This is a genomic window from Limnobacter litoralis, from assembly GCF_030160455.1.
GTDB classification, from domain to species: Bacteria; Pseudomonadota; Gammaproteobacteria; order Burkholderiales; family Burkholderiaceae_B; genus Limnobacter; species Limnobacter litoralis.
Map to the genome: position 1 here is coordinate 1 of NZ_BSOJ01000020.1, position 57,671 is coordinate 57,671.

General features: G+C 55.2%; 48 protein-coding genes. 25 read left to right on the forward strand and 23 right to left on the reverse strand.

The features are described 5' to 3' along the window. Positions 1-279: 279 nt before the first annotated feature. The gene (locus QQJ87_RS10305) at positions 280-1,047 is read right to left on the reverse strand and encodes a 3-hydroxybutyrate dehydrogenase (protein ID WP_284281672.1); all 768 of its coding nucleotides are present in this window, start codon (positions 1,045-1,047) and stop codon (positions 280-282) included. A gap of 94 nt (positions 1,048-1,141) precedes the next feature. Between QQJ87_RS10305 and QQJ87_RS10310 the strand changes: the two genes are divergently transcribed. Together QQJ87_RS10310 and QQJ87_RS10315 are read left to right on the forward strand one after the other, a co-directional pair. Further along, positions 1,142-2,002 carry an alpha/beta fold hydrolase gene (locus tag QQJ87_RS10310; protein ID WP_284281618.1) on the forward strand — a complete coding sequence of 287 codons (861 nt, stop codon included), beginning with the start codon at positions 1,142-1,144 and terminating at the stop codon, positions 2,000-2,002. Positions 2,003-2,032: 30 nt separating this feature from the next. Further along, positions 2,033-4,327, forward strand: coding sequence for a RelA/SpoT family protein (locus tag QQJ87_RS10315; RefSeq protein WP_284281619.1), 2,295 nt, complete (start codon positions 2,033-2,035; stop codon positions 4,325-4,327). 19 nt (positions 4,328-4,346) lie between these two features. Here the strand turns inward: QQJ87_RS10315 and ppk1 are convergent, their stop codons facing one another. Then, a complete protein-coding gene (gene ppk1 / locus QQJ87_RS10320) occupies positions 4,347-6,485 on the reverse strand; it encodes a polyphosphate kinase 1 (protein WP_284281620.1) in 2,139 nt (712 codons plus the stop codon). Between the two features lie 146 nt (positions 6,486-6,631). On the opposite strand from ppk1, the gene ppx reads away from it, so the two are divergent. Next, positions 6,632-8,134 carry an exopolyphosphatase gene (ppx, locus tag QQJ87_RS10325; RefSeq protein WP_284281673.1) on the forward strand — a complete coding sequence of 501 codons (1,503 nt, stop codon included), beginning with the start codon at positions 6,632-6,634 and terminating at the stop codon, positions 8,132-8,134. On the opposite strand, the gene QQJ87_RS10330 is transcribed toward ppx, so the two are convergent. Beyond that, complete coding sequence (locus tag QQJ87_RS10330; RefSeq protein ID WP_284281621.1) at positions 8,116-8,889, reverse strand: GNAT family N-acetyltransferase; 774 nt, start codon at positions 8,887-8,889, stop codon at positions 8,116-8,118. The genes ppx and QQJ87_RS10330 overlap by 19 nt on opposite strands. Positions 8,890-9,186: 297 nt before the next feature. On the opposite strand from QQJ87_RS10330, the gene QQJ87_RS10335 reads away from it, so the two are divergent. After that, positions 9,187-9,396: a cold-shock protein gene (locus QQJ87_RS10335; protein WP_284281622.1), complete on the forward strand. Its 210-nt coding sequence runs from the start codon at positions 9,187-9,189 to the stop codon at positions 9,394-9,396. 62 nt (positions 9,397-9,458) lie between these two features. On the opposite strand, the gene QQJ87_RS10340 is transcribed toward QQJ87_RS10335, so the two are convergent. Together QQJ87_RS10340 and QQJ87_RS10345 are read right to left on the reverse strand one after the other, a co-directional pair. After that, a complete protein-coding gene (locus QQJ87_RS10340) occupies positions 9,459-11,237 on the reverse strand; it encodes a hypothetical protein (protein WP_284281623.1) in 1,779 nt (592 codons plus the stop codon). A gap of 129 nt (positions 11,238-11,366) precedes the next feature. Continuing rightward, positions 11,367-12,041 (reverse strand): haloacid dehalogenase type II, encoded by a 675-nt coding sequence (locus QQJ87_RS10345; protein WP_284281624.1) that lies wholly within the window; start codon positions 12,039-12,041, stop codon positions 11,367-11,369. Between the two features lie 224 nt (positions 12,042-12,265). On the opposite strand from QQJ87_RS10345, the gene QQJ87_RS10350 reads away from it, so the two are divergent. The 5 genes from QQJ87_RS10350 (at position 12,266) to QQJ87_RS10370 (ending at position 18,827) form a co-directional block, all read left to right on the forward strand. Next, the gene (locus tag QQJ87_RS10350; protein WP_284281625.1) at positions 12,266-15,544 is read left to right on the forward strand and encodes a PAS domain S-box protein; all 3,279 of its coding nucleotides are present in this window, start codon (positions 12,266-12,268) and stop codon (positions 15,542-15,544) included. A gap of 45 nt (positions 15,545-15,589) precedes the next feature. After that, the gene (locus QQJ87_RS10355) at positions 15,590-17,218 is read left to right on the forward strand and encodes a methyl-accepting chemotaxis protein (protein WP_284281627.1); all 1,629 of its coding nucleotides are present in this window, start codon (positions 15,590-15,592) and stop codon (positions 17,216-17,218) included. Between the two features lie 120 nt (positions 17,219-17,338). Then, the gene (locus QQJ87_RS10360; protein WP_284281629.1) at positions 17,339-17,641 is read left to right on the forward strand and encodes an ArsR/SmtB family transcription factor; all 303 of its coding nucleotides are present in this window, start codon (positions 17,339-17,341) and stop codon (positions 17,639-17,641) included. Between the two features lie 22 nt (positions 17,642-17,663). Beyond that, positions 17,664-18,158 (forward strand): arsenate reductase ArsC, encoded by a 495-nt coding sequence (locus tag QQJ87_RS10365; protein WP_284281630.1) that lies wholly within the window; start codon positions 17,664-17,666, stop codon positions 18,156-18,158. Positions 18,159-18,170: 12 nt separating this feature from the next. Beyond that, on the forward strand, positions 18,171-18,827 hold the full coding sequence (locus QQJ87_RS10370) for an aquaporin (RefSeq protein WP_284281632.1): 657 nt from the start codon (positions 18,171-18,173) through the stop codon (positions 18,825-18,827). Between the two features lie 183 nt (positions 18,828-19,010). On the opposite strand, the gene aceA is transcribed toward QQJ87_RS10370, so the two are convergent. After that, positions 19,011-20,327 carry an isocitrate lyase gene (gene aceA, locus QQJ87_RS10375; protein ID WP_284281634.1) on the reverse strand — a complete coding sequence of 439 codons (1,317 nt, stop codon included), beginning with the start codon at positions 20,325-20,327 and terminating at the stop codon, positions 19,011-19,013. Between the two features lie 356 nt (positions 20,328-20,683). On the opposite strand from aceA, the gene QQJ87_RS10380 reads away from it, so the two are divergent. Next, complete coding sequence (locus QQJ87_RS10380) at positions 20,684-21,379, forward strand: hypothetical protein (protein ID WP_284281635.1); 696 nt, start codon at positions 20,684-20,686, stop codon at positions 21,377-21,379. Here QQJ87_RS10380 and rraA read toward each other — a convergent pair. Beyond that, positions 21,331-21,822, reverse strand: coding sequence for a ribonuclease E activity regulator RraA (rraA, locus tag QQJ87_RS10385; RefSeq protein WP_284281674.1), 492 nt, complete (start codon positions 21,820-21,822; stop codon positions 21,331-21,333). The two genes, QQJ87_RS10380 and rraA, sit on opposite strands and share 49 nt — an antisense overlap. Positions 21,823-21,875: 53 nt before the next feature. Continuing rightward, entirely contained in the window at positions 21,876-22,898 is a 1,023-nt protein-coding gene (locus tag QQJ87_RS10390; protein WP_284281636.1) for an AraC family transcriptional regulator, read from the reverse strand. 132 nt (positions 22,899-23,030) lie between these two features. Between QQJ87_RS10390 and QQJ87_RS10395 the strand changes: the two genes are divergently transcribed. Beyond that, positions 23,031-23,915, forward strand: a complete 885-nt coding sequence (locus QQJ87_RS10395) for a metal-dependent hydrolase (RefSeq protein ID WP_284281637.1) — start codon at positions 23,031-23,033, stop codon at positions 23,913-23,915. 56 nt (positions 23,916-23,971) lie between these two features. Next, the gene (locus QQJ87_RS10400; RefSeq protein ID WP_284281638.1) at positions 23,972-24,904 is read left to right on the forward strand and encodes a hypothetical protein; all 933 of its coding nucleotides are present in this window, start codon (positions 23,972-23,974) and stop codon (positions 24,902-24,904) included. On the opposite strand, the gene clpB is transcribed toward QQJ87_RS10400, so the two are convergent. Further along, the gene (clpB, locus tag QQJ87_RS10405) at positions 24,879-27,470 is read right to left on the reverse strand and encodes an ATP-dependent chaperone ClpB (RefSeq protein WP_284281639.1); all 2,592 of its coding nucleotides are present in this window, start codon (positions 27,468-27,470) and stop codon (positions 24,879-24,881) included. The two genes, QQJ87_RS10400 and clpB, sit on opposite strands and share 26 nt — an antisense overlap. A 117-nt stretch (positions 27,471-27,587) precedes the next feature. On the opposite strand from clpB, the gene QQJ87_RS10410 reads away from it, so the two are divergent. The 5 genes from QQJ87_RS10410 (at position 27,588) to QQJ87_RS10430 (ending at position 34,557) form a co-directional block, all read left to right on the forward strand. Next, entirely contained in the window at positions 27,588-28,112 is a 525-nt protein-coding gene (locus QQJ87_RS10410) for a hypothetical protein (RefSeq protein WP_284281640.1), read from the forward strand. A gap of 91 nt (positions 28,113-28,203) precedes the next feature. Further along, entirely contained in the window at positions 28,204-29,379 is a 1,176-nt protein-coding gene (locus QQJ87_RS10415; protein WP_284281642.1) for an efflux RND transporter periplasmic adaptor subunit, read from the forward strand. A 12-nt stretch (positions 29,380-29,391) separates the two neighbouring features. Next, positions 29,392-32,535 (forward strand): efflux RND transporter permease subunit, encoded by a 3,144-nt coding sequence (locus tag QQJ87_RS10420; protein ID WP_284281644.1) that lies wholly within the window; start codon positions 29,392-29,394, stop codon positions 32,533-32,535. Then, complete coding sequence (locus tag QQJ87_RS10425; protein WP_284281645.1) at positions 32,528-33,970, forward strand: efflux transporter outer membrane subunit; 1,443 nt, start codon at positions 32,528-32,530, stop codon at positions 33,968-33,970. The genes QQJ87_RS10420 and QQJ87_RS10425 overlap by 8 nt, the downstream gene beginning before the upstream one ends. Further along, entirely contained in the window at positions 33,967-34,557 is a 591-nt protein-coding gene (locus QQJ87_RS10430; RefSeq protein WP_284281646.1) for a TetR/AcrR family transcriptional regulator, read from the forward strand. Before QQJ87_RS10425 ends, QQJ87_RS10430 begins: the two co-directional genes overlap by 4 nt. Here the strand turns inward: QQJ87_RS10430 and hemW are convergent. From hemW to dinB, 4 genes are read right to left on the reverse strand one after another with little or no spacing between them, the layout of a single operon-like run. After that, positions 34,554-35,771 (reverse strand): radical SAM family heme chaperone HemW, encoded by a 1,218-nt coding sequence (gene hemW / locus QQJ87_RS10435; RefSeq protein WP_284281647.1) that lies wholly within the window; start codon positions 35,769-35,771, stop codon positions 34,554-34,556. The genes QQJ87_RS10430 and hemW overlap by 4 nt on opposite strands. Before the next feature lie 4 nt (positions 35,772-35,775). After that, positions 35,776-36,402, reverse strand: coding sequence for an RdgB/HAM1 family non-canonical purine NTP pyrophosphatase (gene rdgB, locus QQJ87_RS10440; protein WP_284281648.1), 627 nt, complete (start codon positions 36,400-36,402; stop codon positions 35,776-35,778). Continuing rightward, positions 36,399-37,118, reverse strand: a complete 720-nt coding sequence (rph, locus tag QQJ87_RS10445; RefSeq protein ID WP_284281650.1) for a ribonuclease PH — start codon at positions 37,116-37,118, stop codon at positions 36,399-36,401. The genes rdgB and rph overlap by 4 nt, the downstream gene beginning before the upstream one ends. Before the next feature lie 30 nt (positions 37,119-37,148). Next, positions 37,149-38,318, reverse strand: a complete 1,170-nt coding sequence (dinB, locus tag QQJ87_RS10450; protein WP_284281651.1) for a DNA polymerase IV — start codon at positions 38,316-38,318, stop codon at positions 37,149-37,151. An 81-nt stretch (positions 38,319-38,399) separates the two neighbouring features. On the opposite strand from dinB, the gene QQJ87_RS10455 reads away from it, so the two are divergent. Then, positions 38,400-39,329 (forward strand): YicC/YloC family endoribonuclease, encoded by a 930-nt coding sequence (locus tag QQJ87_RS10455; protein ID WP_284281652.1) that lies wholly within the window; start codon positions 38,400-38,402, stop codon positions 39,327-39,329. On the opposite strand, the gene QQJ87_RS10460 is transcribed toward QQJ87_RS10455, so the two are convergent. Beyond that, positions 39,279-40,865 carry a chemotaxis protein CheW gene (locus QQJ87_RS10460; RefSeq protein ID WP_284281653.1) on the reverse strand — a complete coding sequence of 529 codons (1,587 nt, stop codon included), beginning with the start codon at positions 40,863-40,865 and terminating at the stop codon, positions 39,279-39,281. The two genes, QQJ87_RS10455 and QQJ87_RS10460, sit on opposite strands and share 51 nt — an antisense overlap. Then, entirely contained in the window at positions 40,862-42,937 is a 2,076-nt protein-coding gene (locus QQJ87_RS10465) for a methyl-accepting chemotaxis protein (protein ID WP_284281654.1), read from the reverse strand. Before QQJ87_RS10465 ends, QQJ87_RS10460 begins: the two co-directional genes overlap by 4 nt. A gap of 219 nt (positions 42,938-43,156) precedes the next feature. Between QQJ87_RS10465 and QQJ87_RS10470 the strand changes: the two genes are divergently transcribed. Beyond that, a complete protein-coding gene (locus QQJ87_RS10470) occupies positions 43,157-43,528 on the forward strand; it encodes a PA2779 family protein (protein WP_284281655.1) in 372 nt (123 codons plus the stop codon). Then, entirely contained in the window at positions 43,525-44,484 is a 960-nt protein-coding gene (locus QQJ87_RS10475; RefSeq protein WP_284281656.1) for a PA2778 family cysteine peptidase, read from the forward strand. Before QQJ87_RS10470 ends, QQJ87_RS10475 begins: the two co-directional genes overlap by 4 nt. Here QQJ87_RS10475 and QQJ87_RS10480 read toward each other — a convergent pair. Both QQJ87_RS10480 and QQJ87_RS10485 read right to left on the reverse strand, forming a co-directional pair. Further along, on the reverse strand, positions 44,481-45,809 hold the full coding sequence (locus tag QQJ87_RS10480) for an ABC1 kinase family protein (protein WP_284281657.1): 1,329 nt from the start codon (positions 45,807-45,809) through the stop codon (positions 44,481-44,483). The two genes, QQJ87_RS10475 and QQJ87_RS10480, sit on opposite strands and share 4 nt — an antisense overlap. Then, positions 45,799-46,437, reverse strand: coding sequence for a class I SAM-dependent methyltransferase (locus QQJ87_RS10485; RefSeq protein WP_284281658.1), 639 nt, complete (start codon positions 46,435-46,437; stop codon positions 45,799-45,801). The genes QQJ87_RS10480 and QQJ87_RS10485 overlap by 11 nt, the downstream gene beginning before the upstream one ends. A 142-nt stretch (positions 46,438-46,579) precedes the next feature. Between QQJ87_RS10485 and QQJ87_RS10490 the strand changes: the two genes are divergently transcribed. After that, positions 46,580-49,471, forward strand: coding sequence for a CHAT domain-containing tetratricopeptide repeat protein (locus QQJ87_RS10490; RefSeq protein WP_284281659.1), 2,892 nt, complete (start codon positions 46,580-46,582; stop codon positions 49,469-49,471). On the opposite strand, the gene QQJ87_RS10495 is transcribed toward QQJ87_RS10490, so the two are convergent. From QQJ87_RS10495 to QQJ87_RS10510, 4 genes are read right to left on the reverse strand one after another with little or no spacing between them, the layout of a single operon-like run. After that, a complete protein-coding gene (locus tag QQJ87_RS10495; protein ID WP_284281660.1) occupies positions 49,435-49,896 on the reverse strand; it encodes a hypothetical protein in 462 nt (153 codons plus the stop codon). The genes QQJ87_RS10490 and QQJ87_RS10495 overlap by 37 nt on opposite strands. After that, the gene (locus QQJ87_RS10500) at positions 49,893-51,704 is read right to left on the reverse strand and encodes an adenylate/guanylate cyclase domain-containing protein (protein WP_284281661.1); all 1,812 of its coding nucleotides are present in this window, start codon (positions 51,702-51,704) and stop codon (positions 49,893-49,895) included. Before QQJ87_RS10500 ends, QQJ87_RS10495 begins: the two co-directional genes overlap by 4 nt. Next, positions 51,701-52,321, reverse strand: coding sequence for a class I SAM-dependent methyltransferase (locus tag QQJ87_RS10505; RefSeq protein ID WP_284281662.1), 621 nt, complete (start codon positions 52,319-52,321; stop codon positions 51,701-51,703). The genes QQJ87_RS10500 and QQJ87_RS10505 overlap by 4 nt, the downstream gene beginning before the upstream one ends. Positions 52,322-52,340: 19 nt before the next feature. Next, on the reverse strand, positions 52,341-53,207 hold the full coding sequence (locus QQJ87_RS10510; RefSeq protein ID WP_284281663.1) for an MBL fold metallo-hydrolase: 867 nt from the start codon (positions 53,205-53,207) through the stop codon (positions 52,341-52,343). Positions 53,208-53,305: 98 nt separating this feature from the next. Between QQJ87_RS10510 and QQJ87_RS10515 the strand changes: the two genes are divergently transcribed. From QQJ87_RS10515 to QQJ87_RS10530, 4 genes are read left to right on the forward strand one after another with little or no spacing between them, the layout of a single operon-like run. Further along, a complete protein-coding gene (locus QQJ87_RS10515) occupies positions 53,306-53,641 on the forward strand; it encodes an ArsR/SmtB family transcription factor (RefSeq protein WP_284281675.1) in 336 nt (111 codons plus the stop codon). Then, positions 53,631-54,071 carry a YeeE/YedE family protein gene (locus QQJ87_RS10520; protein WP_284281664.1) on the forward strand — a complete coding sequence of 147 codons (441 nt, stop codon included), beginning with the start codon at positions 53,631-53,633 and terminating at the stop codon, positions 54,069-54,071. The genes QQJ87_RS10515 and QQJ87_RS10520 overlap by 11 nt, the downstream gene beginning before the upstream one ends. Positions 54,072-54,084: 13 nt before the next feature. Further along, positions 54,085-54,516: a DUF6691 family protein gene (locus QQJ87_RS10525; RefSeq protein ID WP_284281665.1), complete on the forward strand. Its 432-nt coding sequence runs from the start codon at positions 54,085-54,087 to the stop codon at positions 54,514-54,516. Then, positions 54,513-55,316 carry a sulfite exporter TauE/SafE family protein gene (locus QQJ87_RS10530; RefSeq protein WP_284281666.1) on the forward strand — a complete coding sequence of 268 codons (804 nt, stop codon included), beginning with the start codon at positions 54,513-54,515 and terminating at the stop codon, positions 55,314-55,316. The genes QQJ87_RS10525 and QQJ87_RS10530 overlap by 4 nt, the downstream gene beginning before the upstream one ends. Here the strand turns inward: QQJ87_RS10530 and QQJ87_RS10535 are convergent. Together QQJ87_RS10535 and QQJ87_RS10540 are read right to left on the reverse strand one after the other, a co-directional pair. After that, entirely contained in the window at positions 55,306-56,919 is a 1,614-nt protein-coding gene (locus QQJ87_RS10535; protein WP_284281668.1) for a rhodanese-like domain-containing protein, read from the reverse strand. The two genes, QQJ87_RS10530 and QQJ87_RS10535, sit on opposite strands and share 11 nt — an antisense overlap. Positions 56,920-56,932: 13 nt before the next feature. After that, the gene (locus QQJ87_RS10540; protein WP_284281669.1) at positions 56,933-57,520 is read right to left on the reverse strand and encodes a cysteine dioxygenase family protein; all 588 of its coding nucleotides are present in this window, start codon (positions 57,518-57,520) and stop codon (positions 56,933-56,935) included. Positions 57,521-57,671 lie beyond the last annotated feature (151 nt).

Consider the following 57,671-nt stretch of genomic DNA (forward strand, 5'->3'; position numbering starts at 1 on the left):
CAAATCCCTCAACGGGAAGGCTGCATAGTTCGAGTTAACGTATCCATTAAACGAGGGCAAGGTCATTGTGCGGATGAAGGAATTGAATAATTGGCATACGTTAAAAAAATTTTGAATTTGTGCAACCCCAAACCTTAGCGGCAATAAGGTTCTCAAGCAAAAAACAGGTCCGGTCACAATGCAGCAGCAACAACGCTTCAACTTCAAGCTGTTTTTAAAATTCAAATTTAAAAACCCGCCACAAGGGCGGGTTCCAACATCAAAGTACTCGAATAAAACTTACTGCGCCACCCAACCGCCGTCCATGTTCCAGGCTGCGCCGCGCACCTGCGCCGCGTCGTCTGAACACAAAAACACGGCCAGTCCGCCCAACTGTTCGGGCGTTACAAATTCCAGCGACGGTTGCTTTTCAGCCAGCAGTTCAATTTTGGCCTTGTCCACGGAAATGCCTTCGGCTGCGGCGCGTTTGTCGATTTGCGCCTGCACCAGTGGGGTTAGCACCCAGCCTGGGCAAATGGCGTTGCAGGTTACGCCGGTTTGCGCCGTTTCCAGCGCCACCACTTTGGTCAAGCCGACAATGCCGTGCTTGGCCGCAACATAGGCTGACTTGTTGGCCGAGGCCACCAAGCCATGGGCCGATGCAATGTTGATGATGCGGCCCCAGTTGCGTTCTTTCATGGCCGGCAAAAACAGGCGTGTGGTGTGAAAGGCGGCACTCAGATTGATGGCAATTACGGCGTTCCACTTGTCGACGCTGAAACTTTCAATGGGTGACACATGCTGAATGCCGGCGTTGTTCACCAGCACGTCGATGTGACCAAACGCGGCTTGTGCCTCTTTGGCCATGGTTTCGATCTCGTCGGGCTTCGACAGGTCGGCACCTGAATAAGCCACTTTTACGCCGTGGGCTTCAATCGCTTTCTTGGCCTCGGCAATCTGTTCTGCCGTGCCAAAACCGTTCAGCATGATGTTGCAACCTTGGGCAGCAAGGCGCTGGGCCACGCCCAATCCGATTCCGCTTGTTGATCCGGTGACCAGGGCATTCATCTCGTTGAATTTCAAATTTGACCTCTCTGTAGTTGCTTGAACCGTGAAATACTGTCAGCCTGATGCATAAACGAATTCAGGAGAATAGGTAATAATGCTGACAGCGCGCTTGCACACCGTTCAATGGTTAAGCCCCGAAGGACTGCACAACTTAGGCTACCGCGAGTGGGGCGACCCCAGCAATCCGAATGTCCTGTTGGCTGTGCACGGCCTGACTCGAACAGGTGCTGACTTTGAGACACTGGCGCAGGCGCTGGGTTCAAAATACCGCATCGTCGCCCCCGACATGCCGGGCCGCGGCCTGTCCGACTGGCTGCCAGCCGGTGCCATGTACGTCATTCCTTTTTACGTCAGTGCCTGTGTGGCCTTGGTGGCCCGCATCAACCCCGGTCAGCTTGATTGGTTGGGCACGTCGATGGGCGGGCTGATCGGCATGGGGTACGCCAGCCTGCCGCACAACCCGGTGCGCAAGCTCATTCTGAACGACGTTGGCCCCAGCTTAAGCTTTGAAGCCCTGACGCGAATTGGCACCTACGTGGGCCAACAACAGCATTTCAAAACCCAGGCGGAAGCCCGGCAGTACATTCGAAGCATTTCCGAGCCCTTCGGACCCCATTCGGACGCCCAGTGGAACACCCTGTGCGACAGCGTGCTGGTGCAAAAGGACGGGCAATGGACCACCCACTACGACCCGGCCATTGCCGCGTCTTTCAAAGACCTGTCCAAAGTGACAGTGCAAGCCAACGAAAATGCTTTGTGGGCCGCCTACGACGCCATTTCTGCCCAAACACTGGTGGTGCGTGGCGAACATTCCGACCTGCTTTCTCGCCAAACCGTGACCCAAATGGCCAACCGGGGCCCAAAGGCCCGGTGCGTCGAGGTGAGCGGAGTAGGCCATGCACCCACATTCATGCAAGCGGACCAAATCAAAATCGTCGAGGACTTTTTGAATTAGAATAGAGCCACGATCAGCTCAAGGTCCAACATGGTTTCTGTTTCCTCAACGCTCGGGTCTGAAGTCAACGGCGACGCCAGTGCCGCCGCGCTTTACCAGTTGAACAAAACCGACGCGGAACGTGTGCAAGAGGCGCTTGAATACGCCAAAAGCCACGTGGGCGACCAACTTCTGGACACTCAAGAACTGGCCATCAAACACATGCTGGGCGTGGCCGACCTGCTTGCCGAACTGCGAACCGACGCCAACACCCGCATTGCCGGTGTGCTGGGCCCGCTGGTGTTTTTTGACAAACACCTGGAAGCCCGAATGGAGGGCAAGTTCGGCGAAGAAGTGGGCCGAATGTTGGCCAGCCTGCGCAAGCTGTTCAAAATGCGCTCCATGATTGGCCCGCACGTGGGCACCAACACCATTCAAACCCTGAAGTGGGCCGATCAAATCGAAACCCTGCGCAAAATGTTGCTGGCCATGTCCACCGACATTCGCGTCATCGTGATCCGCCTGTGCTCACGCCTGCAAACACTGCGACACTTCACCAGCCACCCCGACATCAAGGCTGAAAAAGGCAAGCTGTGGCATTACGCCCTTTCACACGCCCAAGAAACCCTCGACCTGTACGCCCCTCTGGCCAACCGCCTGGGTTTGTGGCAGGTCAAATGGGAACTGGAAGACCTGTCGTTTCGAATTCTGCAGCCGCAAACCTATAAAAACGTGGCGAAGATGCTCGATGAAAAGCGCATTGAGCGTGAGCAATTCATCGATTCCGCCATGGAACTCATCAAGAGCACCCTGGCCAAAGCGGGCATCAGCTGCGAAATATCGGGCCGCCCCAAACACATTTACAGCATCTGGAACAAGATGCGCGGCAAGGGCATCAGCTTCGACAAGCTGTACGACGTGCGGGCCTGCCGGGTTATCGTGAAAACCATCGACGAGTGCTACACCGCGCTGGGCATTGTGCACAACCTGTGGAAGCCGATCGAGCAGGAATTTGACGATTACATCAGCAAACCCAAACCCAACGGGTATCAATCGCTGCACACCGTGGTGCAAGACGAGCACGGCAAAACCCTTGAGGTGCAAATTCGCACCGAGGAAATGCATCAGTTTGCCGAATACGGCGTGGCTGCGCACTGGCGCTACAAAGAATCGGGCCGTGACGGCTACGAGGGCGAAAGCCGCGCCGAAGGCCGGTTTGAAGAACGCATCGCCCTGCTGCGCCAACTGCTGGCGTGGCAGAAAGACGTTACCGACACCATGGGCGAAGCCAACGACTGGGCTCAAACCCTGAAGACCAGCGCGCTGGATGACCGCGTTTACGTGTTCACACCCCAGGCCAAAATTGTCGAACTGCCCATGGGCAGCACGCCGCTTGATTTTGCTTACCACGTGCACACCGAGCTGGGCCACCGCTGCCGGGGTGCCAAGGTCAACGGCCAAATGGTGCAGTTGAACACCGCGCTTGAAAACGGGCAGACGGTGGAAATTGTCAGCGCGCGCGCCGATTCCGCCAGTGGCCCTTCGCGCGATTGGCTCAACCCCACGCAGAAATACCTGATCAGCCACCGCGCTCGCCAAAAGGTCAAGCAGTGGTTTGCCCAGCAAGAAAGGCGTGAAACGCTGGAACGCGGCCGCGCCATTGCTGAAAAGGAATTGCAGCGCATTGGGCAAACCGCCCAGAACCACGATTTGCTGGCGCAGAAGCTGGGGTTCGAGAAGGCCGAAGACCTGTATGTGGCCCTTAGCCGGGAAGAAATACGCCCGCGTGCCATTGAAAACAGCCTGAAGCCGCCGGGCAGTCAGGAAGGTCCGCTTTCAGAGCAGGAACAGCTGGAGATTATTCAAAAGCGCGCCACCACGAAAAGCGACACGCACACCGGTGAATCGGGTGTGCTGGTGGTGGGTGTCAGCGCGCTGATGACCAACCTGGCGCGTTGTTGCCGCCCTGCCCCACCCGACCCCATCATAGGCTTCGTGACGCGCGGCAAAGGCGTTTCCATTCACCGCTTGGGCTGCACCAACCTGGCCGAAGTAATGCGCACGCACCCCGAACGGCTGATTGAAACCACTTGGGGCGACGCTGGCGGCGGCCTGCATTACCCTGTGGACATCGTGGTCAGCGCCAACGACCGCCAAGGCCTGCTGCGCGACATCACCGAGGTGTTCTCGCGCGACAAAATCAACGTGATTGGCGTGCAAACCGAAACCCAGCGCGGTGTGGCAAAAATGCAGTTCACTGCCGAGGTCAGCAGCGGCGCGCAATTAAAAACCGCACTCAGCCACCTGCTGGAAGTGGACGCCGTGTTTGAAGTGCGCAGGCGATAGCAGCCGGTTTTATTCCACCCTAATCCGCCGAAGGCACTTCAAGCAGCGGGTCTTTGAAATTCACAGTCAGGTTTGAAAGCAATTGCAGCTGTGCATGCACACGCCGCTTGCCCGTGGGCTTTTTGCGGGTATACGAACCATCCGAATGCATGCCCCAAGCCATCAGGTTGTCTGCCAGCAGCACCTTCAAACCTTCGTCCAGCACCCGTTTTTTCAGGCGCCTGTCGGTGATGGGCACGGCCAATTCCACCCGGCGGAAGAAGTTGCGGTCCATCCAGTCGGCGCTGGAAATGAACACGTCTTCTTGCCCGCCATTGTAGAAATAGAACACGCGGCTGTGCTCCAAAAGCCGACCCACCACGGAACGCACCGTGATGTGTTCGCTCAAGCCTGGTACGCCGGGGCGCAAGGTGCACACACCGCGCACAATCAGGTCAATCTTCACGCCCGCCTGTGAAGCGGCGTACAACTCGTTGATCACATGCGGTTCAAGCAGCGCGTTCATGCGGGCCATGATGCGGGCCTTCTTGCCTTCGCGGGCATTGTCAGCTTCTTTGCGAATGGCGGCCACCACATTGGCGTGCAGGTTGAACGGCGAGTTCCAGATTTTGTTGAGCTTTTTGGCGCGACCAAGACCAGTCAGGTGGTTGAACACCTCGTGAACGTCTTGCCCCAGCGCGTCGTCGCAAGAAAACAGGCCGAAGTCGGTGTAAAGCCGGGCCGTGCGCGGGTGATAGTTGCCTGTGCCCAAGTGCACGTAACGGCGCAGCACGGTCTTGCCTCCGTTTGATTTCTCTCGGCGCACCACCATCAACATCTTGGCGTGGGTTTTTTGCCCCACCACGCCATAAATGACGTGGGCACCCACTTGCTCCAGCTTGGACGCCCACTGAATGTTGGCCTCTTCATCGAAGCGGGCCATCAGTTCCAGCACCACCGTGACCTCTTTGCCTGACCGGGCCGCCGCCAACAACATTTCCATCAGCGCGGAATCAGTGCCGGTGCGGTAAATGGTCTGTTTGATGGCCACCACGTGCGGGTCTTGCGCCGCACGCTTGATGAATTCCAAAACCGGGTTAAAGCTTTGGTAAGGGTGATGCAACAACACATCGCCTTTTTGAATGGCAGCAAAAATGTCTGGCTCGACGTTCAAAGCGGCGGGCAGGCCCGGCGTGAATTGCATGAACTTCAGATCAGGCCGGTCGATCAAATCAGGCACCTGCATCAAGCGCACCAGGTTCACTGGGCCGTTAACGCGATACAAAGCCTGTTCATTCAGATTGAATTCCTTCAGTAGGCGACGCACCATGGATTCAGAGCACTGGTCTGACACCTCCAAACGCACAGCATCGCCAAAGTGACGCTGACTCAGTTCGCCCTGCAAAGCCACGCGCAAGTTCGTAATTTCCTCTTCGTCCACGTACAAATCGCTGTTGCGGGTTACGCGGAACTGGTACACCCCATGCACCTCCATGCCCGGAAACAGATCGGGCACAAAAGCCTGCATGATTGAGGTCAACAACACAAAAGCGTGAGGATGACCGGAAATGGCCTGCGGCATGCGAACCAAACGCGGCAATGCCCTGGGCGCTTGCACAATGCCCACCCGGGAAGCCCGCCCAAACGCGTCATTGCCCGACAATTCAACTGCAAAATTCAAAGACTTGTTGAGCACGCGCGGAAACGGGTGCGCCGGGTCAAGCCCGATGGGTGTCAGCACTGGCAACACATCCGATTTGAAATATTGCTTGGCCCAATGCGCCTGTTCTTCGTTCCACAGATTGGTTGTTAAAAACACAATGCCTTCGTTTTTGAGGGCAGGCATGACTTCCTGATTCAACAAACGGTACTGCAGATCCACCAGTTCCTGTGCCTCTTGCGACACACGGCGCAGTGTTTCAGCCACAGTCATGCCGTCGTTTTCAAAAAAATCGGGGTTCTGGCGGATTTGTTCCTGCAGGCCAGCCACGCGAATTTCAAAAAACTCATCCAGGTTGCTGGACACGATGCACAGGTAACGCAAACGTTCCAGCAGCGGAATGTGTGGCTCCTGCGCCATCGCCAGCACGCGGCGGTTAAAGGCCAACACGCCCAACTCGCGGTTCAGGTACAACTCTTTGTTGGGTTGTACATCAGACACTGGCGACACTTTCAACATGCAATTGCCTTTGGTAAATACCTTGAAACCATCATCTTATTGCAGAATTATTACAAACATTTGAAAGCCGCTGAACGCCCCGTTCAAGCCAAATTTGTCATGCATTTGTGGCATCCTTTGGCAAAGAATTCACTTTGATGCAGAACATGCCAAGCCAGCCCCAATTCATAGCCTCTGTCGACATGGGCTCCAGCAGTTTCCGAATGATTGTTGCCCGCGTTGAAGAAATCAACGGCCAACCTCAAATTTACATCATCGACAGCCTGCGTGAACCGGTTCGATTGGGTGCTGGGCTCAGCGCCTCCAAGTTATTGGATGAAGATTCCCAGCAAAGGGCCATTGAAACCCTGAAACGCTTCGGCGAACGAATTCGTTCATTCGACTCTGACCGTGTGCGTGCGGTGGCCACCAACGCTGTGCGCGTGGCACGCAACGGGCCAGAGTTCATCGCACGGGCCGAACAGGCGCTGGGGTTTGACATTGACATTATTGCGGGGGTTGAAGAAGCACGGCTGGTGTATTGCGGCGCAGCCCATCAGCTGCCACTGGGCCAGGGCCGCAGGCTGGTGGTGGACATCGGCGGCGGCTCCACGGAATTCATCATCGGCGAAGACTACGAGCCCATCGCCATGGAAAGCCTGTACATTGGCTGCGTGAGCACGGCGCAGGTGCACTTCAAAGACAGCACCATCACCGCCAAAAGCATGAAAAACGCCATTTTGAGTGCCCGCAAGGAAATTACAGTGCTGCGCCGCCAGTTGGCCGACATGGGCTGGACCCATGTCATTGGATCATCGGGCACGGCGCGCGCACTGGCTGAAATCTGCGTCAGCAACGGCTTTACCGAACACGGTATTTCCGCCAGCGCCTTGGAAGCCATTCGCAAACACGTCATTGAAGCCGGTAATTTGCAAAACATCACCCTGCAGGGCCTGAAAACTGACCGCCTGCCCATGATGCCCGGTGGCTTGGCCATTATGTGCGCCGTGTTTGAAGAGCTGGGCATCGAGCAGATGGAAGTGACCGAAGGCGCACTGCGCCAAGGCATTTTGTACGACCTGCTGGGGCGCACAGCCAGCCACGACATGCGCGAATTAACGGTTGCGCAATTTGCTAACCGCTACAGCATTGACCCTGAACACGCCAAGCGTGTGCAAATTCTCAGCGAGCAGTTTTTTCAGCAATTGATGAACAATGGGCCAGATTTGTCGCACCAGTTGCACCTGCTGCGCTGGGCTGCCACCCTGCACGAAATCGGGCTTTCGATTTCACACAACGGGCATCACAAACACGCCGCTTACATACTGGGCAATGCCGACATGCCCGGCTTTACCAGCAAAGAACAAAGCCAGCTTGCCACCTGGGTACTGGCTCACAATGGCAAGCTGAACAAGGTCAGCGGCATCGCCAACGACCCACGCGAATGGATTGCGCCCCTCAGCCTGCGGCTGGCCTGTCTGTTTTTGCGCCGCCGGGACATGGACGTGCTGCCCGACATCAAACTGAAACTGCAGGAAAATGGTGTGAAGTTGAGCCTGCCTAAACCCTGGCTGCAAGCCCACCCGTTGACCCAATACGGCCTGGAAACAGAAGCCGATCAATGGAAAAAAATAGGGCTGAACCTTGCGATTCAGACAAACCCGAAGTGACGGGCGTAACGCTCGCTCATTTGGTCAATCGACAGCAACATCAAAAAGTCTGCCGTGTTGAAATCAGGATCCCAAGCGGGCTCGCCGCACACCTTGGCACCCAGGCGCAAGTAACCTTTCACCAAGGGTGGCGGCTCAATGCCGACGTCACAACGCAGGCGCTCAATCGGAAGGCGGTTTTTCGGGAAGACCTGGCTTTTGGCTTCGGCCATGTAGGGTTCCAACTGTTTGTACAGGCTTGCCGCCTGGTGGCCTCCGTCGCGCAGGCTGACGCTGGCGCAACCGATCAGGTGCTTGTAGCCACCCAACTTCATGTACTGCGCAATGCCCGACCACAACAGCATGATGGCACCGCCACTGCGGTAATCAGGGTGCACACATGAGCGCCCCACTTCCACGGTGCTTGCACGCAGGCGTTCAATGCGGTTCATGAAAAACTCGGTTTCCGAATACCAGCACTTCAGGCGGGCTGCGTTTTCAGGGGCGAGAATGCGATACGTGCCCACCACTTCACCGGTGTCGGTGTTTCGCACAATCAAATGGTCGCAGTAGGCGTCAAACACGTCATGGTCGATGCCATTGGTACCCAACATGGCACCGTATTCTTCAGAGAAAATATTGAAGCGCAGCTTTTGTGCTTCCAGCACTTCACTGGCGTTTTTGGCCAGACACACGTCCAGCGCAGGGCCTTTTGAGCGGGCTGGCGTGGACAAATACAAGGCGTCGCGTAGGGATTCTTGTTTGAATGCTTCCATCGCAGGGTCTCATTGTTAGAACAATGGCCCTGACTTTACGGACGAAAGATGACAGACAGATCAAAGAAATATGACGTAACTGTGAAACAAAAGTGCAAAACGGATCAAAAAGCCCCGCATACCGCAAATGTTGCTTGACAGACGCCTGGATTACTCTAAACTGCAAGAAGCAAAGAAATATGGCGCTACGTCAGGTCAGTTCAAATCCAAGCCCAGCTTGTCGCGTGTTCTGTTTCTCGATTTACCCATTTTTTTAGCTATTTCGTTCAATTTAGTTTAGAGATCCAGGATATAGATATGTCTGATACAGTAGTAGGCCAAGTAAAATTCTTCAATGAGTCAAAAGGCTTTGGCTTCATTTCACGTGCTGACGGTCCCGACGTGTTCGTGCACTTCAGCGCCATTCAGGGCAACGGCTTCAAAACACTGGCAGAAGGACAAAAAGTGTCTTTCACAGTGACACAAGGCCAAAAAGGTCCTCAGGCTGAAAACGTTGTGGCTATCTGATAGACATATCGTATTCAACAAAAAAGCCACCCTCGGGTGGCTTTTTTTTATGCCCATCTAATTTATATCCAGCGTACAGGCGGCATGCCCGGGGGTGCCTTCTGGTAATTGATTGGGGCCTTGCTGTCCCCTTTGTATCCGCCCATGGTTTTTAAAGCGCCCACCAACATGGCGGAAATGACTGCCCCAGCCGCACTGATTCCCAACATTTGAACTGCAGTGCTGCTGATATTGACAGCCACCTTGCCACCCAGTTTGAACAGTTCAATTCCGCTCAAGGCGTTGCCACACCCGAAGAAAATACCGGCCCAGGCGAAGCCTGAAACCAGCCGTCCGAAGCTGAAACTGAGGCTGCGTGAATGAATACCCCCAGTGCATTTGGCCTCAATCGCCCGATGCGCGGCTGCGAAAGGCCGGGTCAACAGATAGTTGGTTGACATGGCCACGCCAAAACTGAGTACGTAGGCCAGTTTTGCGGCGCAGCCCCCCCCTCGCACCCACCAGGCATATTGATGGGGATTGCTGAGTATGCGATCGACAGAAAATGGCTCCTCCAACTTTCGAGTCTTTTCAACTCTGGACCTGGACGCTGCCAGCTTGTCCAGTTTGCCTCGGAGAATGGCCACCCCTTTCTCGATGTTGGTTCGATGGTTGTTAAAGCCGTCATCACCAATGTGTGTTTCAGTGCGCGCATGCTCAAGCAGGTTGGTGATTTTCACGAAATCACGTTCGCGGCTGGCCAGGGTTCGACGGTCTTGACGCTGTTGTGCATTCAGCCAATTGCAACCCTCGTCTGACAATCCATTTTTGAGTGTGAAATGCCGGCCCAGTACCCGTTCAACTGCCCGTTCTGCAGCGTCCTGATCGCCGTTGGCCCTGACTGCATCAAGCAGGCCATTGAACAGAGCCGCCCTCGGACTGTCCGCTTTGTCATGAATATTCAAAGCGCGACGTAGAAGGTGCAAGGCACCAGGTTGTGAAATTGCGCCCCGCAATACCCGCACAAGCCGCTGCATGTAGCGCTGCCTGTTGTTGTCAATATGGGCCAGCATGGGGTCGGTCAGTCGATCGTGCTTCATCAAAGCTGCACTGCCCAAACCCAACAGGTAGGTGATGCCCCCCAACAAGCCTGAGACAGCGTCCAGTTTGGCAAGCAGCTTGACTGCCTCCTGGGGGGCAAAAGCTGACCACCCATCCCCCATGGCTTTGGTCACCAAACCGAAGATGGCGGCAGAGACCGCGATGGCAATCACAGGCAGGCACACAAGCAGGCGTGCGTAAGACCTCAAACTGTGATCTTTTAAGGTTGGAGTAATCAGCAGTTTGGAAATCTTGACACTCAGACCGGTTGGTGCAGCAGCCAGTTCATTCAAACCATCTGTGAAGTGGGCCGATCGCGTCAAAAACATGGCCCAACGGTTTCTGCCAGACTTGCCGAGTGTCATAAATGGCTTTTCGGGATCCTGCTTACCCGTGATGGATTTGCGCAGGCCATTGCGTAAGCCGGGGTTGTAGCGGATGAAGTCATTGCGGTAAACGCGACTTTTTAAAGTGTCATCGTCGTTCAGGTCGGCGGGCTCGCCACGAATCACTGCCCGGTATCGGGCAGCCACCAACGCAGCCGCAGCGTGCTGGTTCGATTCGAAGTAGGAACGTTTGTAACGTTCAACCGCTGTGTTGCCCATGACCCAGTTACAGAACCGGTCGAAACGATGGATGGCCTGATACGACCCCTGCCCACGCAGTTCGTAACCAGCTTTTTTCGCAATGTGATTGCGAATTGCACTTTCATCGACAATGTCGTTTTTAGCCGTCAAGGCGGAAAAATGTACACCGCTCACTGTGTTGCTTCCTGCTTGATATGAATCAACAGGACTGACAGGCAACTTTGTTGTTTTGGCCAACTTGCCATGAACTGGGGTGAAATGCAAAAAGCAGGCTCTGGCATCACCCCAAGAGGTGACGTATCTTCAGGACAGGTTCAGTTGTTCAAGCACTGCCCTGAGGCTGTTGCCCTGGCGAACGGGCACCACATCCAGACGCTCCAGCGGCAAACCAAGCCGGTTGATCCAGACGGTGTCCAGGCCGAACCAGGTCGCGCCGCACACATCCCAACAGTTGCTGGATACAAACAAGGCCTCTTTGACCTCCACGCCAAAGTAATCCAGTCCATATTGATAAACCCGTGGATCGGTCTTGAAGGTTTGAAGCGGCTCCACGGACAGCACAGCGTCCAGCCAGTCAGTCATGTCTGCCGCGGACACCGCAGTGTCCAGCATTTTGATGTTGCCATTGGACAGAATGGCGGTTCGAATGCCGCTTCGCCGCAGGGCTTGCAACACTTCTACGTTCTCTGGATAAGCCCTCAACCGGGCGTAACAGGCCAAAAGTGCCTGCCGTACATCCGGGGTCAAATTGAGTTTTAAAGCCTCGCAGGCAAAGTCCAGCGCGTCTTCGGTGATGTTCCAAAAGTGTTTGTAACGCTGGCTCAAAGCGCGCAGGCGGGTGTATTCGATTTGCTTGTCTCGCCACAACAGCGCCAGTGCCTTGCCCTGCCCGGGAAACGCGGATTCAGCCTCGTCGGTGACTGAATACACATCCAACAAGGTGCCATACGCGTCAAACAAGACCAGTTTTTTACTCATTCCTCTCTCCAGCGTTGCATCAATAATGCAGTCCATTGTAGTCAGTCAGGGCAAACCCCTACCAGTCTGATAAACCCTTGGATGCCGCGTCTTTGCTGAAAATGACAAGAAGACCTTGAAAAGTCGCCTTTTCTCGCCCTTGGCTGTTAGGGGGGGCGTGTTTCAATATCACTCGTATTGCTGCCCAAACCGTAGGCAGTTTCTCCTCAAGCAGGAAAGTCCGAGTGAAGTCGTCTGTCAGAATTCGAAACCAGTGGATATTGGTCACCACCGCAGTCGTGGGTGTTGGCACTGCCCTGCTTTGGAGTTCAGTGGCTGAATACAACCGCATTTTGCAACGCAGCAGTGAAACCAGCACCCTTCAGACCCAACTAATCCAAAAATTCATGGTCGATGGCCTGGGCGAGATCGTCCACACATTCGATGCGCTGGGTGGGGGCATTGCTCAGTACATGCGGGATCAACAATCCAGCAACCTGCGATACCAGCTCGAACTGATTAAAACCGCCAATTCAAACATCGATGAAATTGTAGTTAAAGACATCAAGTACCAGACTGTCGCCAGTACGCTTAGAAATCTTTCAATTGACTCGCCCGATCAGCCAGACCGCCTGTCGGTGTCTTTGATGAAGCGCGCCAATGGCAGCAACAACCTGATTGTGAATTACCCGGTTCAGGATTCGAATCACAATACAGTCGCCTTGGTACAAGCCAGACTTTCGCGAGACTTCTTTAGAGACGCAGTCAAGGTTGCACGCGTCAACAACCGATCCACTATTCAATTGCTGAACGCGCAAGGGCAGGTGGTCGCAATAGACCCACCGGGCGACATGGATCTGTTGTCCCTCAAAGGTTTGTTCCCCAACCTTGCGACAGACGCTGAGCTTAAGGGTGTCAGGGTCGACTCCGGTCAAAGAAGCGGGCAGTTTTTGACTCGTATACCCCTGAAGTCGGTGAACAAGAGACCCATCGACCAGCCCCTGTCTGTGGCTGTCTGGGTCAACCCCGAACAAGACATTGTGGCCTGGAAGAACGAGGCGAGCATTCAGGGCATTCTGTATCTGCTGGGATGCGTGCTGACTTTTATATTGATGAAGCGACACACCCGCCTGCAAAGAAGGCGGGACGAAGAGCGCCACCGCACTCGGGAAGCCCTGCGTTACAGTGACGAGCGTTTCAAGCTGGCCACCAACAACGCTGGCATTGGCGTCTGGGAATACAACATTCAAACCAGGACGATGCGCTGGGACTCGTCCATGCGGCAAATCTACGGGGTTGAGGGCGACGAGGAAATCATCGACTTCAACCAGTGGATGGGATTTTTATCTGCGCAAGATGCTCCCAAGGTTCAGGGCATTTTTCAAAGCGCATCGCAGGTGGCGGAAGCCTTCGACACCTCGTTTACCATTCAACGCGCCAATGACCGGAAGAACCGTCACATACAGGCCAGAGGAATGACCTACCTGGATGAGGATGGCAAACCGCTGCGCATTGTGGGTGTGAACGTGGACATCACCCTTCAGAAGCGTTTTGAGGACGCCTTGCGAGAGGCAGAAGAGCGCTTTCGTTCGTCCTTTGAATCGGCTGCTGTCGGCATGGCCATGGTGGGTCTTGATGGCCGGTTTATCCAGGTCAACAAAGCCTTGGGAGAAATCATCGGCTACAGCTTCGATGAACTTCTGAAGCTGGATTTTGAATCGATTACCCATCCACAAGACCTCATCAGGGACAACCATTTGTTGGCTGAACTGATGGAGGGCACACGGCAAAACTATCAGATGGAAAAGCGGTATATCCACAAGGATGGTCGCGTGGTGTGGGTGCATTTGTCCGTGTCGGCCGTGCGAAATGAAAAGGGCCGCGTGCTGTATTTCATTTCACAAATCCAGAACATCACAGAGCGCAAGAAAAACGAGGCCGCATTGATTGAGCGGGAACACTTTCTGCGCACCTTGTCAGAATGTTTGCCTGGCCTGGTTTCCTATTGGGGAACGGACCTGCACTGCCACTTTGCCAACAAAAACTACGAAGAGTGGACTGGCGTTCCCATCGAAAAACTGCGTGGCGTACACATGCGCAAAATGTTGGGTGAAGCCATGTTTGCGAATGATCTGTTGCACATTCAAAAGGCACTGGCAGGCGAGCCACAACGGTTTGAACGACGCAAACGCAAACCGGACGGCACATTTGCCGACACCCTGATCCACCTGATACCCGACGTGCTTTACGGGCAAGTCGAGGGTTTTTTCTCGCTGACCACTGACATCACCGATTTCAAAGCGCAGCAACGCGAGCTGGAGCGAATCAACCACAAACTGATAGACCGCACTGAACAGGCCGAGGCTGCCAGCCGCGCCAAAAGCGTCTTCCTGGCCAACATGAGTCACGAAATTCGCACACCCATGAACGCCATCATGGGTTTGCTCCAATTGCTTGAGGACACCGAGCTGCAACCCAGCCAACGCGATTACCTGAGCAAAATCGGCTCGGCTGCGGATGTGTTGTTGAACGTGTTGAACGACATTCTGGACACCTCACGCATTGAAGCCAACCGACTTGAGTTGACGGCCAAGCGATTCGAGCTGGACCAGGTTTTGAGCAAAACCAACGATTTGTTTGCCTATCGAGCCGAAGAAAAAGCAATTCAGTTGTTTGTGACCAAGGCCCCCGAGTGCCCGGTCAGCCTGATTGGCGATCGGCTGAGACTTGCCCAGATATTGAACAACCTGCTGTCAAATGCGCTGAAATTCACTGAAAAAGGCCACATCCAGGTGAAAGTGGAGCCGATTGAAGGTGGCCGTCAGCTTCGCTTCATGGTGAAGGACACCGGCATTGGCATGACACCCGAACAATGTGCCCAACTGTTCAAACCATTCAGCCAGGTGGACGACAGTTCCTCACGCCGTTACGGCGGCACAGGACTTGGTCTGTCCATCTGCAAAAGCCTGGTGGAACTGATGGGCGGCAAAATCTGGGTGGAAAGCCGCCCTCGCTCCGGCACGGCGTTTATTTTCACGATCGACAACGTGGAGCCCGAATATCAACAAAACAATGTACTGGCCTCCATTCAAGACAGCCCATCAATCACGACGAGCGAACGACCTGCGCCTGAAGCGCGGCCTCTGGCTGGAAAACGCATTCTGGTTGTGGACGACCACAAACTGAACCGCATGGTGGCCCGTGAAATGCTGAGCAAATGGGGTGCTGCCGTCGAAATGGCAGTCAATGGTCGAGAGGCAGTGGAGCGCTGCCTGATGGAACCCTTTGACCTGGTCTTGATGGACCTTCAAATGCCTGAAATGGATGGCTTTGAAGCCACCTCAAAAATTCAGGAGGCCCTTGGCAACAAGGCACCTCCCATCGTGGCCGTAACCGCATCGGCCACGGAACAGGACCGGCTGGATATTCTAAAAGCCGGAATGTGTGAACACGTGATCAAACCCTTCAAGAAAGAGACACTTATCCGGATCTTGCTGGGCGTGAATTACGAAAAAACCGCTTAAGACTTATAACTCAAAAGCAAAACAGGAACCTACCAAGGAGCAATCATGTTTCAATCCATTCGAGCAAAGCTGACGCTGGGTTTTGCAATCGTCATCTCACTTACAATCATCACAGGCGCCCTTGGTCTGGTCAGTGCCCAGCGAATCAAGTCTGCCGCGCAGGCCAATGAAGACACCCACACCACCCTGTATGAACTGGATGCCATCTTGCGCAGCCTGTTGAACATCCAGACGGGTGAACGGGGCTTCGCAGTGACTGGCGATGAAAACTACCTGGAACCTTACAATCTGGGTACCTCCAGCATCGGTGCACATTTCAAAAAGGCTCAGGACATGCTGCAGGGCAAGCCCGAGCAACTGAAAAAGCTGGAGAGTATACAAACCACATACAAGTCCTGGCTGAAGTTTTCAGAAGACGAAGCCATCAGCCGTCGCAAGCAACTGAACAACAACGTGATTGACCCTGTTACCTTTCAAAATCTGTACACATCCATGTCTGGAAAACCGGCCATGGACGAAATGAAGCGCGTACTCAATGACATGAGCGAGACAGAAAAGAAAGTACTGAATGAGCGCATGGCTGCCAATGAGAATGTTTACAAAGGTGCCATCGCCATGATTGGTGCGGGCGCACTGGCTGCGTTGCTGGTTGGCCTTTTCGTGACATTCACGCTGACACGTTTGCTGAAGACGAAACTGAACAATGCAAAAACATCCATCGATGCCTTGGCCAATGGCAATTTGAGCGCACAGGTGCGCAGCAACAACCGCGATGAAATTGACTTGCTGCTGACAGCCCTTGGCAAAGCGCAAACCAACTTACGCAACCTGATCAACGGCATTCGTGAATCCGCACAGGCACTGAGCAGCAGCGCAGCGCAAGTGCGTGAAACTTCGGGCAGCATGGCCAATGCAGGCAGCGAACAAGCCGAGGCCACCTCTTCCATGGCGGCTGCCGTTGAGGAGCTGACTGTCAGCATTTCCCAGATCTCAGAAAACTCGCACGACGCATCAAGCACAGCCAACTCAGCCCGTGAATCTGCTGATTCAGGCATGGTGATACTGTCCAATGTGGTGCAAGGCATCAATCGCATTGCACAGGCTGTACAGGCCAGCGCGACCTCCGTTGAAAGCCTGGAACGTCAGTCAGCCGACATTTCCGAAATCATTTCCACCATCACTGAAATTGCAGAACGCACCAACCTGCTGGCACTGAACGCCGCCATTGAAGCGGCCCGCGCGGGTGAAAGCGGCCGCGGCTTCGCAGTGGTGGCCGATGAGGTGCGCAAACTGGCCGAACAGACCAAAGGTTCAGCTGACCGTATTTCAGGCATGATTTACGAAATCCAGAACATCACCAAAGACGCGGCCAGCAACATGACGAACTCAGTCGGCTTGGTGCAGGAAGGCATTGAACAAGCCGACCAGGTGAATGCGACCATTCAGAACATCAAGGATGAATCGGATCGCGTCAGCCAGGCGATTGAAGCCATTGCCGTGTCCATGAAAGAACAGTCGAACGTGAGTGTCGAGATCAGCCGCAACGTGGAACGCGTTGCACAAATGACTGAAGAAAACACCGCCGCCGCGCAACAAAGCACGCAAGTGGCCGAGCACCTGTTCACGGTGTCTGGCAACTTGATGAATGCTGTGAAAGCCTTCAAGACCGAGTAAAAACCCGCATTAGCAGCCCCATCTTCTTGGGGCGGCCCTCCTTCTTTCCTGACCCCCATTGCTGTGCATTCATGGAATTGACACACTTTCGGTTTACTATACTTCCATAAAGGTGGAATTATGGAAATAAAAGAAACTGTCAAACAGCTTTCCGCATTGGCTCAAGAATCGCGTCTTCGCATTTTCAGGGCCTTGGTGGTGAAAGGCCCTGAAGGCATGACCCCTGGCCAGTTGGTGGACCAATTGGGATACCCGCCTGCCACCCTGTCTTTTCATTTGAGGGGTTTGCTTCAGGCCGGTCTGGTTACCCAAACCCGTGAAAGCAGGCACCTGTACTACAGCGCTGATTTCAAGCAGATGAACGCACTGGTGAATTTTCTGACTGAAAACTGCTGCTCGGGCCAATCTTGCAACAACTCATAAACGAATCTTCGAGAACACCAACATGACATTCAATGTACTGGTGCTTTGCACCCACAACTCAGCCCGTAGCGTGCTGGGCGAAGCCATGGTAAACCACCTTGCCAAGCGGCTTGGCAGGCCATTCAAAGCGTACAGTGCGGGCAGTTCGCCCAGCGGGCGGGTCAACCCCTTTGCATTGGAAGTGCTCCAACATGCAGGTATTGACACCGCTGGCGTGCGCAGCAAAAGCTGGAACGAATTTGCCCAGTCCGATTCACCCCAAATGGACATTGTGATTACGGTGTGCGACAGCGCTGCGGCTGAAACCTGCCCCTTTTGGCCAGGCGCACCCGTGAAGATTCACTGGGGATTTCCGGACCCCTCCCGCGCACCGGGAGATGACTCTGCCAAACGCATTGCATTTGAAATCACCCGACAAGCGATTGGCTACAAAATTTTGCAACTGATGGCCTTGCCGATTGAAGCAATGTCTCAGACCGAACTCCAGGCGGCGCTGAATCTGATCGCAAACTCCTGACTATTCATTGACATGCAGCATTCACTCCGTGCCCGTCTGTTGGCCGAATTCGCGGGCACAGCCTTGCTTCTGTGTGTCGTCATCGGCTCGGGCATCATGGGCACAAACCTGTCGCAGGGCAACGATGCCATTGCCTTGTTGGCCAACACACTGGCGACTGTATTCGGACTTTATTTCCTGATCGAGGTGTTTGCCGACGTCAGTGGGGCACATTTCAACCCGGCGGTTACGCTGAGCATGGTCATGTTGAAAAGACAAGCCATCGCAGAGCTGTTTCCTTACTGGTTCGCTCAGTTGAGTGGTGCCGCTGCTGGGGCATGGGTCGCCAACGGAATGTTCGGTTTGCCCATGATTGAATGGTCAACCAAGCTGAGAACAGGGCCGGGAATATGGACTGGCGAAATTGTAGCCACCGCTGGTCTGCTAATGGTGATTTTGATGAGCAAGCCGCAAAAGGTGTCGTCCACAGTGGCGGCTTTCATCGGTGCGGCCTACTGGTTCGCGTCATCGACATCCTTCGCTAACCCTGCTGCGGTGTTTGGCCGAATGTTTTCAAACACGTTTGCCGGCATTCAACCGGGCAATGCGCCTGCATTCGTGGTTGCGCAAGCGATGGGTTTACTTTTGGGCGTTGGCGCCTACAAGTTATTGATTGGACGCGTAAAATAAAAAGCCCGGCGAGTTTCTCACCGGGCTTGCAGCGCTTGCTGTTCAGCCTTCTTTTGAAGGCTTGGCAAGGGGAAAATACTCTATTGGTTTTATTGAGTTTGTCTCCTCTCCCCCCTCTTACCATTCGGGTTACTGCATCACTCGACGCAGGTTACAGCCTCAAGCCCGAATGGTCAATTCATTTCAGTGAAACTGCTCTTCTTCTGTAGAGCCTGTCAGTGCGGTCACTGAAGATGTACCGCCCTGGATCACTGTGGTTACGTCGTCGAAGTAACCAGCGCCAACTTCCTGCTGGTGTGACACGAAGGTGTAACCCTGTTCGCGGGCCTTGAACTCAGGCTCTTGAACCATGTTGACGTAGTGCTTCATGCCTTCGCCACGGGCGTAAGCGTGTGCAAACTGGAATGTGTTGTACCAGTTGACGTGGATACCGGCCAGTGTGATGAACTGGTACTTGTAGCCCAGTGCGCTCAGCTCTTCCTGGAAGGAAGCGATCTGGCTGTCGTTCAGGTTTTTCTTCCAGTTGAAAGAAGGTGAGCAGTTGTAGCTCAGCAGCTTGCCTGGGTTCTTTTCCAGAACGGCTTGTGCGAATTCACGTGCAAAACCGATGTCAGGTGTACCTGTTTCACACCACACCAGGTCGGCGTAAGGTGCGTAAGCGATACCGCGGCTGATGGCCTGTTCCAGACCGTTTTTAACGCGGTAGAAACCTTCGGCAGTGCGCTCGCCTGTCAGGAATGGCTTGTCGTTGGCGTCGAAGTCTGAAGTCAGCAGGTTGGCGGCTTCAGCGTCTGTACGGGCCAGAACGATGGAAGGAACACCCATAACGTCAGCGGCCAGACGTGCTGCAACCAGCTTCTGGATGGCTTCAGCAGTTGGAACCAGAACCTTACCACCCATGTGACCACACTTCTTTACAGCGGCCAATTGGTCTTCGAAGTGAACACCGGCTGCACCAGCGGCGATCATGTTCTTCATCAGTTCGTAAGCGTTCAGAACACCACCGAAACCGGCTTCACCGTCGGCCACGATAGGCAGGAAGTAGTCGATTGCGTCTTCGGACTTCATCTTGCCGTCGCAGATGTTCTTCCACTGGATTTCGTCAGCGCGCTGGAATGTGTTGTTGATGCGGCGAACCATTTTTGGCACTGAATCGTAAGCGTACAGTGACTGGTCGGGGTACATGGTTTCAGAGCTGTTACCGTCAGCGGCAACTTGCCAGCCTGACAGGTACACGGCTTCCAGACCGGCTTTGGCCTGCTGCATGGCTTGACCAGCAGTAATCGCGCCGAAGGCGTTGACGTAGCCTTTCTTGGCGCCGCCGTTTACCTTTTCCCACAGCTTTTCTGCACCGCGCTTGGCCAGTGTGTACTCAGGCTGAACGGAACCGCGCAGACGAACCACGTCTTCGGCTTTGTAGCCGCGCTTGACCAGTTTCCAGCGTGGGTTTGTTTCCCAATCTTTTTTGAGTTCCTGAACTTGTTGTTCGAAGGTTTTCATGTGCGAATCCTCAGCGAAAGTATTAAAAAAAAGAAACGGTGTGCCAGTTCGATCACGGCCTGGGTGCTGCTTGACAGGGGTGGTCACTGCTGTGAGTGACATCGACTTGGTGAATGACGTGTAGTGTACTGCGGCTTTCGCAAAGCAACAAGAGTTATATCTTATACAAGACTTTTTCGTGATTTGAATAAAATCAATAACTTAAAACACATTTTTCTCGATATGAAATACTTTTTCTCTAAATGAAAAAGAGGGCACCCTCTAATTTATGCACTGCACACAGCTTGGTGCTTACCCTGAAAGGCCGAACTTTTTCCGAAACTCAAAGCACTTAGCTCGGATGGAGGACAAAAAGATTGAAATCAGACAAGCCCACCGGATTAATTGCCTTACAAGAAAATGCCGCGTACAGCAGGGCGAACCGAGCGCCCGAACCAGACCTGCCCGAGGGCCCTCTGAGACAGGCCGCACAGGCCATTTTCAAACAGGGCCTGTTACATGCCAAAGACAATTCAGGCCAAAACGCCGCAATGGCCCATGGCAAATACATTTTTGCGCTAGCACCCGATTCGATGCAAAGCGCAGACAAAACGCTGTTTTTACACAAAGCGCCCGAAGGTTTGAAAACCCGAACGGATGGATTCACCCATGCCTGTTTCAATGCGGGCGGACCAGTGCACACTGCGGGTGAACTTTGGGTGTACAAAGGAAAACCACTTCTGGCCAACAACGCCAGCGGACACTACAGGCCCCCAGCGCTCACACTGCGTGCATTTACTGAACATTTATTAACCAACGAAGTGGATATTCATTCACTGGTCTATCAAGAACAGCACCTCGAAAACAACGATGGTGAGACCATGCCCGACCAATACCGGTTTGCAGCTGGGTCGGGTAAGACTTTAGATCCTGATCAGATCCGTGCCGTACAACATCTGGAAGTGCAATTCGAAAAGATCTTGAAAATGTCCACTGAGGCAGTGTGTGCAACACTGCAGGCTCTTCAACTCAGCGACAGATCGCTTACCAGCACGCCGTCTTCATCCACATAAATCCAGTTGCCCGGTGACACGCGAACATGACCCAAAGCCACGGTGATGTTCTCGTGGCCAGCCCCGCGCTTTTCACTTTTTTGAGGATGAGCGGCCAAGGCGCGTACGCCGATGTCGCAGGCATTCAGCTCCAGCGTGTCACGCACACAGCCGTACACCACAACACCGGCCCAATTGTTTTTCTCAGCCAACACGCCGAGGTTGCCCCCCACCAGTGCGCAACGTTTGCTGCCACCGCCATCCACAACCAGCACCTTGCCCAGGCCGTCCTTATCCAGAGCGGCGCGCACCAGTGTGTTGTCTTCAAACACTTTCAGGGTGTGGGCCTGACCGGAAAACGCAGCCTTCTTGCCCCAGCTTTGAAACATGGGCTCAACAACGCGCAAAACGCCCTGCGCAATCAGGTTCTCATTGGCGTCGCATAAATCAGTGGTGGGCTTCATGGCCGGCTCCTCATCAAGGGTTGGTTTGTTCATGTGTGGCGCAGACTAGCGCATCAACTGCTGTTTTTCAAGCTGGGGGCCAAACGAAACTCCCGGGGTGTTTTGCCTGTCCAGCTGGCGAAGGCGTGCGTGAAACTGCGCCGGTCCGAATAACCCAGGCGCGAGCTGATGGTTTCAATGTCCAGCACCGATTTTTGCAGCATCTCGCAAGCCATGTTCATTCGGACACTGGCAAGCACATGGGCGTAAGTGGTGCCCTCCTCTTGCAACTGCCGCTGCATTTTTCGGGGGTGCATGTCCATTTCCATCGCGATTTTTTCCATGGGCAGGGAAAGCAGGCTGACTTTCGATCGCAACAATCGGGTAATCCGGCTGCTGAGTACACCGGGTTCACTGACTTTCAGCAAGCGATTAACGATCAACTCTTCAGCCTTGTTGTGCGCTGAAGGAATGCCCCCGGGCAATGGCTGACTCAATGAATTGGTGTCAAACACCATGCAATTCGCCGCTTGATCAAAGTGCACTGGCGTTTCAAAAAACTGGGCGTATTCATCAGGTGCTGTCTGGGCTGAATGCTTGAATTCCACTGACAACAAAGGGGTGGACATGGGGCTGATCAAGCGCATGAATTTCAAGACGGCCGCAGCAACGCTTTCCACAAAACCGGGCAAATCGTTGAATTCACCATTGCCCTCCTGAACCAGAATGTTCAGCCTGGCGTACACGGGCCCTTCTTCGGTTGAAAACGACAAGGCCGGGTGTAACAGTTGTGGCGCCCAATCAAACACCTTGATGGCGTCGCGGGGGGTGGATGCACTGGTCACAAAGGTCGCCAGTTCGGGCAGCCCATCAAAGTTGAAGGCATGCCCCAGCACCAATGGGAAATACTGCTTGGGCTGCTTGTCGGCAATGGCTTGAAAAAGGACAGAAAACCAGCGCAAGGACATGCGCTTTCGGGGGTCTGCAGTCATGTCGATGTCGATGCCGAGTTCTTGTAAAACCTGATTCAAATTGATGCCGCATGCGCGCGCCGCATTGGCCAGACTGGCCAGCATTTGAAAGTTAATGGTCTCCATACAGTGTCGGCCCCGGTGGGTTTGTCGTATTTTGTTCCTTTTTTGTCACTACAGATCATATCCTCAATTTGCACATCAAAGTAATCTTGATCTTGAAACAACACATTCATGCAATGCAGTACGGAGGTATCGATGAACAACAAGAAAGCCCAACATCGCGAAGACATGGTGGTTCGTAAAGACCTGGATTTTGATCTGAATGGCGACATTCCACGATTCTGGATGGACGGAGACCCCTTCAAAACCCGCGTGTTTGACGGTGTCCAGATGACATTTCCAGATGGCGAGCGTTACTTTATTTCCAGCGTCCGCTTGTTCAAAGACAAAATTACAGACCCTGAGCTGGCGGCACAGGTGAAAGACTTTTCATGGCAGGAAGGTCAACACGGCAAAGTGCACACCGATTTCAACAAGCGCTTGGCCGAGCAGGGTTTGCCCGTCGAGCGCATGATCAGTGTCGTCAAGAAAATCATGAATGGCCGGCTTGAAAACCGCTCGCCCGAATACAACGTCGCCATTACGGCGGCCCTGGAGCACTTTACCGCGATGATGGCCGAGATGTTCTTCGCCCGCAAAGAAGTGATGGCCGGTGCCGACCCCCGAGTGCGCGCCATGCTGGCGTGGCACGCCATTGAGGAAATGGAACACAAGGCCGTGGCATTTGACGTGATGCAAAAAGTAGCCAAGGTGGGTTACGGCATGCGTTGCCTGGCGATGGCGCACGCCATTTTTCTGTTCTCGTTGCACACCCTGGTGTTCACTTGGGTGCTGTTGCGCTACGACGGATACACAGGCTGGCGACGGGCGAAAGTCTACTTCAAAGGGCTTGCATGGCTGTTCGGCCCACGCAAAGGCGTCTACACGCGCTTGCTGCCCAAACTGCTGACTTATTTCAAGCCCGGATTTCACCCCTGGCAAGACCCCACCGTGCACAACTACGGCGTGTGGTTGGAGTCGTTCAACAAGACGGGCAACCCGGTTTTGGCGGGTGAAGCCATGTACCAGGCTGGCTATTGAACTTTCTGGCGCACTGAGCGCACACAACTCGGTGTTCCAGACTTTCATGCCAAACCATGCGAACATCTCACACGGACGAGGCTGGTCCAACGGGCAGCCTCAGTTCGCAAACTGACCGACCAAACACACCCCAAACCGCTGCAGAAAGCAGCCGCGCGGCACATCAGCTTGCAGACACATTGCTGACACAGGCAGATTTTGATCCAGCAACAGTCCAGATCGTTAAAACAGGCTTGCCGAGCCATGAATTGGACAGCGGCGGCTTGCGAGCCATGTTCAACAAATTTGCAAGCAGGAAGGGTCTCGGACAATTGTTCGAAGCGGTGTCTTGCCCAGCCAGGGTGAAGCGGCACAACACCTCTGCCTGGATTACAGGGCGGATCAAACAAAGAGACTATGTACTGGCCAGGGTGCCAATCGACGTCATTCGGTCTCAACACAGCATTGACGGAATTGCCATCGAGAAAACTGCACAACGGGCCGAGGCGGTTCTCGGCTGGTTGATTCAAAACCCGAAACAAACGACGATCAACAAAGGCACACTGGAAACCCTTGCATGCTCAAACGGTGCACTGAAGGTGGGATGCCACAGCAAAAGCCAGTTGGTCACACTGGACGGGGTGGGTCGTCTGGAGGCGATTCGACAGGCCAAAGAGGCCTACACCCAACAAACTGGTCGGACCCACCCATTGAGTCACATTGAATGCTATGTGACTCGGCTCAAAGAGGATGAATACGAGAGCCTTTACCGAACAAGCAGCTATTTCCGGGACGACGAGGGTGTGCAGCTTGAGAAACCCCAGCACGACCTGGCCCCTTATTCAGGCATTCCAAGGTTGCTGGTCGGGACAGCAATGAACCTTGTCAAACAGACGATAGAACCGGGCCTGGAAAGACTCAATGGCGAATTCGACAGACGGGTTCCAGATGGCTTTTTTCAGGAACCCGCTGCGTCAAACCCGATCAGTGAACAACCCGCTCAAAGGTAAACTGCCCTTCCTTGAAATCGACGGGCACCACATCGTTTGGCCCAAAGCGGCCTTCCAGAATCATTTTGGCCACAGGGTTTTCGATCAACTGCTGAATGGCGCGCTTCAATGGGCGCGCACCATACAGCGGATCAAACCCAGCCTTGACCACTTCTGCAATGGCCGCGTCTGACACCTCCAGACGCATGTCGCGTTTGGCCAGTCTTTCCTGAACGGATGCCAACTGAATTTTCGCGATGTTGGCAATGTGGGCGTTGTCCAGCGCGTGAAACACCACAATTTCGTCCACCCGGTTAATGAATTCAGGCCGGAAGTGCTGTTTGACCTCGATCATCACTGCTTCTTTGATGACCTCCGAACTTTGCCCAGCCAAGCGCTGAATTTCATGCGACCCCAGGTTGGACGTCATCACCACCACCGTGTTTTTAAAGTCCACCGTGCGGCCTTGCCCATCGGTCAAACGGCCATCGTCCAGCACCTGCAGCAAAATATTGAACACGTCCGGGTGCGCTTTTTCCACCTCGTCCAGCAAGATCACGCTGTAGGGTTTGCGACGCACGGCCTCAGTCAGGTAACCCCCTTCGTCGTAGCCCACATAACCGGGGGGCGCACCCACCAAACGGCTGACGCTGTGCTTCTCCATGAATTCACTCATGTCGATTCGAATCAGGTGGTCCTCAGAATCAAACAGGAAGCCAGCCAGCGCTTTGCAAAGCTCGGTCTTCCCGACACCCGTGGGACCCAAAAACAGGAATGAGCCTAGGGGCTTGTTGGGATCAGACAAGCCAGCCCGCGAGCGGCGAATGGCATCTGACACCAGCGTGCAGGCCTCGTCTTGACCGACCACACGCTTGTGCAGCACGTCCTCCATTTTGAGCAGCTTTTCACGCTCGCCCTGCATCATTTTGCTGACCGGAATGCCAGTGGCCCGGCTGACGACTTCTGCAATTTCTTCGGCACCCACCTGGGTGCGCAGCAAGCGGTTTTGTGGCTTCTCGCCACCCACTTCCTTGGCACTGGCTGCGTTCAATTGCCCCTCCAGCGCGGGCAGCTTGCCGTACTGAAGCTCAGACACTTTTTGCCAATCGCCTGCACGCTTGAATTTTTCGATGTCGGCGCGCACGCGGTCAATTTCTTCCTTGATGGCGGCACTGCCCTGCACTGCCGCTTTTTCGGATTTCCAGATCTCTTCCAGATCGGCGTATTCACGCTCCAGCTTGTCGATTTCTTCCTCGATCAAGCCCAGGCGCTTTTTGGAGGCATCGTCGGTTTCACGCTTCACGGCCTCGCGTTCAATTTTCAACTGAATCAGCCGACGGTCGAGCTTATCCATGACCTCGGGCTTGGAATCGATTTCCATCTTGATGCGGGCAGCGGCCTCGTCGATCAGGTCGATTGCCTTGTCGGGCAAGAACCGGTCCGTGATGTAACGGGCTGACAGTTCAGCGGCCGCCACAATCGCGGGGTCGGTGATGTCCACGCCATGGTGAAGTTCGTAGCGTTCCTGCAGACCGCGCAAAATGGCAATGGTACTTTCAACGGAAGGCTCGCCCACCAGCACTTTCTGGAAACGGCGCTCCAGCGCAGCGTCTTTTTCGATGTATTTGCGGTATTCGTCCAGCGTGGTGGCGCCGATGCAGTGCAATTCGCCGCGAGACAAGGCGGGCTTGAGCATGTTGCCGGCGTCCATGGCGCCATCGGCCTTACCAGCACCCACCATGGTGTGAATTTCATCAATGAAGACAATGGTTTGGCCTTCATCGGCGGCCACGTCTTTCAGCACGGCTTTCAGTCGTTCTTCAAACTCACCCCGATACTTGGCACCAGCCAGCAACAAGGCCATGTCCAACACAAGCACTCGTTTGTTTTTCAGGGTATCAGGCACTTCGCCATTGACAATGCGCTGAGCCAAACCTTCCACGATCGCGGTTTTGCCCACGCCGGGTTCACCGATCAACACCGGGTTGTTTTTGGTGCGGCGCTGCAAAATCTGGATGGCACGGCGAATTTCATCGTCGCGGCCAATCACCGGGTCGAGTTTGCCCTGGCGTGCCCGCTCGGTCAGGTCAATGGTGTATTTCTTCAATGATTCACGTTGCGCTTCGTCGTCTGCGCTTTGCACAGTGGCGCCACTTCTCAAGCTGTCAATGGCGGCGTCCACCGCCTTTTCGCTCAAGCCGGCCTCCTTCAGGGCCTTTGCAACGCCAGACGCCTCATGAAAACAGGCCAGCAGAAAGAGTTCACTGGCGACAAACTGGTCACCCTTCTTCTGGGCCGCCTTGTCAGTCAGGTTCAACGAGCCCTGCAAACGGCTGCTGATCTGCACCTGCCCGGTGTTGTTGCTGACCACAGGAAGGTTGGCAACCTCGGCTTCAAGCCCCTTTTTCAGTTGACCCAGATTGCCGCCAGCTTTGCTGACCACGCCACGCACCGTGCCCTCGGTCTGATTGACCAGAGCAAGAAGCACGTGCGCAGGCTCGATGCTGGGGTTGTCTTTTGCAACGGCCATGCTTTGCGCATCGGCCAAAGCTTCCTGAAATTTGGTGGTTAGACGGTCTAAACGCATGGTGCATGCATCCTTTTAAATGAATTGAATTGCCAACTGCCTGCTACTGAAATAGAGTCATCAGATAGAAATTCAAGCCCGGCTATAATCACCAAAGCGCAATTACAACCTACGGCCATGTACATCAAGCAACTTCAACTAGCTTACGCGCCTGAACACGATCGCATATTGATGCGGATCAACTCCTCTGACAATCAAGAGGTGCGTTGCTGGCTGACCCGGCGGATGGTCAGGTTGCTGGTGCCCGGGCTGGACGACATGATGCAGCGCCTGCTGGCCAGCGACCGCCCCCTGAATGAAACCGGACGCAAAGCACTGCTGGAGATGAGTCGCGAGGTCTCCCTGTATTCGGCCGATTTCAAGTCAAAGTTCAATGACAAAGACACCACAACGCCATTGGGCACCGAACCACTGCTAATCACCCAGATTGAACTCAAGCCCATTCACGAACCCGGCAAAACCGACATTTTGTTGAAATTGACAACCTCAGATGCGCGGGGCTTCGAAATCCGCATGGCAGAACAGCTTCAGCACGGGTTTGCTGACCTGCTGATTAAAACCTGTACACAAGCCGTTTGGGGGCTTGAATTCAAATCAACCTCTAGCATCATTGAACGCCCTGAAAGTCGTCACCTGAACTAAACTGAACGCCCATTCAGTAAAAACCCCAGTACACAGATTGCCCAAGTCGTGAAAAAATGAACGTTCATTCAGTTTTTGAAATGGACTCTTCATGCAGTACCTTCCCAAACAACGTTCTTTGTGCACGGCAATTGCAATGGCGTGCAGTCTGTTGGTGCTTTCTTCCTGTGGAAAAGGCGAATCGGCCAAAGCCGCCAACCAGGCCTCTGTGGCCAAGGTCGGTGTTGTTGTGGTTCAAAGCAAGCCCTTTGAGCAGTACTCCGAACTTCAGGGCCGAACCTCGGCCTATCTGGTGTCAGAGGTTCGGCCACAGGTGTCGGGCATTGTCCAGAAACGTTTGTTTGTCGAAGGTGGACTGGTTAAAGCCGGCCAATCTTTGTATCAAATCGACCCATCTACCTATCAGGCCACCTACGCCAGCGCCAAAGCCGCGCTAGAAAAGGCACAGGCCAATCTGGCTGCAGCCAAGGTGAAGCAGGCCCGTTACCAGGATCTGGTGAAAATCAATGCAGTCAGCCAACAAGATTTCGACGATGCAAACGCTGCCCTAAAGCAGACGCAAGCCGATGTGTCTGCCGCACAGGCTGCGGTGGACGCTGCGCGCATCAACCTGGCCTACACACAAGTCAAGGCGCCCATCAGTGGCCGGATAGGTCGCTCAAGCGTAACGCCGGGTGCCTTGGTTCAACAGGGCCAGGCCACCGCGCTGGCCACGATTCAACAGCTTGACCCGATTTACGTCAACCTGACCCAATCCACCACAGACCTGCTGGCGCTGAAGCGCCAACTGGCCAGTGGAAAGTTGGAAAAAACCAGCAAGGGCGGCGCCAAGGTCAAATTGACGCTGGAGGACGGCACCCCCTACCCCAAGGATGGCGATTTGCAGTTCTCCGATGTCACGGTCGACCCCACCACCGGTTCGGTCACTTTGCGTGCGGTGTTTCCAAATCCGGATGGTCTTTTACTGCCGGGTATGTATGTTCGCGCCGCATTGAATGAAGGCACGCTGAAAAACGCCATTCTTGTTCCACAACAGGCCATTGCCCGCGACAGCACGGGCTCAGCCGTCGCCTTGGTGTTGAATGACAAAAACATCGTTGAGCAGCGCCGCGTTGAGACCGAAAAGGCTGTGGGCGACCAATGGCTGATCGCCAGTGGTCTGAAAGCCGGAGACCGCCTGATTGTGCGCGGTCTTCAGAAGGTGAAGCCTGGTCAGCCGGCAGCTCTGCTGGACGACGACAAGGCACCCGAAAAAAAGGACCAATAAGGAGTTTGCAGCATGTCCCGTTTTTTCATTGATCGCCCCATTTTTGCATGGGTGATTGCGATCGTCATCATGCTGGCTGGTGTGCTTGCCATTCGGGAACTGCCGATTGAGCAGTACCCGGACATTGCCCCGCCAGCAGTGACCATCTCCACCACCTACCCAGGTGCCTCTGCCGAAACCCTTCAGAACTCAGTCACGCAGGTGATCGAACAGCGCATGACAGGGCTGGACGGACTTCGCTACATGAAGTCCACCAGCGATTCATCCGGTCAAGTGCGTATCGAGTTGAGCTTCAATGTGGGCACCAACCCCGACATTGCGCAAGTGCAAGTGCAAAACAAGCTGTCGCAAGCACTGCCCGTGTTGCCCAGTGCGGTACAGCGCCAAGGTGTGGTGGTCACCAAAAGTGCCACGGGCTTTCTGGAAGTGATTGCCTTTACCAGCGACGACCCGAAGTACCAGTCCACCGATCTGGCCGACTTTGTGGCCACCAACATTCAAGACACCATCAGCCGCGCCAAGGGTGTGGGTGAAATCACGATTTTCGGCGGGCAGTACGCCATGCGGATCTGGCTGGACCCGCACAAGCTGCAGCAGTACAACCTCACCGTGGCCGACATCAAAAGCGCCATTGTTGCGCAAAATGCGCAAGTGTCTGCAGGCGAGCTGGGTGGTTCACCCGCCGTTGACGGGCAGGCTTTGAATGCGACCATTACCGCGCAAAGCCAGTTGCAAACACCTGAACAATTTCGCCAAATTCTGCTGAAAAGCAGCACTGACGGTGCAGCAATTCACTTGGGTGATGTGGCGCGTGTTGAACTGGGCAGCGACAACTACACCTTCCAGCCCAGCTGGAACGGCAAGCCCTCGGCTGGTTTGGGCATCCGGTTGGCATCGGGTGCAAACGCGCTTGACACCGTAGACACCGTGAATGCCGAAATGAAGCGGCTGGAACCCCTGTTGCCACCAGGCATGCACTACAACGTGGTGTACGACACCACGCCATTCGTCAAGCTTTCGATTCAGGGCGTGATCGAGACACTGCTGGAAGCGATTGTGCTGGTGTTCATGGTGATGTACCTGTTCTTGCAGAATTTCAGGGCCACCCTGATCCCGACGATTGCCGTGCCGGTGGTGCTGATGGGCACCTTTGGTGTGCTGGCTGCGTTTGGTCTGACCATCAACACGCTGACCATGTTTGCGATGGTTTTGGCAATTGGTTTGCTGGTGGACGACGCCATTGTAGTGGTTGAAAACGTGGAACGGGTGATGACGGAAGAAGGCTTGTCACCGAAAGAGGCCACCCGGCAATCCATGGATCAGATCACGGGGGCCTTGGTCGGTATTGGTCTGGTGTTGTCCGCCGTGTTTATACCCATGGCCTTTTTTGGTGGTTCAGCCGGTGTGATTTACCGACAGTTCTCGGTGACGATTGTGTCGGCAATGGCCTTGTCGGTGCTGGTTGCGCTGGTGCTGACCCCGGCCCTGTGCGCCACGCTGTTGAAGCCGGTTCACAAAGGCGAGACCCATCACGCCGGTGGCCCTCTGGGTCGCCCTGTGACGGCCTTCAACAACCTGTTCAACGCGATGACCTTGCGTTACCAAAACGCCGTGGGCAAGCTGTTGGCCAAGTCAACCCGCATGTTTGTTCTGTACGGTGCGGTGTTTGCGGTCATGGTTTTCATGTTCCACAAGTTGCCAACCTCTTTCCTTCCGAACGAGGATCAGGGTGTGTTTTTCATCCAGGTGCAATTGCCACCGGCTGCCACCAAAGAGCAAACCTCCAATGTGCTCAAGAAAGTTCAGCATTACTTTCTGGTCGATGAAAAGAAAAACGTGCAGTCCCTGTTCACGGTGGCTGGTTTCAGCTTTTCAGGCACCGGGCAAAATTCTGGCCTTGGTTTTATCAAGCTGCGCGACTGGAAGGAAAGACCTGGCCCCGAGAACAGTGTGGATGCGGTGGTGGCGCGTGCGTCCAAGTTCTTTGCAACCATTCCGGATGCACAGGCGTTTGCTTTTGCGCCACCGGCCATTCGGGCCTTGGGCAATGCAAGCGGCTTTGACCTGTTTCTGCAAGACCGCGCTGGCTTGGGCCGCGATGCCTTGTTGAAAGCGCGTGGCCAATTGCTGGCTGCGGCCTCAAAAAACCCGGAGGTCACGAAGGTGCGGCCCAATGCCTCCCCCGATGTGCCTCAGTACCACCTGGACATTGACGCCATCAAGGCGGGCAGCATGGGCGTCAGCATGGCCGACGTCAATGACACCTTGTCCACGGCCTGGGGTGGAAACTATGTCAACGATTTTCTGGATCGTGGCCGCGTGAAAAAAGTGTACGTGCAGGGCGATGCGCCCTTCCGGATGCTGCCACAAGACCTCAATGACTGGTATGTGCGCAACAAACAAGGCCAGATGGTCGCATTTTCCAACTTTGCGACCTCCAAATGGACAGTGGGTGCGCCGCGTCTTGAACGCTACAACGGTCTGCCCGCTGTTGAAGTGCTGGGCGAGGCTGCAGCGGGTAAAAGCACAGGCGATGGCATGAACGCCATGGAAGACATTGCCAAACAGTTGCCGCCTGGTTTGGGCATTTCGTGGACCGGCCTTTCTTACGAAGAAAAGCAGACCGGGTCGCAAGCCTACTTCCTGTATGCCATTTCATTGCTGGTTGTGTTTCTGTGTCTGGCAGCCCTTTATGAAAGCTGGTCTGTGCCCTTTGCCGTCATTCTGGTGGTGCCACTGGGTGTGGTCGGCGCTTTGCTGGCCACGGGCATGCGCGGGCTGGCCAACGACATCTACTTCCAGGTGGCCTTGCTGACCACAGTGGGTCTGTCCTCGAAAAACGCCATTCTGATTGTTGAATTTGCCAAGGAACAGGTGGACAACGGCGTGGGTTTGGTCGAGGCCACATTGAACGCGGTGCGCATGCGTTTGCGCCCGATCGTGATGACCTCGCTGGCGTTTGGACTGGGCGTGTTGCCCTTGGCCATTTCCACAGGCGCGGGTTCAGGAAGCCAGAATGCAATCGGCACTGGTATTTTGGGCGGCACGATTACAGCCACCGTGTTGGGTATTTTCTTTGTGCCCCTGTTTTTTGTCGCTGTGCGGCGCGTGTTCAGCAAGCGCACGGGCAGCAAGGAGTTGTCTCACAATGAGTAAAGCATTCAAAGCCCAAAGCGGTATGGCCTTGAAACGCCTTTCCATGGCCAGCGTGGTGTTGCTGAGCGCATGCAGCACGCTAGCCCCCACGTACCAACAACCCGAGACCGCGGTTACACCCAACTGGCCTGCTGGCAAAGCGTACGCAATCGACCAACCAAGCGGTGTCGCGGTCAGCCAGATCACATGGAAAGACCTGTTCAAGGAAGACTCCATTAAACAAGTGATTGGCATGGCCCTGCAAAACAACCGCGACCTGAAGGTGAGCGTCTTGAATGTGGAGCGTGCGCAGGCCCTGCTGGGTGCCCAACGCGCTGCTTACTTTCCGACCATCAGCGCAGACGGCGCGGGTTCACGCCAGAAATTGCCTGCGTCGGTCACGAATGGCCGTTCAACAGCCAACACGCAGTACAGCGGCACTGTGGGCCTTGCCACTTACGAACTCGACTTTTTCGGCAAGGTACGCAGCTTGAATGACGCGGCGCTGAACACCTACCTCAGCACCGAACAGGCACAGCACAGTTTTCAACTGGCGTTGATTGCCGACACGGCGTTTGCCTGGTACACGCTGAGTGCCGATCGGGCCCGACTGGCTTTGGCGCAAGACACGCTGAAAAATCAGCAAACTGCGCTTGATCTGATCGAGAAGCGATTCAAGCTTGGCGTGGGCACTGAACTGGATGTCAACCAGGCCAGAACCACGGTTGAATCGGCCCGTGCGGATGTTGCCCGGTACACCCGTCTGGCTGCACAAGACCTTAACGCCCTGAACCTGCTGACCGCCCAACCCGTGCCTGAAAAATGGCTGCCCAAAGGCGAGCTGGACGACAGCACAGCCATGATCGACCTGAAAGCAGGTTTGCCATCCGACGTTTTGCTTCGCCGCCCCGATGTGAAGGCAGCCGAATACCAACTGAAGGCGGCAAATGCGAAAATTGGTGCGGCGCGCGCAGCATTTTTTCCGTCGATTACCTTGACTGGCAGTTACGGCAGCGCCAGCAACCAGTTGTCAAACCTGTTTGAAGCAGGCACCGAAACATGGACGTTCATACCGAAAATCAGCTTGCCCATTTTTGATGGTGGCCGCCTGCAGGCCTATCTGGATGTCAGCAAAATTGACCAGAAAATTGCCGTGACCAACTATCAGAAGGCCGTTGAAACGGCGTTTCGGGAAGTGGCAGACGCCCTGGCCGCCAAAGGCACATTGAACACCGAGCTGCAGGCCCAGCAAAACCTGGTGGACGCCAGTGCGGCAAGTTACAAACTGTCCAAAGCGCGGTTTGAAGGGGGCGTGGACAGTTATCTTCAGGTGCTGACCGCGCAACAGGCGTTGTACACCGCTCAACAAAACCTGATTGCCACCCGATTGCTGAAAACCAGCAACCTGGTCACCTTGTACAAGGTGCTTGGCGGTAGTTGGGGGGCAAATTCATGAACTCGCCCGCACTGAGCCACAAGGCCGAACTTCGTCGACAGCAAATTCTGGATGCCGCTGGGCAATGCTTTAAAAAAAGCGGCTTCCACGGGGCCAGCATGTCAGAAATTGCCAAATCGTTTGGCATGAGCGCCGGCCACATCTACAACTACTTCGACAGCAAGGAAGCGATCATCGAGGCGATTGTTCAACAGGACATGGAGCACTCGCTGGAGAAGATCGCCAATCTGCACGGCAAGGGCGACTTGTTGGGAGCCATTCTGGCCACGGTGGATGAAGGGTTGCAACGGCGTATTCAACGCAGCGCGCTGGACACGGAAGTGTTGGCGGAGGCGTGCAGAAACCCGAGGGTGGCCAAAATCATTCAGGAGGCAGACCTCACCATTCGCGGAAAGCTGCAGGCCCTGTTGACCGAAATCGTCAGTGCCAAAACACCACGTTGCCCAAAAACCATCGGGGCAAAGGCGGCCGTGTTGATGGCACTGTTCGATGGCATGATGATTCGTGGCATACGCCAGCCAGACCTGAACCAGCCTGAATTGGCCAAAACCCTGCGCTGCGCAATTCGCGACTTGTTGGACAACTAGCGCAAAAACAGGCTCTGCAGGTCGTTCAAAAAGCGAATGCCCAATTCAGTGGGCTGAAACACCCCTGGTTTGTTGTGCATCAGTTGCTTGCCCAAGGCCTCGCGCAGCGGGGCCTGAAGATCGGTCACTGGGCGACCGCATCGCTCGGTGAAATACTGCTCGGGCACCCCGTCCAGTAGACGCAGCGCATTCAGCATGAATTCAAACGGCAGCTCTGTAGCCTTCAGCTCACGCACCTCAAACCCTGCCCCGCCAGCCATGGCCTCCTGCATGTAGGCTTGCGGGTTTCGCAGGCGTGTTTCACGCTCAATGCGATTGGGGTAAGTGATCTTGCCGTGTGCGCCAGCACCAATGCCGAGGTAGTCGCCAAAGGTCCAGTAGTTCAGGTTGTGCTGACAACGATGGCCAGGCTTTGAAAACGCCGACACTTCATAACGTTGGTAGCCTGCGGCGGCCGCTTTCGCGTGCACGGCGTCTTCAATGTCGGCCAGGGTTTCCTCAGCGGGCAACAATGGGGGCTTCACGGCGAACTGGGTGTTGGGCTCTAGCGTCAACTGATACAGCGACAAGTGCGTGGGGCCAAGCTCGATGGCTTGCTGCAAGTCGGCCAGCGCCTGTTGCGGGGTTTGATCGGGCAGGCCATACATCAAATCCAGATTGACTTCATCAAACAGGGCGATCGCGCTTTCCGCAGCCTCAACCGCTTGCCTGCCTTGGTGAATCCGCCCAAGGGCGGACAGGTGCGAGTCGGAAAAACTTTGAACCCCGATGGAAATCCTGCTTACACCCGCCTTTTTAAAGCCTTCAAAACGGGCTTGCTCGAAAGTACCGGGGTTGGCCTCCATGGTGATTTCACCCGTGCCGGGCATGCCCAGCCGCGCACGCACGGCGCCCAGCAACTCGTCAATCAGCTCGGAGTGAAACAGCGAAGGGGTGCCACCGCCGATGAAAATGGTGTGCAGCTTTCGCCCCCACACCTTGGGCAACTGGGCATTCAGGTCTGCAATAAGGGCATTCAGATATTGCCGCTGCAGGGCGATGGGCAAACCATGGTCTTCCTGACGGTCGGAGCCTTGCGCCAAATGACTGTTGAAGTCGCAGTAGGGGCACTTTTTCACACACCAGGGCAGGTGAATGTAAAGGCTGAGTGGTGGCAGCGCCGTGAAGGTGAGATCACTGGGCTTGAAAATTTGCGTGACCAGATTCAAGGCCATGTGATCAACCCTGCCTGACCAGATTCAAACGTTGCTGCAACTCGGCCAGCAAAGCCTGCGTGGCCTGCGCGCGGTGGCTGTGCAGGTTCTTCAGGTCTTTGGGCATTTCAGCGGCTGTACACTGGTGGGCGGGCACCCAAAAATGCGGATCGTAACCAAAGCCGTGTTCACCGCGGGGCTGGTCGATCACCTCGCCAAACCACAGCTTTTGGGCAATGGTGGGCGTGGGGTCATCGGCGTGGGCCACCCACACCATGGCGCAGACAAACCAGGCGCGGCGGTCTTCAACGCCTTGCAGGTTTTCAATCAGTTTGGCGTTGTTGCTGGCGTCGCTTTTTTCCAGCCCGAACAAGGTGGCGTATCGCGCTGACAGCACACCAGGCGCGCCTTGCAGGGCTTGCACACACAGGCCAGAGTCGTCTGCCAAGGCAGGTCGGCCCGTCAGTCGGCTGGCGTGGCGCGCTTTGGCCAAGGCGTTTTCAACAAAGGTGTGAAAGGGCTCTTCCGCCTCGGGCACACCCAATTCTGACTGGGGCACCCAAGTAATGCCCCAAGGGGCAAACAAGGCAGAGAATTCCTTCAACTTGCCGGCATTGCCACTGGCCAGCACCCAGACGTCGCTCGTGTTCATTGTGCTTTCTGCTGACGAATCAGCTCGGCAATGCCCGCACCTGCACTGTCCAGCATGGCGTTCAATTCCGCACGGCTAAACGCGGCGCCTTCGGCTGTGCCCTGCACTTCCACAAAGCCGCCATGCTCGGTCATGACCACGTTGAGGTCGGTCTCGCATTGGCTGTCCTCGTCGTAATTGAGGTCAAGCACCACCTGTCCGTTCACCACGCCCACGGACACGGCCGCCACGTACTGGGTGATGGGGGACTCTGTCAGCGCACCGCTGTCCAGCAGGGTTTGAACGGCATCGGCCACCGCCACCATGGCACCCGTGATTGAGGCGCAACGGGTGCCGCCGTCCGCCTGAATGACGTCACAATCGATTTTCAGGGTGCGCTCACCCAGCTTTTCAAGATTGACGGCTGCGCGCAACGCGCGACCGATCAAGCGCTGAATTTCCTGAGTACGGCCACTCTGCTTGCCCTTGGCGGCCTCACGGTCCATGCGGGTGTGGGTAGAACGAGGCAACATGCCGTATTCCGCGGTCAACCAACCCTGGGCCTTTCCTTTCAGGAATGAAGGCACCTTGTCTTCGACTGAGCAGGTGCACAGCACGTGGGTGTCACCCATCTGCACAAGCACCGACCCTTCTGCATGGCGGGTGTATTTGCGCTGAATGCGCACGGTGCGCAGTGCTGTGGGGGTTCTTCCATCGGGACGGGTGGCCTCGGTCATTGCATTCTCCATGTTGATACTTGTCGGGCATTATCGCGCATCTTCTTCCCACAACGGGAGCTGGTCGGGCTGGTCTGCCAATTCCATGTGGGACAGATGGCTTGCCTTAACCCCGAGCAATCGGATTCGCGAACGCGGATGGTTGGACGCAGAGGTGTCGAAAGGCACCTTTTTCAAACATTCGCGCGCGGCCTGCAAAATTTCAGTGGCGCTGCTCACGGTGTGACCAGGCGTGTGGTCGCGCGTCACACTGGTGAAATCGGGGAAGCGGACTTTCAGGCCAATGGTGCGGGCCTTCAGTTTTTTGCGCTCAAGGTCACTGGCCAGCTTGTCCGTCAAGCGGGTCAGAATGGCGGTCAGGGCTTCCCTGTCGCGGCGAATGTGAAGGTCATTCTCGAACGTGGTTTCACGGCTGATGGATTTGGGGTCGCCGCCCAGGCTCAATTCCCGTCGGTCTATGCCACGGGCACATTCATACAGCCACAGGCCATAACTGTTGCCAAAGTGGGCCTGCAATTGGGGCAATGGGGCCAAAGCCAGTTCACCCACGGTGCGGATATTCAATTCGATCAGTTTGGCTTGCGCCTTGGGACCTATCCCATTGACCTTGCCCACTGGCAATGGCCACACCACAGTTTCAAATTCATGGGGCCTGACAAGGGTCAAACCATCGGGCTTTTGAAGATCTGAGCAGATTTTGGAGGTCAGCTTGTTTTCTGACAGCCCAATTGAGCAGGTCATGCCACCAGTGGCGTCTTTCACGGCCTGTTTCAATTGCGCGGCCAACTGCCGGGCTTTCTCAAAGTCACCCTGCGTCTGCTCAGTCAAGTCCAGGTAAATTTCGTCCACCCCCCTGTTTTCCATCACGGGCGTCAGTTGCAGCACGGCTTCCTTGAAGCGGCGCGACAGGGTTGAATACCACTCGAAATCAGCAGGCAACAAGATGGCCTGGGGAGCCAGTTTGGCGGCGCGCATGGTGGGCATGGCCGAGTGCAAGCCCAGTTTTCGGGCCTCGTAATTGGCTGTGGTCAGTACCCCCCTGCCCTGGTATTGGCCCAGCAAGGGGAAATCTTGCCCAGGCAAGGGTTGAATGCCCCGACGACCACCCACTGCAACGGGACGTCCCTTCAAACGGGGGTCTCGCACCAGCTCTGCGCTGGCATAAAATGCATCCATGTCGAGATGTGCAATGATTCTCATCAAACGCCCGGTGTACTGCAAGCTTCACAGCTTGAGAGTTTACAATCCCCACACACCTTGTACACAGAACTGGATTCACCCATGAGCAAAGATCAGTCAGACAGCGGCCTTGTTTACAGCATGACGGGTTATGCCAACGTGCAAAAAGTCACGCGTGCCGGCACACTGACACTTGAACTTCGAAGCGTCAACTCACGCTTTCTGGACTTGAATTTCCGCATGCCCGATGACCTGCGGACCCATGAAACCACGCTGCGCGAAAAGCTGAACGCCAGCCTGTCTCGTGGCAAGGTCGAAATTCGCCTGTCCTGGGGTCGAAGCGAGGGTGAAAAACGCATCCCGACAATCGATTTGAAGCAGGTTCAACTGCTGGCCGAACTGGAAGACTCGATCAAGTCGGTTTTGCCTCAGGCAGGTGGTTTCCGCGTGGTGGATGTGCTGAACTGGCCCGGCGTGGTGGAAGACGATGGCTTGTCCGCCGATGAAATGCAAGAGGCCGTGGCCAGCCTGTGCGACACGGCCATTGACGCTTTGAAGCAGACCCGCGCCCGCGAGGGTGAGCAGCTTGGCCGCGTGTTGCTGGAGAAAATTGATGGCATGGCCCGCATTATTGACCTGCTGACCCCGCAATTGCCGCAGTTCGTGGCCCATTACGAAGGCAAGGTGCGTGAGCGAATGACCGAGTTTTTTGACAAGGTGATTCAGGAAAAGGCCGCCCATCTGACCGTGCAAGACCTTGAGGAACGCGTGAAGCATGAAGTGGCGCTGCACAGCGTTCGCATCGATGTGTCGGAAGAAATCGACCGCCTGCAGACGCACTTCAAGGAAGTGCGCCGCATTCTGAAAAAAGGGGGCGTGATCGGCAAGCGACTGGACTTTGTAACCCAGGAGTTGAACCGTGAGGCCAACACCCTGGGCAGCAAGGCCCACGCCATTGCACAAACCCAGGCCAGTATTGACCTAAAGGTGCTGGTCGAGCAGTTCCGGGAGCAAATCCAGAACATCGAGTGAAGCGCTTGCAGCGGGGGTTTGCCTGCCTGGCAAACCAACGCCTATGGCATGCAGGTCCAAAACACGCAGCATGCGCTTGTCCTCCCTGGTGCCAATTTCGACATGGGGGTGGCTGGTTTGCCCAAAGTTGCCCGGTTCACTTCGCTTGGCCCCCAACACCGGAATTGAATTTTTCCATCGCGCCGATTCAATCGTCTTCAAGGCCCTGACCGCAAACCCAACCTTGCCCTGCTGACATTGCACAATCAAGATGCTGCTGTGGGAGCCCAGCCCCTGGCGCCTGCCGGTCAGCAAATGACTCAGGCTGTAGACGGGCATGTTTTCACCCTGATCATACACATAGCCGAGCAAGACGCCTTCGCCCGGCAAGATGTCCAGTGCGGTGTTGTACGGAATGACTTTCAGGATGGATTCGATCGGCGTGGCCAGTTCATCTTGAACCCAAAAGGTCAAAAAACGGCTTTCCTGAACATACTCGCCCCGAGACTTCGAGAGATGGTCTGAATGGCTCTGGTTGTCGACTTTGCGTTTGGCCAGCAAGCTGGCCAACTCATTCAGTGCTGTATTGGACTGTATCAATTGACCATTTAATACAAAGTGCGTGACGCCTGTGCAATGGTGCTTCTTCACGTAGGCATCGCCCAGCAGGCTGTTGGGCATCACCTGATCGACCAAAGCGAGGGCGGCAGAATTGTCGTTGGAAAGGGGTGCGAAATTGGCTGGATCCAGGTTGACCATGTCCACCACTCGATCCACCATGAATGCCACAGCGCCCTCTTTCAGGCGGACCACGCAGGCTTCCCGCAGGCTGCGGGTATCACCGTCACTTCTGAAGCCGCATGCCAGGTTCAGGTTTACCGCCGGAATGAACTGCCCGCGGTACTGCAATTCCCCCATAAAATGACCAGCGCACAGGCTCGAACTCGTAATTTCAGGGTTCGCCAGAGTGCTTTCTACCTGCGTGGGGTTGATGGCGTAGCTGATTTGGCCCGATTGCAGCAACATGTAGGACTGGCCTTGCAATGTTTGACTGGCGTTTAAGGAATGCGCCGCGCCCAGACCCTGAAGCCTTTGCGGCTCTGGATCTTTTGCACTGGGCAAGCCGGGGAGGTTCATCAGGCCCTGGGGCTCCAATACATTCAACAAAATGCCGCTGTTGGGGCAGGTGACACTTCCGGTGAAAAAATGCGCCCCACCACTTTCAAAGTGAATCGGGTTGATCTCGGTGATGTGAACATAAAACAGCTCATTGACACGATTGGCCGACAAGCCGATCAATTGGCCATGGGCAGCCACCACCACAATCGAATCTGCCGCCGAGGTTCCGACAGAAAGGTCCAGCATTTGACACAGATCGATCACGGGAACGACCACACCTCGAAGGTTCAGCCCGCCCAAAAGGCCCTTGGCCTTGCAAGGCAGCGTGATTAAATCGCGCAAGGGCTGTACCTCTCTGATCGCTGAAATGGGCAATGCCAAATTCAGAGCGCCTGTCAGAAAGCTGCCATACCCGGCTTTTTCCTCGGGTGCGTTCATTTCACAGCCTCTTCACCGGTCAACTGGCGCAGCAGGCTTTGAATATTCAGCATGGCCTGCTTTTGAATGGAGATGGCCTCTTCCACCTTGCCGATGTTGTCGCGAGACCCTGACACCGCCGACAGGATGCCCTCAAACTGACTGGATGCCCGCTGGGTCACTTCAGCACCTTCCTGAACCTGGGCGACCGACTCTTCCATCAAGGCAGAAATTTCTTTCGCAGCGGTCGAGCTGCTCTCGGCGAGCTTGCGCACTTCAGCTGCCACCACTGAGAAGCCAACGCCATGCTGACCGGCTCTGGCCGCCTCGATTGCGGCATTGAAGGCCAACAAATTGGTCTGGTTGGCGATCTCGCCAATCACGCGGACGATGTCAGACACGCGGTTGGCACTGGTTTGAATGGCATCAATGGTTGCAATCGACCGCTTCAGGTCCGTGGCCCCCTGCTTGGCAGCTTCCAGGCCATTGTCGGTTTGGCCTGCGGCGGAATCTGAACTGTCCACAATGATCTGCAGTGCATCCACCAATTGATCCACGTGCCTGCGCATTTCGACCGATTTGCTGGTGATGCGCTGCTCAAGCAGCACCTCTTTGGTGACGTCGTAGGCAAATTTCACAATCTTCACAACCTTGCCATTCAAATCCAGAATGGGGTTGTAGGTGGCCTGAATCCAGACATCGCGATTGAACTTGCCCACACGTTTGAATCGACCGCTTGTGAATTGACCTTCACCGAGTCGCAACCAGAAATCTCTATACTCCTCACTCTGTGTGTATTCAAGACTGCAAAACATGCTGTGATGCTGCCCCTGAATTTCACGAAGGGTGTAGCCCATGGCCGCCAAAAAATTTCGGTTGGCGGTCAAGACACGCCCATCCAGGTCAAACTCGATCACGGCCTGCCCTTTGTCAATCGCCTCAACCCGGGCCATGCACTCGGCGTTGACCAGCTTTGCCTGGGTGTAATCAGTGGCAAATTTCACCACTTTAACCAGCTTGCCCCTTGGGTCATAAATGGGGTTGTAGGTCGCCTGAATCCAGACCTCGCGCCCATCCTTGCCAATCCTTTTGTACTCACCGTGTTCGAACTGACCGCGACCCAGACGTTCCCAAAAAGACTGATATTCAGCGGAAGTGACCTGTTCAGGGGCCACAAACATGCGGTGGTGGTTGCCCTTGATCTCGTCGAGTGAATAGCCCATCAACTTCAAAAAATTGCCGTTGGCATTCAAGACCTTGCCAGTCATGTCAAACTCGATCACGGCTTGGGAACGGTTGATTGCCTCCAGCTTGCCAATGACGTCCAACTTTTCAAGTTTGGCTGCTGTTATGTCGCTGGCAAATTTCACCACCTTGAACGGCTTGCCCTCCAGGTCCATGATCGGGTTGTAGGTGGCCTGAATCCAGACGAGTTTGCCACCCTTGCCGTAGCGCATGTATTCGCCACTGTCATATTTGCCCTCCCCCAGTTTTTGCCAAAATTGTTTGTATGCAAGCGACTCTGCCTCTTCCGGATCCACAAAAATGCGGTGATGCTGCCCTTGTATTTCTTCGAGCGAGTAGCCCATCAAGTTCAGGAAATTGTCATTGGCGGTCAGTATGTTTCCCAACAAGTCAAATTCAATGACCCCTTGGGATCTGTGAATGGCATCGACCTTGCCGCCATAGTCGAGCGACTTCAGTTTTTCGGCTGTGACGTCACTGGCCACCTTGATGACACTGACCACCTTCCCTTCGTCATCGAACACCGGGTTGTAGGTGGCTTGAATGTAAACATCGCGCCCATTGGCGTCCTGACGCAAGTATTCGCCACTCGCTGGCTTGCCCTCTCCCAGGTCTTTCCAGAATTGGCGATACTCAACGGTTTCTGAAGTGCCGGGTTTGCAAAACAGGGCATGGTGCTTGCCGATTACCTGGTCTTCGCGATAACCAAACAGACTCAGAAAGACGGCGTTGGCGTTCAACACATGGCCCTGCGGATCAAATTCAATGCACGCCACCGTCTTTTCAAGGGCCTCGAAAAGGCGGGCACGGTGAGTCAATGGTTCTTGAACGGTAGAGAGGTCAGTCATGACGAAATCCTTTGGCGAAGTGGGGTGAAACATACGGATGAATATACCCATCGCGGCCAATGCGGGTTACTCTACGGACGGGTGGTTTTGTCTACCCCAAAAGACTGAATGTCCAGAACAAACACCCAGAATCAGGGTGGTGTGTCATCCAAATTCGGACTTGCGCCGTTAGTCATCCCTGATCCTTTCACTACACAGGTACATAAAATGAAAAAAATCATGAAAGCAACTACCCTGGCAGTATTGGTCAGCTTCGGCTCAACTTTTGTTGCAGCACCGGCAAGCGCGGCTCTGATTTCGACCGAGCAATCCGTTGGCGCTCACACTGTTGACCGTGCACACATCAAGCAGTTTTTTGATCGCGCAGACGTGGCCAAAATTCTCGAATCCAAAGGCGTTACGCCAGAAATGGCCAAAGCCCGCGTCGATTCCATGACCGATGCCGAGGCCCAGCAACTGGCCCAGAAAATTGACACCGCACCCGCGGGTGCCGGCATTATTGAAGTGGCCTTTACCGTGTTCGTGATTCTGTTGATCACCGACATCCTGGGCTTCACAAGGGTCTTTTCCTTCACTCGCCCTGTTCGATGAATAGTGCGTTTTGCAGACCCTTGCGCGCAGTGGTGGCGCTGGGTCTGCTTTTGTCTTTGCAAGGCTGCGCCTACCTTCTGCCAACTGTTCCGCCAGAGGTGGCGCAGCAGGCGGATCGGCAGCCTTCTGTCGAGCTAACCCAGGTGCCGTTCTACCCTCAAAAAGAGTATCAGTGTGGGCCGGCGGCACTGGCCACTGTATTCAACAATCTGGGCAGCAGGACAAGCCCGGATGCGCTCGTTTCGCAGGTCTATTTGCCAGATCGCAAAGGGTCGCTGCAGATCGAAATGCTGGCAACGACCCGCCGCAACGGCTACCTTGCCTACCCACTGCCACCCACCACTGAAGCCCTGTTTGAGGCGCTGAACGACAACACGCCGCCCGTGGTTTTAATGAATCTGGCCTTGCCGTTTTACCCCATGTGGCATTACGCAGTGCTGGTGGGTTACGACCACAAAAAGCAGGAATTGATTTTCCGTTCAGGCGAAGAAAAACGACAGCAGATTGAACTGGCCACCTTTTTGAAACTGTGGGACCGTGGGCAGGATTGGGCTTTTGTTGTGCTAGACCCCAAAAGGCCGCCGCCCGCATTTGCGAAGGCTGACACCTACCTTCAAGCCGCGGCCGCTCTTGAGAAACCGCACCCCGACCTCGCCTTTGAAGCCTATTCGGCAGGTGCGGCGCGCTGGCCCGACCACGCAGGCCTGCAATTTGCGGTGGGCAATGCGCTTTACGGCAAAAATCAGTTCAAGCAGGCCGAGCAGCATTACCGCAAGGCTTTGAACGCACAACCTGACTTTGCAGACGCCTGGAACAATCTGGCTGAGACGCTGTGGTCGCAGCAAAAAAAGGTGCAAGCCAGGGACGCCGCCCGAAAAGCATTGGCCATTGGCGGAGAACACGCCAGCATCTACGAACAAACCGCCCAGAAAATGGGCGCCAAAACGGCCGATTAAGTGAACATCTCAGGCAATTGCGCCTGAATGTTCACCCGGGCCTTCAGTCGGCTAGCCAACAGAAAAACGCCGCCCACCTTGCGCTGTAAAAACAATGCGTCTACGGGTGGTACATGCCAGAAGTCCCTGTCCAGCCCCAAATCCATGCCCTTTTCACGAATGCGCTGGGCCAGGTCCGAGTGTCCAAAATCGAACTCACCCTTGGTGCACAAGGGCTCACAAGCCAGCTCAATCAAATCAAGAACCAGCTCACGGTGGCGCGCCAAGGTGTTGTTGTCGTAATAGCCGATGGCACGAGCAGCGGAATCCAGACCCGCTCGGTTGCCCGAAAGCGCGGCGTCTACGATGCAGCCGTATTGCTCCACCAGAAAAACGGGCAAATGCCTGGAAGCACCGAAGTCGAGAAGCACCAGCCGTTCGGTTTGCGTGCAAAACTGGAAGTTGGCGAAGTTCGGATCGGTTTGCATGAACCTGAACTCAAAGAGTTCCCGAAAAAACAGTTTGAAAGCAAGGCTGGCCACCTTGTCACGCAGGGCTTGAGAATGCCCGGTCAGACTTTCCACAGGCAGACCCTGCACATGACTCATCACGAGAATGTTCTTGGTGCACCATTGCTCGTACACCTCTGGCATCAGGAAGTGTTGTGAATCGTTTAACAGACTGCGGTAGTGCTTCAGGCTTTCCGCTTCGCGCAGATAATCGGCCTCTTCATGCAATTGCGCCTTGGCCTGTTCCAGCAAGGGTTTGAGGTCAAGCTCCTTGGGCAACACGCCAGACATCTTGAAGAGGCTCGCCACGTTGTCGATGTCGCTGTCAATGCTTTCGCGTACACCAGGGTATTGAATCTTGATGGCCAGACGCTGGCCGTCCCGTGTGAAGGCCTCGTGCACCTGTCCAATGGAGGCTGCAGCAATCGGCTTGAAATTGAAAAAGGCAAATTGCTGTTCCCAGTCCTCACCCCAGTTGCTGCGCAACACCTCTTGCAGTTGTGAGTGCGGCATGGACCGCGCATTAGAGCGCAACCTGGCCAAAATGTCAGACAGTTCGGCGGGAATGAAATCGCCCGCATCCATGGACAGCAACTGGCCGACTTTCATGGCGGCACCGCGCAGCCGGGACAACTGATCGGCCAGCCGACGCGCGTTTGCAGGCGTCAACAACATTTGACTGACTTTGGGACGATTGCCTTTGGCAAGCTGGCGCACGCCTTCGGCCACCATTCCACCCGCGATGCCGGTTGCCAAGGCGCCCATCCTGCTTAAACGTGCAAATCGGCTTTGAGGTACTTTTTGGGCGGTTTCGTCTTTCGGCTTGTTACTGCTCACTGTAAGCCTGCCCCCAATAATTGAAGGTAAACACTTTGGGCCCAGGCACGTAACTGGCTTCCAGTTGTTCAGTTTTAAATCCGGCCTCGTTTAACAACGCTGGAATATCACGGTTCAGATGGCACCCGCCCGCCAACTTTCCCCAAACGGGTTGCAGCCGGTTTTGCAGGCTGGCCACTTTGGCATCCGGCGCGATGCCATGCTCGCAAAACAGCAGTTTGCCCTCTGGCTTCAGCACGCGGCGCATTTCCCGCAGGGCGGGCACCGGGTCTTCAATGCTGCAAAGGGTGTAAGTCATCACAATGGTGTCGATGCTGTGGTCATCCAGCGGAATGCTGTTGGCCGACAAACCCAGCAACTGCACATCCAGACCAGCCTGTTGAATTCGACGTCGGGCCAGGCGATGCATCTGCATGGCTGGGTCCAGCCCCAAAACGGATTTCACCTTCTTGCTGTCATAAAACCGCATGTTCAAGCCGGTTCCGATGCCGATCTCAAGCACTTTCCCGTGCGCTTTTGGAACCACTTTTTCGCGCTGCATGCGCAGTGGCTTCATGCCACATGCAAAGTCCAGCAAAGTGGGCAACACGTGTTTTTCGTATTGTGTGGCTAGCCAACCGTTGGCCATGTTGTCTTCCTTTTTGTATTACTGCCCTCGGCTTTGATGATACTCCAGAGGTACATGCAAATTCCCAGAAAAGGCAGGCAGAAAGTTTGTAAACTTCAACAAACTGCATCCGCAGACCATTTGACCGTTGACAGGTGCCTTGTTGAAGCTCCAATCCTATTTTCACGTCCGTTTCCTGATGGTGGGCGTGGCGCTTGCCCTGGCTGTTCAGTGCAATATAAGTTCGGCCAAAGGCAACGGGCGCGCCGCCTGGAAAGCGCAATTCATGGAACTGGGGGAGCAGAGCAAACAGGCGGAACTGGCAGGCGATCTGGACACGGCTGAAAAACTGGCGCGAGACCGATTGAACATTGCAGGCGATGGCCCAGCCAGAGCACAGGCTGTGGCCAGTGCTGGCCTGGGCAATGTGCTGCGCAGCAAGGGGCTGTTTGCCGAATCAGAAATCATGTTCAGAAAAGCGCTGACGCTGAACGAAGCCTCTGACGAACCCGCCGGCTACACCTTTCAACTCAGGGCCACAATCAATCTGGCGTCTGCCATCGAAAGCCAGGGGCGACTTGCAGAATCCAACGCCCTGTTTAGAAAGGCATTGGCGCTGCAACTGAGTTCACAACCCAATCATGTCGACGCCATTCATGCGCGTACCTTGCTGGCCAACAATCTGATTGCCCTTCATCAATACAGCGAAGCCGAAGTGCTTTTGAAACAGGCCATTGCAGTCAAGCCTGATTTCAACAACAAAGAAGCTGGCGACCAACGCAGTACCCCTTATTGGGAAACCATGCGCAAGGCCCAAGCACTGAATGCCTTGGGCTTGCTGGCGTTTCAGCAAAAGAAGTGGACACAGGCGCTGGACTACCTTCAACAAGCCCAATCCCAATTCAGCGCGATTCTGCCCCCGCAACAAATCAATGTGCTGAAAAACAGCTACGCCCAAAGCAAGGTGTACTTCAAAATGGACAAGCCCGAGATGGCATTGGCCATTTTACGCCCCCTGCAAGGCCAAACCGTGGCCGCACTCGGCGTGAATCACCCCTTCAATGCCAAGGTCGAGCTGCTGTTGGCCCAAGGCTTGCCCGACTCGGAAAAGGCAGAAAAAAACAGACTATTCGATCACGCCATGCAGGTTTTTGAACGGGTACAGGCCCGTGATCAGGTAGTCGATGTCAGCAAATTCTGGTCGTCGTACCTGCAACAAACCGGCCAGAATGAAAAGGCGCTGCAGGTCAGCCTGAAAGGCCTGGACGCGGCAGACGAGGTGTTCAGCAACAGCCAGGGCCTGAGCGACAGCACACGCGAAGACATCGCCCAACAATTCACCCCCCTATACAAAAACACACTGGCCTTGCTGCTTCAACTGCACACCGCCCAACCCAAGGCTGGCTATGATCGACAGGCGCTGGCCGTGGCTTCACGAACCCAAAGCCGCTTGTTCACCGAAATGCTCAAACGGGCCGATGTGTCTAATCTGCAGGGTGACCCAACATTCAACGCCTTAAAAAGCAAGCTACAAACCCAGCAAAAAGAGCTGGCCAGTTTGCAGGAGCTGCAGAACGAACAGATCGCAAGCGCAGGCAGAAGCAACGACACCGAGACCAGCTTGTCGAACGACCCAATTGTGGCCGAACGCATGAAGGCCTATCGCGACAAACTGGTGCGGGAAATTGCCGAGGCCTCCAGAAATCTGCAAACCACTGAGGATTCCATGTGGACGCGTTATCCCCGTTTCATGGAGCTGACCAAACCCCGACCAGTCGATTTGGACCTTTTGCAAGGCAAGGTGCTCAGGCCCGACGAAACGCTGGTGTCCTATTCACTACTGAACCAGAAACTGGTTGCATTTGTGATCGGGCAGCACACTTTCAAGATGATTCAAAGTCCAGTGGGCAAAGCCGCGCTTTACGCGCTGATTCAGCAAGTGCGCCAACCCGAAGAAGATCCGAAAAGCGATTTGTCGGGCCTTCACAAACTGGACCCCAGTGTCTTGTTCAAACTGTATGAAGCGGTTTTCAAGCCGATTGAGCCCGAATTGGGCAATGGCAGAAAAGTGCTGGTTGTCGGCGATGGCCCGCTGTTTACCCTGCCACTTGAAATGTTGGTCACCCAGTGGGGAGCGGACGATCAAAACCGATTTAATGCGGTGCGAACAGACAAGCCTGACACCCTGCAGGAATACGCCACTTTGCACTACCTGGGCGACACTCGCGATTTTGCCTACCTGCCGAGCCTGTCATCGCTGGTGTCCTTGCGTTTGTACAGCAAGCCGCCCGTGCAATACCAGACTGAACTCGTCTCCTTTGCCAACCCCGATTTCAAGGCAGACCCCTCGCAAGCCTCCACGCGAGAGGCCCTCGGGCGCGCCCAGCGAAGCCTGAGAGGCAGCAGCGGCCTGACCATTCCCCCTTTGCCGGAAACTGAAGGCGAGGCGCGCGAAATTTCAGGCATTCTGGGTGGAAAAAGCGAACTCTATCTGGGTGACAACGCCCAAGAACACACGGTCAAAACCATCGACCTTTCACACAGCCGTTACGTCCACTTTGCCACCCACGGGCTAATGGGCGATGAGACGTCGATGGTGTCCAAAGAGTTGGGGGCTCGGGCCGACTCGGTCGCCCAGCCCGCCTTGCTGATGTCACTGGGGGGCAACCTTCAAGGCGAAGACGGCCTGCTGACCATGGGTGAAGTGCTGTCGAGCCTGAACCTGAACGCCCAACTGGCCGTGCTGTCTGCCTGCAATACGGCAGCGGGCAACAGTGATTCCGACCATGCAGGCGAAGGCTTTGCAGGCCTGACCCGTGCATTCATGTATGCAGGGGCCAAGGGCCTTCTGGTGAGCCACTGGAGTGTGGAAAGCCAATCCACGCAAGACCTGATGACCTCGGTGTTTAAGCAGATCAAACAGGGCAATGACCGATTGACTGCACTGACCAATGCCCGCGCGCAGCTGAGGGCCAAACCGCTGGTGCTTGGCCTGCGCGGGGTGTCACAGGCACACCCCTATTTCTGGGCGCCGTTTGTGTTTGTGGGCGATTGATCAGGCGCAGGTGGTGCGGCCTCTGGGGCTTTGATGCTGCGCATCATGACAACACCGGCTTGCGGTCTTTCCAGGCCGCCAGAAGGGTGTTTGACACCGGTATTCTGGTTCTCGGACACCTTGACCTCAACCGGGCTTTTGCCCCCCGTAGGGGTCAAACCCTGTGCGGTGACCCGCACCGTGCTGGGCCCGGTCAATTGGTACACTTTTTGGGTTTTGTAGACAGACACTTGCGCGCTGGAACCTGCGGGCACGGACAACAGCTGCCCCTCGTCCAGATAATCAAGCACGTCAATGGCGTGCTGGCCACCCTTGCCCTGCACACTGGCTGAGCCTTTCAAGTCGAGAACCATGCCGGCACTGGGTGCAGCATGAACCGCGCTGGCAGACGCCAGGGCCAGCAAGGCAACAGCAATTGATTTCATTTTGGGCCTTTGATTTCAAAAATTTCCATGTCCGAATGGCCTTTGAGGGGCCAATGTCCTCTACTGCTCAAATCATATTCCGAGGCGACTGAATCAGCAACGCGAGCCGTGCACAAAAGGCTGGGGCCCACGTCTTTGCAAAGGCCCTCCACCCTGGACGCCACATTGATGGTGTCGCCGATGGCCGTGTATTCGTATCGGTCGGGGCTTCCGATGTGCCCGACCAACGCCGCCCCCGCATGCAGACCGATTCCGATCTTCAGTGGGAATTGCCCCCGGCTTTCACGCTCAGCATTGATTTCTGACAAAGCCTGAAGCATTTCAAGCGCGCACGCAGTGGCATTGGCCGGGGCGTTTGGCAAACTGTTGGGCGCACCGAAAAAGGCCATCAACCCATCGCCAATGAACTTGTCGACAGTACCCTGGTGTTTGTGGACAATGCGGGTCATTCTTGCGAAATAGTGGTTCAACAAAGCCACCACCTCGGCAGCGGGCATTGCCTCGCTTAGCGTCGTAAAACCACGAATGTCCGAAAAAAGCACGCACACCTCACAATGCACCCCACCCTGACTGGCGTGCAATCGACCACTCAGGATTTCGTCCAGCACCGGGGGGCTGACATATCCGCCAAATGCAGCCCTGAGGCGTTTTTTCTCAGCCAGATCGTTCATGCCGTCCCAGGCCACTCGGGCCACCGCCATGCAGGTACCCAATACCCACAAACCAGCCGGTGCAAACCACATGTTTTTCTGCAGCAACACCACGTTCAGCATCAGGCTAACGCCCACCACCAACACAAAACCCCAGGCTTTAAGCCAACCGGAGCGGCCGCACCAAGCCAGCAACCCTACGCACATCAAGACAAAAGACCACAGTGCACCCAGCGGGTGAATCAAGGCCCCAGCCATCAGGCTTCGAAGAATCTGCCCGTGCACCAGCACGCCGGGCACAAGCGTGCGGTCGCCGAGCCAACTGGCAATGGGCAAAGGTGCGCGATGACCGTCCAGATTGTCCAGCACCGAACCAATCAACACCGGTTTGCCTTCGAACGTATTGCGCAGCCAAGCCAGGTGATTGTCTTGATAATGACGCAAGACCTCGCCCATGGGGATGTACCGAAATGGCTGACCGATCTGGTAGTTGATTAAACCGTCTGGACGCGCCAAGGGCTTGAAACCCGCCGCATGCAGCATTTCCAGCGCCAGCCCACTGTCTGTGCCATCAGGCTGACAATCGGCTCCCGGAAATGCACGCACTCTGCCGTCTGAATCGGCACAAAAAAGCGCCGACGCATAGGGGCTGAAATGGCCCCGCTGCTGTTTCAAAATACTCAAGTAATCCACCTGAACAGGCCTGAACCGGTTGTGTTCAGCATCCCAGACTTTGCCCGTGACCACGGGCGTCTGTCGACTGGCCTTCAACAGGCCCTTCAACAACGCTTTGTGAAAAGTGTCAGAGTCTCGGTCACTGCGGACAATTTGGTCGAACCGCTTTTCAGGCAAAACCAGATCCATGCCGATAACCCTTGCCCCACCTGCCGAAATGGCCTGCAAGGCATCGGCCAGCTCAAAATGGGACAGCGACAACGGCACCGGCATGGCATTCAGGAAGGACTCATCCAGCCCGACGATGACCACGGGCGGCGCAGGCTTGGGGTAATGGCTTCGGTTAAAGGCTTGTAATTGATCGAGAATAAAACGGTCGAGCGGCCTGAACGCACCGATCTGTTGAAAGTACAACACAGCACAAAGGCTGGTCATCACCAGAAACACAAAAGCAATCAGATTGCGCGCGCGTGCCAAGTTCAACCCGGCTTTCTGGCCACAAAACCCACCAATGCGGACATGCCGCGGTGGCCGTCCCCTTCATCGACCACGTCGGTGTAGCTGGCACTGTGCAACACCTCAAAATCGGGAAAGGCCTGCTCCAAGAGTGTTTCATCGTACAAATTTTCAAGCACCCCAGGGCCGCCGGTGTTGTACTTCAATTGATCTTTGCCATAGCCCTGAATCAACAACACACCACCGGGCCGAAGACAAACACTCAGCTTGGCGAAAAGCCGGCTGCGCTCCTCGGGCGACGCAAACTGAAAAAACACACCGACTACATTGTCAAAACTGTTGGGTTCAAACGGATAATCCTGCCAGGTGCTGCACACAAAACTGCCCTGCACACCACGGCGCTGGGCCAGCTTTTTGGCCTTTTCCACGGCAACCGGAGAAAAATCGAAGGCCTCTACCTGATGGCCCTGCTTTGCAAGCCAAACGCTGTTACGGCCTTCGCCATCGGCGATGCACAGGGTGCGCCCGGGGTTCAGCAAATGCGCCCTTTCGACCAAAAACGCATTGGGCTGTCCACCAAACAAATAGTCTTCACGGCTGAAGCGGCTGTTCCAGCGTTCAAGTGGATTCGCAAACTCGGCCATGCTCTCCTCTCAGGTGTGCTTAAAGCAGGTTCAGCGGTATTTTGGCATAAGCCACGCCATTGGCCTCGACGGGTGGCAAATTGCCTGCACGAATATTGATTTGAACAGCGGGCAGCATCAGAACGGGCATATCCAGAGTGGCATCCCGCTTGGTTCGCATGGCAACAAACTCGTCTTCAGAAATGCCTTCACTGACGTGAATGTTGTGCGCCTTTTGCTCAGCCACGGTGGTTTCAAAGCGCACAGGGCGCCCGTTGGGTGGATAGTCGTGACACATAAACAAACGCGTGTCATCAGGCAGACTTAGAATTTTGCGGGTAGAGGCGTACAAAGCCCGTGCGTCACCCCCCGGGAAATCGCAGCGCGCAGTGCCTACGTCAGGCATAAACAGGGTATCGCCCACAAACACAGCATCCTCAAACTGGTAGGCCACGCAAGCCGGCGTGTGGCCAGGCACAAACAGCACTTTGCCCACCAAATCGCCCGCAGTGAATTCTTCGTCTTCTTTTAGCAAGACGTCAAATTGCGAGCCATCCAGCCTGAACTCGGGCTCCAGATTGAAAATGGCCTTGAACTTGCCCTGCACTTCGGTGATGTGATCGCCAATCGCGATCTGCCCGCCGAGTTTCGATCTCAAATAGGGCGCTGCTGACAGATGATCTGCATGCGCGTGGGTTTCAAGAATCCATTTCACCTTCAGCGCATTGCGGCTTACAAATTCCACAACACGATCGGCCGATGTGGTTCGCGTACGCCCCGACTTCGGATCGTAATCAAGCACGGAATCAATCACCACACATTCAGAACCACAACCTGTGTGAACCACGTAAGTCACAGTGAATGTGGCTGGATCAAACAAACCCTCTACTTGCGGTGACACGGTCATGACATTCTCCAAAAATCAATTTATATATTTATATATTATTGACAAACAATCTATCAGTCAATAAACTGAACTCGTTGATACACACTTTTTTCATCGCCATGAACATCGTCACCGTTGAATTGTCAGACATGCAGGCTTCGGCTCAAGAAGCGTGCAAGCTCATGAAGGTGCTTTCCAATCCCGATCGCCTGCTCATTCTCTGCCAACTGACTGAGGGTGAAAAGCGGGTCGGCGAGCTTGAATCACTGCTGGGCATTGTTCAACCCACTCTGTCGCAACAACTCACCGTGCTACGCGATGAGGCGCTGGTCAACACCCGTCGTGAAGGCAAAAACATTTACTACTCATTGTCCAGCCCGCAGGCTTTGGCAGTGATGCAGGTGCTTTACCAACAATTCTGTCAAACATCCAAGGAGACTCCAAATGAGCATTGACTGGACCCACTTCACGCCCTGGGCTTCGCTGTTCGGGGGTATTCTGATCGGTGTATCTGCCGCCCTTTTTGTGCTGTTCAATGGCCGAATTCTGGGCATTAGCGGGATTGTCGGCGGTTTGTTGAATCCGAAGTCAGGCGACGTGGCCTGGCGGTTTGTCTTCCTGCTCGGCATGGCCTGTGCGCCTTGGCTCTTCCTGAAGTTTGCGCCCGCAGACCTGGTGCAAGTGCCCACCATCGACGCGGGCAATCTCACCATACTGGCCGCTGGCCTGCTGGTCGGCATTGGCACCCGTTACGGTTCAGGCTGCACCAGTGGCCACGGTGTGTGTGGTTTATCACGCTTGTCGCCCAGGTCGCTGGTCGCCACTTTGAGTTTCATGGCCGCCGGTTTTGCCATGGTGTTCATCGTCCGTCATCTGTTGGGTTAAAAGGGGTACACACATGTCACGCTTCATTGAATTTCTTGTTGGCCTCATTTTCGGTGTGGGCCTTATTTTGTCGGGCATGACCAACCCGGCCAAAGTCATTGGTTTTCTGGATCTGTTTGGTCAATGGGATCCTTCCCTGGCATTCGTCATGGGTGGCGCCATCCTGGTTGGACTGTTTGCCTTTGCCATCGCCAAAAAGCGCACCACCAACTTTTTGGGTGGCGCCATGCAACTGCCCAAAAGCACGCAGATCGACAAGCGCCTGGTAATCGGTTCGCTGGTGTTTGGTGCAGGCTGGGGGTTGGCAGGGTTTTGCCCGGGCCCTGCCTTGGTGTCGCTGGCGTCCGGCTATGAAATGGCAGCCCTGTTCGTGGTGGCCATGCTGCTGGGCATGCTGTTGTTTGAGCGTCTGGAAAAAATCGCCAAAAGGAAAAAGTCTGCATGAACATCAGCATTGTGCTGGGCGCATTGGTGGGCGCCATTCTCGGCCTGACAGGGGCTGGCGGCGGCATTCTGGCAGTGCCTGCCTTGGTGTTCGGTATGCACCTCACTATGCAACAGGCCGCACCGGTCGCGCTGATGGCTGTTGCCATTGGTGCAGCCATTGGTGCCATTGAAGGACTGCGTCGGGGGGTGGTTCGCTACAAGGCGGCCGTGGTCATGGCCGTGTCGGGCGTGCCCATCACTTACCTTGGGCAAATTGTGGCTAAAAATCTGTCACAACCCATTTTGCTGATCTGTTTTTCAACGGTCATGATTGTGGTGGCCATTCGCATGATGATGCAGGCCAGGTCTGCAGGCGGCATTCCCCTGACCGACCCCTTTGCCCCAGGCAAAATTCATCCTGACACCGGCAAATTTGTCTGGAATGCAACAACCGCCAGCGTTTTGGTGGGCATCGGGATGCTCACTGGTTTCATGACTGGCCTGCTGGGTGTGGGCGGCGGTTTTGTGATCGTGCCCATGCTCAAAAAATTCACGCAGGTCAGCATGCAGGGCATCGTGGCCACCTCACTGCTGGTCATTGCCCTCGTGGGGGCTGGTGGCGTGGCCACAGCACTGATTCACGGCATTCATGTACCAGTGCATCAGGCCGCCCTTTTTACACTGGCCACAGCCATTGGCATGCTGGTTGGCCGCAAGGCCATTCACCACATCAATGCAAAAACGGTGCAGCAAATTTTCTCAGTGGTTTTGCTGTGCGTGGCTGCCGGCCTGATGGTCAAAGGCATTCTCAACTTTTAAGCGGTTTAAAGTGGTGTGTGCCGTCCCGGCCCAACTGCTCAACAAGTCCAAATTCCCAGTCCAGGTAGGCCTGCATGGCCGACTTGGGCACTTGGGTGCCTTCATAGGGGCGACGATACCGGTCAATCGGTTCACACAAGCGAATGCCCTCGCCTTTTTCCAGGGCCAAACCCTGTTCTCGCCAGCCTGCGTTGCCCTTCTCAAGCACAAACACAGCCTGCCCCAGTCGTTTGGACAATTCCGGCGCCATAAAAGCCGACAGTGAACCGTCCTCACACGTCAAAACGCACTTTTGCCCCTCGGTCAGCGCAATGCGGGCCGATTCCAGCAAGGAGCGCAACAGATAACAGGCGCCTGGCACATGCCCACGCTGGTAATTGGCGTAACGACTGGCATCAATTACCAATGGTTTCACCTCTTCTTGCAGCCAGCCCGCAAGGCGCTGGGCGGTCACGGTCATTAATCCGGCTGGCAAAGGCGGTGTACTGCGCACAAAAGGCCCTTGTTGATCAAAGGCAGAAAGGGGCGCATCGTCCAGCACATACACGTCCCAGGCCATCTGTGCCAGCCAAGATGCAGCCATGTTTGCGCGCACGCCGTCGTCATCCACCACCACAACACGGGCACCGCGCACTGGCGCGTACATTTCTGTCTCTTGCACCAATTGCCCGCCGGGTATCGAAAAAAACCCAGGCAAATGTCCGCTTTCATATTCTTGAACACTGCGAACATCAAAGGCGTAAGTGGTTCGCCCCTGCTGGCCCTGCCACTGCTGAAGCTGCGCTAGGGTGGCGCGTTTTACCCCCGCGCGATCGGCCACACTGCGGGCACGGGCACGGGCCTGCTTCCGTGTTTCCTCACTGACCTCTGAGTAAGTTCGGCTTTGCCCGTGCTCAAGCGTTTGATCGGCCAGCGTCCAGCCAATCGTGCCGTTGCGCAAGGCCACCACTTCATTGGGTACCCCAGCATTGATCAATGATTGCGTGCCAATCAGGCTGCGGGTTCTGCCTGCGCAGTTGATCACAATTTTGGTCGACGGATTGGGCACCAGCTCGGGTATTCTCAACACCAACTCAGCCCCTGGCACGCTGACCGAAGTCGGAATGTTCATGGTCTGATATTCATCAAAGCGACGCACATCCACCACGACCATGTCTTCACCTTCGTCCAGCCATTTTTTGACAGTCTGGGCTGGTTGCGAGGGGGTGTGGCAAACAGCCTCCAACAATTCACCGAAGGCTTTGCTGGGCACATTCACGTCAATAAAAAGCTCGCCGCCGGCCTCCCGCCACTCGGCAATACCGCCGCGAAACACGTACACCTGCGTGTAACCCATGCCAGTCAGCCTGTCCGCTGCAGCCTCGGCCAAGCCCTCGCCCGCATCAATCAAAACGACCACCACGTCCTTTCGCGGCAGTTTGGTGTAGGCATCCAGCTCCAGCCGAGAAAGTGACAAATTGGCGGCAAACAGGGGGTGCCCAGTGGCATGGGGCGCTTCCTCCCGCACATCCAGCAAGGCAATTTCCTCGCGGTTCAGCAGGCGGTTGCGCACAAAGGCGTAGTCTGCAAAACGGACTTGCAGCGCGTTGTTTTGGGAAATCATGATGAAAACCTGCTCAATTGACGTTTGAGTAGCCAGAAATGAAAGTCTTGGGTGCTGAGCCATCGACCGGGTAGACTTGTCGGCTCACCTTGCCAATGTTGGCGCCATAGGCGTGCACACTGACCGAAACCCGGTCATTGAATGCATTCCACACCTTGTGCACGTCGCCCAGGGTTGGCGACACACACTCCACATCGCCAGGCTGTAGTTGCTGGGTTTCGCCTTTTGGCTTGGGCTGCGTGCCATCCAAGGCAACATCGTAAGCCTGCGCATATTCAGACCCGCGCAACATGCCGATGACGCCCCACACCGTGTGATCGTGAATGGGCGTGGCCTGACCGGGGCCCCATACAAAACTGACCACTGAAAAGCGGTCATCAGGATCGGCGTACAACAAATATTGTTGGTAATACTCCGGATGGGGTTTGCAAAACTCTTCGCTCAGCCAGTTGTCGTTTTGAACCAGCGTTTTCATGAAACTGGCCACCTGCGGCAACACCAGTTCTTCGGAAGAATGCTCGTTGATTGCGGAAGTGACTTGCCGAACGAAGTCACCCAAAGGCCCCGAAGGGACCACGGCGAATTGAGGCCGATTCTCCATACACACTCCTGCTACTGCTTGTCTTTTTAACTGCTTGTTTTTGTGAAAGTATGACAGAAAACAGAGCACTGGAGGAGCAGTGTGAAAAGCTTCGAATCCCTTCTGCGCCACCCCTGCATGCCGCATACTGCGCCACTTGGCGTGTCGATTC

Coding starts and splice junctions, on each gene's coding strand:
- QQJ87_RS10470 (WP_284281655.1), top strand. CDS start 43,157: ATGAAAGCAACTACCCTGGCAGTATTGGTCAGCTTCGGCTCAACTTTT.
- QQJ87_RS10455 (WP_284281652.1), top strand. CDS start 38,400: ATGAGCAAAGATCAGTCAGACAGCGGCCTTGTTTACAGCATGACGGGT.
- QQJ87_RS10315 (WP_284281619.1), top strand. CDS start 2,033: ATGGTTTCTGTTTCCTCAACGCTCGGGTCTGAAGTCAACGGCGACGCC.
- QQJ87_RS10330 (WP_284281621.1), bottom strand. CDS start 8,889: ATGGAAGCATTCAAACAAGAATCCCTACGCGACGCCTTGTATTTGTCC.
- rraA (WP_284281674.1), bottom strand. CDS start 21,822: ATGAAGCCCACCACTGATTTATGCGACGCCAATGAGAACCTGATTGCG.
- QQJ87_RS10495 (WP_284281660.1), bottom strand. CDS start 49,896: ATGAAATCAATTGCTGTTGCCTTGCTGGCCCTGGCGTCTGCCAGCGCG.
- QQJ87_RS10420 (WP_284281644.1), top strand. CDS start 29,392: ATGTCCCGTTTTTTCATTGATCGCCCCATTTTTGCATGGGTGATTGCG.
- QQJ87_RS10530 (WP_284281666.1), top strand. CDS start 54,513: ATGAACATCAGCATTGTGCTGGGCGCATTGGTGGGCGCCATTCTCGGC.
- QQJ87_RS10520 (WP_284281664.1), top strand. CDS start 53,631: ATGAGCATTGACTGGACCCACTTCACGCCCTGGGCTTCGCTGTTCGGG.
- QQJ87_RS10515 (WP_284281675.1), top strand. CDS start 53,306: ATGAACATCGTCACCGTTGAATTGTCAGACATGCAGGCTTCGGCTCAA.
- QQJ87_RS10365 (WP_284281630.1), top strand. CDS start 17,664: ATGACATTCAATGTACTGGTGCTTTGCACCCACAACTCAGCCCGTAGC.
- QQJ87_RS10475 (WP_284281656.1), top strand. CDS start 43,525: ATGAATAGTGCGTTTTGCAGACCCTTGCGCGCAGTGGTGGCGCTGGGT.
- rph (WP_284281650.1), bottom strand. CDS start 37,118: ATGACCGAGGCCACCCGTCCCGATGGAAGAACCCCCACAGCACTGCGC.
- QQJ87_RS10415 (WP_284281642.1), top strand. CDS start 28,204: ATGCAGTACCTTCCCAAACAACGTTCTTTGTGCACGGCAATTGCAATG.
- QQJ87_RS10505 (WP_284281662.1), bottom strand. CDS start 52,321: ATGGCCGAGTTTGCGAATCCACTTGAACGCTGGAACAGCCGCTTCAGC.
- ppx (WP_284281673.1), top strand. CDS start 6,632: ATGCCAAGCCAGCCCCAATTCATAGCCTCTGTCGACATGGGCTCCAGC.
- QQJ87_RS10360 (WP_284281629.1), top strand. CDS start 17,339: ATGGAAATAAAAGAAACTGTCAAACAGCTTTCCGCATTGGCTCAAGAA.
- dinB (WP_284281651.1), bottom strand. CDS start 38,318: ATGAGAATCATTGCACATCTCGACATGGATGCATTTTATGCCAGCGCA.
- QQJ87_RS10410 (WP_284281640.1), top strand. CDS start 27,588: ATGTACATCAAGCAACTTCAACTAGCTTACGCGCCTGAACACGATCGC.
- QQJ87_RS10485 (WP_284281658.1), bottom strand. CDS start 46,437: ATGGCCAACGGTTGGCTAGCCACACAATACGAAAAACACGTGTTGCCC.
- QQJ87_RS10390 (WP_284281636.1), bottom strand. CDS start 22,898: ATGGAGACCATTAACTTTCAAATGCTGGCCAGTCTGGCCAATGCGGCG.
- QQJ87_RS10425 (WP_284281645.1), top strand. CDS start 32,528: ATGAGTAAAGCATTCAAAGCCCAAAGCGGTATGGCCTTGAAACGCCTT.
- hemW (WP_284281647.1), bottom strand. CDS start 35,771: ATGGCCTTGAATCTGGTCACGCAAATTTTCAAGCCCAGTGATCTCACC.
- QQJ87_RS10525 (WP_284281665.1), top strand. CDS start 54,085: ATGTCACGCTTCATTGAATTTCTTGTTGGCCTCATTTTCGGTGTGGGC.
- QQJ87_RS10335 (WP_284281622.1), top strand. CDS start 9,187: ATGTCTGATACAGTAGTAGGCCAAGTAAAATTCTTCAATGAGTCAAAA.
- QQJ87_RS10400 (WP_284281638.1), top strand. CDS start 23,972: ATGCGAACATCTCACACGGACGAGGCTGGTCCAACGGGCAGCCTCAGT.
- QQJ87_RS10465 (WP_284281654.1), bottom strand. CDS start 42,937: ATGACTGACCTCTCTACCGTTCAAGAACCATTGACTCACCGTGCCCGC.
- QQJ87_RS10430 (WP_284281646.1), top strand. CDS start 33,967: ATGAACTCGCCCGCACTGAGCCACAAGGCCGAACTTCGTCGACAGCAA.
- QQJ87_RS10355 (WP_284281627.1), top strand. CDS start 15,590: ATGTTTCAATCCATTCGAGCAAAGCTGACGCTGGGTTTTGCAATCGTC.
- QQJ87_RS10535 (WP_284281668.1), bottom strand. CDS start 56,919: ATGATTTCCCAAAACAACGCGCTGCAAGTCCGTTTTGCAGACTACGCC.
- QQJ87_RS10395 (WP_284281637.1), top strand. CDS start 23,031: ATGAACAACAAGAAAGCCCAACATCGCGAAGACATGGTGGTTCGTAAA.
- QQJ87_RS10510 (WP_284281663.1), bottom strand. CDS start 53,207: ATGACCGTGTCACCGCAAGTAGAGGGTTTGTTTGATCCAGCCACATTC.
- QQJ87_RS10370 (WP_284281632.1), top strand. CDS start 18,171: ATGCAGCATTCACTCCGTGCCCGTCTGTTGGCCGAATTCGCGGGCACA.
- rdgB (WP_284281648.1), bottom strand. CDS start 36,402: ATGAACACGAGCGACGTCTGGGTGCTGGCCAGTGGCAATGCCGGCAAG.
- QQJ87_RS10540 (WP_284281669.1), bottom strand. CDS start 57,520: ATGGAGAATCGGCCTCAATTCGCCGTGGTCCCTTCGGGGCCTTTGGGT.
- QQJ87_RS10345 (WP_284281624.1), bottom strand. CDS start 12,041: ATGAGTAAAAAACTGGTCTTGTTTGACGCGTATGGCACCTTGTTGGAT.
- aceA (WP_284281634.1), bottom strand. CDS start 20,327: ATGAAAACCTTCGAACAACAAGTTCAGGAACTCAAAAAAGATTGGGAA.
- ppk1 (WP_284281620.1), bottom strand. CDS start 6,485: ATGTTGAAAGTGTCGCCAGTGTCTGATGTACAACCCAACAAAGAGTTG.
- QQJ87_RS10460 (WP_284281653.1), bottom strand. CDS start 40,865: ATGAACGCACCCGAGGAAAAAGCCGGGTATGGCAGCTTTCTGACAGGC.
- clpB (WP_284281639.1), bottom strand. CDS start 27,470: ATGCGTTTAGACCGTCTAACCACCAAATTTCAGGAAGCTTTGGCCGAT.
- QQJ87_RS10310 (WP_284281618.1), top strand. CDS start 1,142: ATGCTGACAGCGCGCTTGCACACCGTTCAATGGTTAAGCCCCGAAGGA.
- QQJ87_RS10305 (WP_284281672.1), bottom strand. CDS start 1,047: ATGAATGCCCTGGTCACCGGATCAACAAGCGGAATCGGATTGGGCGTG.